This window comes from Streptomyces sp. 4N509B (assembly GCF_052245655.1).
GTDB lineage: Bacteria > Actinomycetota > Actinomycetes > Streptomycetales > Streptomycetaceae > Streptomyces.
Window position 1 is genome coordinate 287,118 of sequence record NZ_JBQQBZ010000001.1, and the last position, 55,094, is coordinate 342,211.

Consider the following 55,094-nt stretch of genomic DNA (forward strand, 5'->3'; position numbering starts at 1 on the left):
TGTTGCAACGACAGGGCTTCTACGACCCGCCACCCGGGGCCTCGCCCTATCCGGGCCTGGAGTGTTCCGGCCGCGTCGCCGCCCTCGGGCAGGGCGTCGCCGACTGGGCGGTGGGCGACGAGGTGTGCGCGCTGCTCGCGGGCGGCGGCTACGCGGAGCGGGTGGTCGTCCCGGCCGGGCAGGTGCTGCCGCTTCCCCTGCCGTCCAACGGCCGCGCGCCGAACGGCCGCGCGCCGAACGGCCCCGCGTCCGCCGACGGGTCGGGCGGCGTGATCGACCTCGTCGAGGCCGCCGCGCTGCCGGAGGTGACGTGCACGGTGTGGGCCAACGTCGTCCTCGCCGCCGGCCTGCGCCCCGGCGAGACGCTGCTGGTGCACGGCGGCGGCAGCGGCATCGGCACGATGGCGGTGCAGCTGGGCCGCGCCATCGGCGCCCGCGTCGCCGTCACGGCGGGCAGCGCGGCGAAGCTGGCGCGCTGCCGCGAGCTGGGCGCCGACATCCTCGTCAACTACCGCGAGCAGGACTTCGCCGAGGAGATCGTGCGCGCCACCGGGGGGCGCGGCGCCGACGTCATCCTCGACATCATGGGCGGCAGCTACCTCGGCCCCAACGTGAAGGCGTTGGCGACCGGTGGGCGGATCGCGGTGATCGGCCTCCAGGGTGGGGCGAAGGGGGAGTTGAACCTGCGGGAGCTGCTGTCGCGCCGCGGCAGCGTCTCGGCCTCCTCGCTGCGGGCGCGGCCGGTCGAGGAGAAGTCGGCCGTGGTCGCGGCGGTGCGCGAGCACGTGTGGCCGCTGCTGGCGGATGGGCGGGTGCGGCCCGTGGTGGACAGGCTGCTGCCGCTGTCGGAGGCGCGCGAGGCCCACCGGGTGATGGAGGCGGGCGAGCACACCGGGAAGATCCTCCTGACGCGCTGAGCCGAACGGCTCGCGCTGGCCGTGTTCTGCCGCGACCACGCCGCGTCCCGGATGCCGTTTTACTCCGCTTATGTGACGCTTGTTACGTACATCGTGGGGCGGACGGGGCTGGCGCGACGGGAGACCGGGGAAACGTGAGGGCGTGGGCGGGCATCTCAGTGACGATGGCGGCGACGATCGCCATGGTGGCGCCCACCACGGCGGGCGGGGAGGACGGGCGACACCGGCCACCACCTCCCGCCGCCCAGGCGGAGGTGGGCCAGCCGGACCCCCCGCCGGAGCGGGCGGGCCAGGAGGAGGGCCAGGGCGAGGAGGGGCGCGACCGCGCCTCCCGCGCCCTCGTGGCACCCGGCCCACCGACACGGGACCGGGACGCCGCCCTGGACCGGACGCCGGACCCCGGCACGGACCCGGGTGCGAGCCAGGGCCGGTCGGGCGCCGCCCCGGGCCCGAACCCGGACCGAGGAACGGACCCGGGCCCGGACTCCGCCGTCGAGCCGGACCTGGCCGCGGACGCGGCCCCCGACCCGGTCCACGACCCCGCGCCCGTCTCCGCCCGGCCCGGCGGACCGGTGGTGCCGGTGCTGCCTCTGGGCGTCGGACTGACCTGCCTGGGCCTCGGCATGGGCATCATCGGCCTGCGGATGCGCGACGAGTCCGCCTGGCGACGGCTCTGAACGGGCCGGACGACCACGTCGGCACAGGCGCGTAGACCTGCCATACGCGGATACGCGGTATACACGAGGCATGTCCATTCGCTTCGGCCTCCTCGCCCTCCTGAACGACGGGCCACGCCACGGCTCGCGCCTGCGCGCCGAGTTCGAGGCCCGCACGGGCGCCACCTGGCCGCTGAACGTCGGGCAGGTCTACACGACGCTCGGCCGCCTGGAGCGGGACGGCCTGATCGAGCCGGCCGGCGGCGGCGACGACCCACGGCAGCGGCTCTACGCCATCACCGAGGCGGGCCGCCGCACGCTGACCGCCTGGTTCGCCGCCCCCGTCGACCGCGGGCAGCCCGCCCGCGACGAGCTCGCGATCAAGCTGGCCATGGCCCTCGGCACGCCCGGCGTCGACACCGGCGCGCTGATCGCCGCGCAGCGCGAGCACACCCGTCGCGCGCTCAGGGAGTACGCCCGCATGCGGGCCCGCGCCGGGGCCGCGCCGCCGGAGTCGGCCGACGACGTGGCGTGGCTGCTCGTACTGGAGCGGCTCATCGCCGCCGCGGAGGCGGAGAGCCGCTGGCTGGAGCGTTGCGAGGAGCTGCTGGGGGACGCGTGAGGGAGGACACGCCCATCCGGTCACGGTGGTCAACAGTCCCGACACGTTGGGCGGTGATGATCGTGGATCCCATCTCCTACCAAAACACTGGGGAATGCGATGACCGCCACCAGCCCGCAGCCCACGCCACCGCCCACACCGCAGTCCACACCGCAGCCCAGTCGGATCCCGCAGGCCGCGCCACGCCCGCACCCTGATCCCGACGCGAAACCGCCGGCGCTGTCCTTCGAGGGCGTGACGCGACCGCCCACGCTCTCCGCCCCGTTCGACCTGACCGTGCGGCCCGGAGAGTTCGTCGCCCTCCTCGGCGCGCCGGGATCGGGCAAGTCCGCGCTGCTCACCCTCGCCGCCGGGCTGGGAGCGCCGGCCACGGGCCGCGTCCGCGTCGACGGCGCCGACCTCGCCACCCTCCCCCGCTCCGAACTGGCCCAGCTCTGGCTGAGCGGCGTCGCGCGCGCCCCGCAGGACGCCGGCTCCGCCCTCGACCCCTCCCTCACGGCCGTGGAGAACATCGCGCTGCCACTGGAGCTCTCCGGCGTCACCACCCGTGCCGCCCGACGACGGGCTGTGACCGTCCTGCTGGAGATGGAGCTGAGCGAGGTCATCGAGGCGCGGCCCGACGCCATGTCGCCCGCGCAGCGGCGCGCGGTGACCGTCGCGCGCGCCCTGGCCGGGGAGCGGCGCGTGCTGCTGGCCGACGAGCCGACCGCCGGCCTCGACGGCGAGCTCGCCGAGACGCTGCTGGCGCTGCTGCGGCTGCGCAGGCCGGCCGGGGCGGCCGTGCTGATGGCGACGAGCGACCCGCGCGACGCGGCCTGGGCGGACCGGGTGGTCGTCCTGTCCCCGCAGCAGGCGGACGAGCCGGGGCGCGACGCGACCCCGCCGGGCACCGTGACCGCCGACGCCCCCGGGCACCCCGCCGCCCCCGGGCACGGCCCGGAGACCGTCCGGATCGCGCCGGGGGACCCCGCACCGCGGTGAGCGGCCAGGCCCGTTGTGAACCGCGGCACGCATCGGATGCATCATGGAAACATGACGCATCCGAGGAACGAACCACCGCAGGACAGCCCACAGGTGCTGGTCGTGGGACCGGACGGGATGGCGCTGGGCACCGCCAGCCCTCGGGGAAACGGCGATGTCGGCGCCGACGGCGAGCACGAGGGCCGCTCGGAGACCCCGCTCACCGAGATGGTGGAGCAGCCCGCGAAGGTGATGCGGATCGGCAGCATGATCAAGCAGCTTCTGGAGGAGGTGAAGGCCGCGCCGCTGGACGAGGCGAGCCGGGCGCGGCTGAAGGAGATCCACGCCAGCTCGGTGAAGGAGCTGGAGGAGGGTCTGGCCCCCGAGCTGGTCGAGGAGCTGGACCGGCTCTCGCTGCCGTTCACGGACGAGACGGTGCCGTCGGACGCGGAGCTGCGGATCGCCCAGGCGCAGCTCGTCGGCTGGCTGGAGGGCCTCTTCCACGGCATCCAGACGGCGCTCTTCGCGCAGCAGATGGCGGCCCGCGCCCAGCTGGAGCAGATGCGCCGCGCCCTGCCCCCCGGCGTGCTCGGCGGCGAGGGCGACGAGGACGACCAGCACGGCCCGCGCTCCTCAGGCCCGTACCTCTGACCGCCTCCGCCACCGCCCCCGGCCCCGGCCCCGCCGGCCCGTCCACCGGCACGGCCCCACCGGCCCAGCCCTCGCTCCCGTTCCGCTGTCTCCGCCCCGACGGTCTTCCGCCGACGGGCCCGCCGGCGGCGCCTCCGGCCGTCCGCCCGCGGCCCGGAGGCCACCACAGAACCGCGGGGCAACGAGCGATGAACACTCGTTGAAGCCTCCCTCCCACGGGCGCTGACACGGCGCCACATTCCTTCTTCACACCTATGTTTGCGCCGTGGAGAGCTTCCCGTGGGAAATCATCCTCGCCGTCCTCGGCGTCGCCGTACCCGTGGTGGCCGCACTGTGGGAGTTCGTCTTCTTCGGCCTGAAGCGGCTCGGCTACCGCGTCCAGATGGACACCACCGCCACCGACGAGGCCCACCCGCCGGGAACCGACGGCTGGGAGCAGCTCTGGCCCGGCCTGCACGACCCGTCGCTCGTGCTGCTGCGCGTCGAGAACAACGGCCTGGGCAACATCGACTCCTCCGACTACCAGGTCCTCGACCACGACAAGGTCGGCCTGCGCGTCCGGTTCCCCGGCCGCCGGGTGCACCGGATGGTCGTGACGGAGCCGAGCGACGAGTCACTCCTCCCCAACTTCGGCCCCGACTCGGGCCTGAGCTACCGCGACGACCTGATCGAACTGCCCCGCGTGCCCCTCAACCGCGGGCAGCACTACAAGGTCCTCGCCGTCCTCCACGGCGACCCCGACACCGCCGAGCCGCCCCAACGGAACGGCGGCCACGCGCTCCGCGTCATCGGCGGCATCAAGGGCGGCGTCAGCCGGGGCCGCGTGCGGCGGACCACGAGCCGCAGCACCGACCTGTCGTGGCGCTCCGCGCTCCTGATCGGCTTCCTGATGCTGCTGGTCGTCGGCCAGTTCGTGGTCTGGCTCACCGAGGACCAGACCAGCCGCCGCGTCGACTGCGCCGCCGAGGGCAGCGCCCTCACCGTCGTCGGCTCCACGGCGTTCAGGCCGGTGCTCGACGACGCCGCGCGGGCGTACGAGCGGACCTGCCCGGGGACCCGGATCGAGCTCGCCCTGGCGGGCAGCCAGGAGGGCCTGGCCCTGCTGGACCGCGAACGCGACCAGCACATGCTCGCCTTCTCGGACGGGCCGAAGCCCGACAGCTACGCCATGCTCGTCTCGCGGCCCGTCGCGTTCTCCCTCTTCACGTTGGTCGTCAACCCGGCCGCCGAGGTCGCCGACCTGCGGCGGGAGGACATCCAGCGGGTCTACGGCGGCGAGGTCGGCGCCTGGCGGGAGGTCGGCGGCGCCGACACGCCCGTCGTGCTCGTCAGCCGCAGGTCGGGCTCGGGCACGCGGGCCGTCTTCGAGCAGCGGGTGCTCGGGGGCCCGCCGCTGACGTACAACTCCGACGACTGCCTCACCCGCATACCCGACCGGCCCGGCCAGGTGCTGGCCTGCGAGGTCTCCGACACCGACGCCGTGATCGACACGGTCGCCGACGTCGAAGGCGCCATCGGCTACGCGGAGGTCAGCGCCGCCCGCGCGGCGGCCGAGCGCGGCGAGGTCAGGCTGCTGGACATCGACGGGCAGGCGGCCACCCTGGAGGCCGCCGACGAGGGGCTCTACCCGTTCTGGGAGACGGAGTACGCCTACACCTACGACCGGCCGGCGGGCACCTCCCTCGCCCTGAGCTTCCTGCGCTACCTCACCCGCGAGGTGGGCCAGGACATCATCCGGGACTACGGCCACCAGCCGTGCGCGGAGCTGCGGGACGCGATGCGCTGCCAGCCCGTGCCGACGGAACCCGCCGAGGCGTCCGAGGCGTCCGAGGCGAGCGGCCGGACCGACCCGAACGACCCGGCCGACCCGGCCGACCCGAGCGACCCGAGCGACCCGGCGGACGAGGACACCGGGCGGGGCGAGGGGGCCACGACGTGACGGTGGCCCGGACCCCCTGGGGGCCGGGCCATCCGTCGCCTCCTGCTGAGCCCTCGCGGCTCGGTAGGTGTCAGTAGGTGTTGGTGTACTCCTGCACCGTGCCGTCGTCCCACGAGACGACCAGGGTCGAGCCGCTGACCTCCAGCGTCGCCGACATCGCGCTCCACTCGACGTCGCCGTACATGCTGCAGCTGTCGAAGGTGAGCGCGCCGTCGGTGGCGGTGCCGTAGCAGATGTCGCCCTCCAGCTCGGTGTTCTCGATGAACATCACGTCGCCGGAGGTGAAGGTCAGCGTGGAGTCCGTGGACGCCGTGCCGTCACCGGTGAACCAGTACCCCTCCAGGCCGTCGACCGTGGCGCTGCCGCCGCCACCGGTGGCGCCGCCGCTGTCAGTACCGCCGCTGTCGTCAGGGGCGCCGTCGCCGCCGCTGTCACCGCCGATGCCGCCGCCGGTGGTCTCCAGCTCCGGCATCTCCATGTCCTCCATGTCCGGCATCGGAGGAGGCTCCTCACCGCCGCCGCCACCGATCGCACCAGGACCGGCGCCCTCGATGCCGAACGGCGCCTCGTCGTCGCTTCCGCAACCGGTCAGGGCCAGTGCCGCGACTGCCGCTACAGCGGGCAGTGCGAGCCGTATCGTCCCCTTACGCATGACTTCCCCTCGTGCAGAATGAACCCCTCGTCGGGCGCAGATTATCTGCTTAGTGGGCTGGGTAGGGAACTTTGTTACGCCACTGTGCCGTTTCACTCTGAACGGGCACGCATGTAATCACCGCGTGGACAGGCCACCGATTCGTTCGCGCCCGTTCAGTCCCAGACGGTCAGCCCCGACGGTCAGCCCCAGACCACCAGACGCCTCGGCCGCTCCAACACCGCCGCCACGTCGGCCAACACGCGGGAGCCGAGTTCGCCGTCGACGAGCCGGTGGTCGAAGGAGAGCGCGAGCGTCGTGACGTGCCGCGGCACCACCTTCCCCTTGTGGACCCAGGGCTGGAGCCTGATCGCGCCGAACGCGAGGATCGCGGACTCGCCCGGGTTGATGATCGGGGTGCCGGTGTCGATGCCGAAGACGCCGATGTTGGTGATGGTGACGGTGCCGCCCGTCATGTCCGCCGGGGTGGTCTTCCCCTCCCGCGCCGTGGTGACGAGCGAGCCCAGCGAGCGGGCCAGTTCGGTCAGGGACTGGGCGTGGGCGTTCTTGATGTTGGGAACGATCAGCCCGCGCGGGGTGGCGGCGGCGATGCCGAGGTTGACGTAGTCCTTGTAGACGATCTCCTGGTTCTCCTCGTCCCAGACGGCGTTGATGTCGGGGTTGCGGCGGATGGACAGGAGCAGCGCCCTGGCGACGAGGAGCAGCGGCGTGACGCGGACGTCCGCCATGTCCGGGTCGCTCTTCAGGCGCTCCACGAGGCGGACGGTGCGGGTGACGTCGACGGTGACGAACTCCGTGACGTGCGGCGCGGTGAAGGCACTGCCGGACACGGCCTGCGCCGTGGACTTCCGCACGCCCCTGATCGGCACCCGTCGCTCGCCGGTCCCGGCTGTCAGGGCGGGGGCCGGTGCGGCGGCGGGCGCCGGTGCGGCCGCCGGAGCCGGTGCCGGCGTCGGGGAGGGCGCGGGCGCGGCGGCGGCATGGACGTCCTCGCGCGTGATGATCCCGCCCTCGCCCGTCGGCGTCACGGCGGTGAGGTCCACGCCCAGGTCCCTCGCCAGCTTCCGCACGGGCGGCTTCGCCAACGGCCGCCCGGCGGCTCCCTCCCGCACCGCGACGGACGCGGTCGCGGGCGCCGGGGCGGGCGCCGGGGCGGCGACCGCGGCGGGCGCCGCTGCCGGCTCGGCCGCCGGGGCGGCGGCCTTGCGGGGCCGGCGCCTCGCGGTGCCGTTGGCCACGCCGTAGCCAACGAGCACCGGCTGGCGCTCCCCCGACCCGGAGTCCTCGGCGGACTCCCCGGACTTCCCCGACTCCCCCGTCTCCCCGGTCGCCCCCGTCTCGCCGGCCGCCGCGGGCGCCTGCCCCCGCCCCGCCGCCGGCGGGGCGCCCGGCTGCGTGTCGACGGTGATGATCGTGGCGCCCACGTCCACCGTCGCGCCCTCGGGCGCGTGCAGCTCCTCGACCGCGCCGTCGAACGGGATGGGCAGCTCGACCGCCGCCTTGGCGGTCTCGACCTCCACCACCATCTGTCCGTCGGTCACCGTGTCGCCCGGACGCACCAGCCACCTGAGGATCTCGGCCTCCGTCAGCCCCTCGCCCACGTCGGGCATGGTGAACTCGCGATAGCGCTCAGCCACTTTGTCTGTCTCCTCAGCCACTCGCCGTCAGCCGTCAGTACGCCATGGCGCGGTCGACGCCGTCCAGAATCCGGTCCAGGCCGGGCAGGTACTCCTCCTCCAGCCGGGCGGGCGGGTACGGGGCGTGGAAGCCGCCGACGCGCACCACCGGAGCCTCGAGGTGGTAGAAGCAGCGCTCCGTGATCCGGGCCGCGAGCTCGGCGCCGGTGCCGAAGAAGACGGGCGCCTCGTGCGCGACGACGAGCCGCCCGGTCTTCCGCACCGACTCCGCGAGGGTGTCGAAGTCGATCGGGGAGATCGATCGCAGGTCGATCACCTCGATCGACCGGCCCTCCTCCTCGGCGGCGGTGGCCACCTGGAGCGCGGTGCGCACCGTCGGCCCGTACGCGACGAGCGTCAGGTCCGTGCCGGGCCGCACGACGCGGGCCGCGTGGAGCGGCCCCGGGATGGCGGCGCGGTTCACCTCGCCCTTGTCCCAGTACCGGGACTTCGGCTCGAAGAAGATGACGGGGTCGTCGCACTCGATGGCCTGACGCAGCATCCAGTACGCGTCGGAGGAGGTGGCGGGCGTGACGATCTTCAGGCCCGCGACGTGGGCGAAGAGCGCCTCGGGGCACTCGCTGTGGTGCTCGACGGCGCCGATGCCGCCCGCGTAGGGGATGCGGATGACGACGGGCAGCCGCACCATGCCGAGGGCGCGGGCGTGCATCTTCGCGAGCTGGGTGACGATCTGGTCGTAGGCGGGGAAGACGAAGCCGTCGAACTGGATCTCGCAGACCGGGCGGTACCCGCGCAGCGCCAGGCCGATGGCGGTGCCGATGATGCCGGACTCGGCGAGCGGGGTGTCGATCACCCGCTCCTCCCCGAAGTCCTTCTGGAGGCCGTCGGTGACGCGGAAGACGCCGCCGAGCTTGCCGACGTCCTCGCCCATGACGAGGACCTTGGGGTCGTTGTCCAACGCCGCGCGCAGCGCGTGGTTGAGCGCCTTCGCGATCGGGAGCTTCTCGGTCGTCCCGTCCTGGGGCCCGTTCTGGGTCCCGTTCTGGCTCTCGGTGCGGGTCGGGGTGGTCATCTCAGCGAGCTCCCTCGGATTCGGCGTCGGCGAACGAGGCGAGGTACGTGGCGTACTGGGCCCGTTCCTCGTCGACCAGGGCGTGGCCGTCGACGTAGACGTGGTCGAACATCGCCATGGCGTCGGGGTCGGGCATCGTGCGGATGGCCTCCCTCACGCGCCGGGCCATCGCGTCGCTCTCCTCGTCCAGGCTGGCGAAGAACGCCTCGTCCACGGCGTTCTCACGCTCCAGGTGCCGACGCAGGCGCAGGATCGGGTCCTTCGCCTCCCACTCCTTGAGCTCCTCGTGCGGGCGGTACCGGGTGGGGTCGTCGGAGGTGGTGTGGGCGCCCATGCGGTAGGTGAACGCCTCGATCAGCATCGGGCCCTGGCCGGTGCGGACCTGTTCGGCGGCGGCGCGCGTCACGGCCAGGCAGGCGAGCACGTCGTTGCCGTCCACGCGGACGCCGGGGAAGCCGTAGCCGTGGGCGCGCTGGTAGAGGGGGACACGGGTCTGGCGCGTGATGGGCTCGGAGATCGCCCACTGGTTGTTCTGGCAGAAGAAGATGACCGGCGCGTTGTACACGGCGGCGAAGGTGAACGCCTCGGCGACGTCGCCCTCGCTGGAGGCGCCGTCGCCGAAGTACGCCAGCACCACGGACTCGGCGCCGTCCTTCGCCACGCCCATCGCGTACCCGGTGGCGTGGAGGGTCTGGGAGCCGATGACGATGGTGTACAGGTGGAAGTTGTGCTCGTTCGGGTCCCAGCCGCCGTGGTTGACGCCGCGGAACATGCCCAACAGGCTCGTGGGGTCCACGCCCCGACACCAGGCGACGCCGTGTTCGCGGTAGGTGGGGAAGACGTAGTCGCGCTCCTGAAGGGCGCGGCCCGAGCCGATCTGGGCGGCCTCCTGACCGAGGAGGGAGGGCCACAGGCCGAGCTCCCCCTGGCGTTGGAGCGCGGTGGCCTCCGCGTCGAACCGCCGGGTGAGGACCATGTCGCGGTAGAGGCCGCGGAGTTCCTCGTGGGTGAGGTCGATGGTGTAGTCCGGGTGGTCGACCCGCTCGCCCTCGGGGGTGAGCAGCTGCACCATCTCCGGGCGCTCGGTGTCCCCGCGCTTCGCCCGGCCGCCGCCCCTGCGGCTCGTGGTGGTCCTGCGGCCGGTGCCGCCGCTGCCGCCGCTGCCGCCGTCTCGGGTGGTGGCGGCGCTACGGGTGGTGCCTCGACGCGGCGCGCGCGCCTTCGCGTCGTTCGTGGTGCTGTCCACGGTCTCGTGCTCCTCCGTCGGTCCGGCCCCGGGATCCGCCGGGCGGCCAGTGCGGTCCCGTACGGGTCGCGTGGCGCACGGGGGTGGGTGCGCGACGGACGACCCGGACGGGCGATGCGTCCCGTTCGTGTCCCGTTCTACGGCCCCATGAGAGCACGGCATCAGCGAAGTCCACAACCCAAGAAAGCGCCCCTGACCTGCGGGTTTACCTGGAAATCAAAGTATCTGACGTCCAAGTATCCGGGCAGGTGCTCAAGGACTGATGGAACAACGCTGGTCCACGCCTCGTGGGGCACCAGGACACTTGCACCGTAACGCGACCAGGCAGGCACGGGAAGGCTGTGTGAGACTGACGGTGTGCGCGGAGAAGGAAAAATCACCGTTTTTCTCCTCGACGACCACGAGGTGGTGCGACGGGGCGTGCACGAGTTGCTGGCCATGGAGCCGGACATCGAGGTCGTCGGCGAGGCGGGCACCGCCGCCGACGCCACCACGCGCATCCCGGCGGTGCGGCCCGACGTGGCCGTGCTCGACGTGCGGCTGCCCGACGGCAGCGGCGTCGAGGTCTGCCGCGAGGTCCGTTCGCGTGACGAGTCGATCCGCTGCCTCATGCTGACCTCGTACGCGGACGACGAGGCCCTCTTCGACGCGATCATGGCGGGCGCCTCCGGGTACGTGCTGAAGGCGATCCGCGGCTCCGAGCTGCTGGCGGCGGTGCGCGACGTCGCGGCGGGGAAGTCCCTGCTCGACCCGGTCGCCACCCAGCGGGTGCTGGAGCGGCTGCGCGGCGGGGGCGGCGGCGCGGCGGGCGAGGGGGACGACCGGCTGGCGAGCCTCACCGACCAGGAGCGCAGGATCCTGGACCTGATCGGCGACGGGCTGACCAACCGCGCCATCGGCGAGGAGCTGCACCTGGCCGAGAAGACGATCAAGAACTACGTCTCCAGCCTGCTGGCGAAGCTCGGCATGGAGCGCCGCTCCCAGGCCGCGGCCTACGTGGCCCGCCGCCAGGCGGAACGCGACCGCGAACGGCCCTGAGCCGCCGAGCACCGGGCGCCACGGACGGCGGCCCTCAGTCGCAGAACGCGTCCCGCACGGCGTCGGCGTTCCGTGTCCACCACACGACCAGGGCCGACGCGGCGGGGAACTGCGGGTCCGCGCGGTGGTCGCCGCGCTCGTAGTGCCAGCGCAGCATCCAGAAGTCGTTCAGCCGCTCCCACCACACGCGGTGGACCGCCGCCGCCATCTCGGCCGCGTCGGTGCAGGTGCCGTGGCGGTAGGCGCGGGCGTAGGCGCGGGCCTTCGACAGGGCGAGGCCGCCGTCCGGCCGGAGGAAGAAGATCGCCGCGGCCCGCACCACCTCCTCGGCGCGGGGCTGGACGCCGAGGCGGTCCCAGTCGATGATCGCGGCCGGCTCGGCGGCGTCGGCGCGGTAGAGGAGGTTCAGGGGGTGGAAGTCGCCGTGGACCCAGCCGCGGGCGGGTGTCTGGGAACGGTCGGGGCGGCGGTCGGCGTGCTCGCGCAGCAGCGAGCAGCGTTCCAGCAGGCGGTGCTCGGCGAGCTCGTCGAAGCTGGTGCGGCGCGGGCCGCTGCCCCGGACGCGGCGCAGCAGCCGGTCGATGACGGCGTGCGTCTGGGCCGGCTCGGCGGGCGCGGCGGGGGCGGCGCGAGCCGCCCTGGCGGCGGGCGCCGCGGCGGCGGCCGGCCCGCTCGCGGCGGCGGGGGGCGGGGAGGCGGCCGTTCGGGTCAGGGCCACGGGCGCCGCCGCGGGCCTCACGGGCTCTAAGGAGGGCCGTCCGGGCGTCTGCCCCGCCCGCCCCGGCTGCCGCTCCACGAGACCCGTCTGGCCCAGGCCGCCGAGCGGGCCCATCACGTGCTCCAGCCCCCGGTGGACCCGCGCGAGCAGGGCGCCCAGGCGGCGGCAGTCGAGCCGGTTCAGCTCGCCGCCACCCCGGTGGCGGCCCTCGATCCACGGGTGGAGGGCGTAGCGCCGGCCCGCGTGCACCGCGATCGTCCGCCCGTCGCGGTCGGCCAGCGGCGGCGCCACGGGGAGCCCGAGGCCGGCCAGCGCGACGGTGGCCCGGTGCTGCTCGGCCAACGGGGGCACGGACTCGGGCGGGGGCACGGCGTCGGGGTCGTCCGCGAGGTGTTGCTTGAGAAAGAAACGACCCCGGGTGGTGGCCACCTGGTAGCCGCGGTTGAGCAGCCCTTGGGTGATCGGCTGGCAGGCGAGCGGTTCACCAGCCCCGTAGCGGCGGAGCAGAGCGGTCAGGGTCCGCTCGGAGGGCGGCATCAGGCGTCACGGGCAGCGTCAGCGTCGGTGGCCGCGTCGGCGGAGCGGGGGGTTTCGGCCATCACTCTGTCGCGTTCTCGTCGGTCGGCGGGGTGGTGGTCGGCTCCTCGGTCGGCTCCTCGGTGGGATCGCCCGTGGGCTCGGGGTCCGTCGGCTCCTCGGTCGGCTCGTCCGAGGGCTCGGGGTCCTCCGTCTCCGTCGCCGTCTCCTCCGGCTCCGTCTCCTCCTCCGTCGGGCTGGAGGTGGGCTCCGTCGGCTCCGTCTGGGTGGGCTCGGTGGGCTCGGTGGGGACGTACTCGTCCTCGTCGGAGTCGTCGTCCTCGGGGACGTCCTCGGTCGGGTCGGGGTCGTCGTCGTTCCGGCCGCCGCTGTCGCCCTCGGAGTCGTGGCCCGGTGTGGCGTTGTCCGTGGAGTCGACGGTGGTGCCGCCGTCGCGCTCGTTGTCGCCGCCGCCGAGGTTCGCGGCGACGAGCACGCCCGTGGCGATCGCCACGACGGCCAGCAGCGCCACGAGGATCATCCGGCCCCGCCCGCCGCCGCGTGCCGCGCCGCGGTGCCCGCCGCCGCCGTCGCCGCCGGCGTCGGGGTCGCCCAGCAGCATCGGGGCGGCGAACTGGCTGGTGGCGGCCACGCCCGCGCCGGCCGCCCTGCCGCCGGGGCGGGCGCCGGACCGGGTGCCGGCGTGGCCGGGCACGCGGTGGGCGGCGGTGGCCACGTCGTCGGGGCTGCCGCCCGTCGTCGGGCCCGTGCTCCACAGGCCGCCGCTGTGGCCGCCGTGCTCCTCCAGCATGCGCAGCGCGTACTGCACGACGCCGCGCATCTCCTCGGCCGTCTGGAAGCGGTCGTCCGGGTCCTTGGCCAGCGAGCGCATCACGAGGCCGTCGAGCTCGGGCGGCGCGTCCGGGTTGTGCTCGGAGGGCACCCGCGGCATGTCCTGGACGTGCTGGTAGACCACGGACAGGGGCGTCTCGCCGACGAAGGGCGGGCGCAGCGCGAGCAGCTCGTAGAGCATGCAGCCCACGGCGTACAGGTCGGAGCGGGTGTCGACGGTCTTGCCGAGGGCCTGCTCGGGGGAGAGGTACTGCGGGGTGCCCATGACCATGCCGGTGGCGGTCATGGTCTGCGCGACGCCGTGCAGGGCGCGGGCGATGCCGAAGTCCATCACCTTGACCGTGCCGGTCTCGGTGATGATGACGTTGGCCGGCTTGATGTCGCGGTGGACGATGCCCTGCTGGTGGCTGTAGGCGAGGGCCTCCAGGACGCCGGAGACGATGATCAGGGCCTGCTCGGGCGGCGGCGCGTCGGCGTTGACCAGCAGCTCACGGATGGTGCGGCCGTGCACCAGCTCCATCACGATGTACGGCACCATCGTGGTGCTGGCGGCGCCGGCGGGCCGCATGTACTCCTCGCCGGAGTCGTAGACCGCGACGACGGCGTGGTGGTTGAGGCCGGCGACGGACTGGGCCTCGCGGGTGAAGCGGGCCTTGGCGACGGCGTCCCCGGCGAGGTCCGCGCGCAGCAGCTTGATCGCGACGGGCCGGCCGAGCCGCAGGTCCTCGGCGGCGAAGACCTCCGCCATGCCGCCGCGGCCGAGGCGGTGGGTCAGGCGGTACCGTCCCTCACCGACCAGGCCGTTGTCGCCCCACTGCTCGGGCGAGTCGTTCGGGTCGTGGGCCCGGGCGCCCGTCGGGTCCTGTCCGTCGGCCGGCTCCTGGGCGGGGGGCGTCGGGCCGTCGGCCACCCGGGGCTCCTGGTCGCTGTCGCCGGAGTCCGGGGCGCCTTGCTCCTGTGCCATCAGTCCTCGCCGTGCTCGCCGTGCCGCTCATCGAGCGCGTCCGTGCGCGTTCGCCGCCCTCGCCATCAAACCGGTTCCGCGGGCGCGATGACAAGTTGGGACCCGAGCCTCCCCTCCCGTTACGGAACGGACAACGTGCTTGACGTGAAAGGGCGCTCAGGCAGACTTGCAACGCAACCGCACGACCGCCTACGGGTCAGAACATGAGCGGCGCGATAATCCTCATCATCACACCAACCCACATCAGCGATCGGACGCGGGCACCGCGCCGCCCTAGGGGGAACGAGAGCCATGAGTGACCACGCCGCACCGCCGCCCGCGGACTACACGGGCCGTTCCGTGGGAGGCGGCCGCTACCAGCTACAGGACCTGCTGGGTCAGGGCGGCATGGCCTCGGTCAACCTGGCCTGGGACACGGTGCTGGAGCGGCGGGTCGCGATCAAGACGATGCACGCCGAGCTCGGCCGCGAGGGCGCCTTCCGCGAGCGCTTCAAGCGGGAGGCGCAGGCCGTGGCGAAGCTCACGCACACCAACATCGTCTCCGTCTTCGACACCGGCGAGGACCTGATCGACGGCACGCCCGTGCCGTACATCGTGATGGAGTACGTCGAGGGGTATCCGCTCCGTGACGCGCTGGAGGCGGACAAGGCGCAGTTCGGCGCGATGCCGCCAGAGAAGGCGTTGACGATCACCGCCGACGTGCTCGCCGCGCTCGACATCAGCCACGAGATGGGCCTGGTCCACCGCGACATCAAGCCCGGCAACGTGATGATCACCCGGCGTGGCGTCGTCAAGGTGATGGACTTCGGCATCGCCCGCGCCATCCAGCAGTCCGGCGTGACCGCCATGACCCAGACCGGCATGGTCGTGGGCACCCCGCAGTACCTGTCCCCCGAGCAGGCGCTGGGCCGGCAGGTCGACGCCCGCGCCGACCTGTACTCGGTCGGCATCATGCTCTTCGAGCTGCTGACCGGGCGGCTGCCGTTCGACGCGGACTCGCCGCTGGCGATCGCCTACGCCCACGTGCAGGAGGAGCCGCCGCGGCCCTCGTCGCTCAACGCCTCGCTCTCGCCCGCCATCGACGCGCTGGTGGCGCGGATGCTGGCGAAGAACCCCAACGACCGCTTCCCGAGCGCCGAGGTGCTGCGGGCGGAGGTGCTGCGGCTCGCGGGCGCGACCAGCGGCGTGGCGCCGCAGATCGTGCCGGGCGCGCACACCGGAGGCAGCGGCGCGGGCGTGGCGCAGGCGGTCTTCCCCGAGTTCGGCACCCCGGGTCAGCCGGGCGCCCCCGGCGCCCCGACGCCCAACCCCTACGCGCAGACCGCGCCCCAGACGGCGCCGCAGGCCCCCGGCTCCTACGGGTACCCGGGCCCGAGCACCCCGCCGCCCACGCAGCCCCACGGCGCGCAGTCCACGCCGCCGCCTTACAACGTCACGCCGCAGGGCGCGGGCGGCGGCGGGCGGAGCGGCAACACGATGGTGATGATCGCCTCCGTGGCGGCCATGGCCGTCGTCGCGGTCGTCGCCGTCGTCGTGATCCTCAGCAGCGGCGGGGGCGGCGGCGAGGAGGAGGATCCGCAGGGGGGCGGGACCGGCCAGGAGCAGGCCGACGCGGGGACCGGCGGCGAGGAGGACCCCACCGAGGAGCCCACCGGCGAGGACGAGCCGCGGTACAACCCCGGCGACCCGGAGCAGACCATCGAGGCGTCCGCCTGCACCAACGCCGTCGAGTCCTACGACGAGGAGGGCTCGTACAACATGCCCGACTTCTACGGGTTCCACATCGACTCGGTGAAGGACTGCATCCGCGCGGCGGGCTGGACCTACGACGAGGAGATCATCTACGAGGACGAGGTCCTGAAGGGCGACGGCATGGTCATCGACCAGACCCCCGCGGAGTTCGACCCGTACGACCCGGAGGAGGACACGATCACGCTGACCGTCTCCACCGGCAACGAGCCCGCGAACGAGGACTGATCCCGTCGGCCGGCCGACGACGGGGGCGCGCGACGAGGGCGAACGGGGTGGGCGGGGCGGCCCGGGGCCGACCGGTCAGGGCGTGATGGCGAAGGAGGCGAGGATGCGGTCGGCGAGGTCCTGCTCGCCCTCCACCCTGAGCCGGTCGGCGACCTTCTTCGCCGTCGGCCGCACCCGCCCGCAGGCCAGCCGCGCGTAGGTCTCCCAGTCCGTCGTGAAGGTGACGAGCGGGCCGAGCGACGGGCTGCCGTCGACCGTGCCGCGCCCCTCGTCGTCCACGCGCACGGTGCGCAGGAACTCCACGGGCCCGCTCACGTCGAAGACCACCGCCGACCTGCGCGGGGCCTTCGCGTCCTTGGCGACCACCTTCGGCAGGCGCGCCAGCATCACGTCGCGGGCGATGTGCGCGGCGGGGCTGTCGAGGTTCCCCGGCTGGCCGACGGCCCGGCGTATGTCCTGCTCGTGGGTCCAGACGTCGAAGACCCGCAGCCGCAGGAAGTCGAGGACGGACAGCTTGCCGAAGATGGGGTGGGAGACGATGTCCTCCGGCTTGCGGCGCTCGTTGCGCAGCTGGCGGGAGCGCCGGATGATCGTGTACTCCAGCTCGCTCGTCATCTCCGGGCTGGTGTGGTGCCGGCGGACGTCGACCTGCACCTCCATGTACCGCTTGGCCTCGTTCGTGACGTGGAAGAGGTCGCGCGGCAGGGTGTGGATGGGGCGGGGGTCGCCCAGGGCCTCACACTCCACACCGATCACGTGCGAGACGACGTCGCGGACCGACCACCCCGGGCACTCGGTGGGGCGGTTCCACTCACCGTCCACCAGCGAGGAGACGAGCTCGGATATCGCCTCGACGGCCTGCGTCCAGGCGTCGATGGCTGGCTGAAGGCTCGGGTGCACGGTCACGGGACCCCTCGTGGCGTAGTGGTGCTGGCGTCTGCTCGGGTGGGTGTTCACAACTTACGCTGCGCGGAGGCAGCCGGTGAATGGTTTCCCGACTATCTCTCGCTTCTCACGCAGGCAAATCCTATGGGCGGACGCCAGCCCGTTCGAGTCACGGCCACGGCTTCGAGACCGCTTCGAAACGGCCTCCAACTCCCCTGCCGACGGCACCCGTCGGCCTCACCCGACGCGCGTCGGGCCGCCGTCGGACGTCCGACGGACCCCCGTCAGTCCAGGAACGCCGCCAGCGCGTTGGCCAACAGGTGGGGGTCGTCCGCGCCGCACAGCTCGCGCGCCGAGTGCATCGACAGGATCGCGACGCCGACGTCCACGGTGGCGATGCCGTGGCGGGCGGCGGTGATCGGGCCGATGGTGGTGCCGCAGGGCACGGTGTTGTTGGACACGAACGGCTGCCACGGCACGCCCGCGCGCTCGCAGGCGGCCAGGAAGGCGGAGCTGCCGGGGCCCGAGGTGGCGTAGCGCTGGTTGACGTTGGTCTTCAGCAGCGGCCCGCCGCCGGCCATCGGGTGGTGGCCGGGGTCGTGGCGCTCGGGGTAGTTCGGGTGGACGGCGTGCCCGGTGTCGGAGGAGAGGCAGATCGACCCCGCGTACGCGCGGGCCCGGTCCTCGTACGTGCCGCCCCTGGCGTAGACGGAACGCTTCAGCACCGTGCCGAGCAGCGGGCCCTGCGCACCGGTGTCGGACTGGCTGCCGTTCTCCTCGTGGTCGAACGCGGCCAGCACCGGGATGCAGGCGGGCTCCCTGTCGGGAGCGCCGCCCGAGCCCGACCCCGCGCCGGCGCCCGCCACGGCCGCCAGCGCCGCGACGCCCGCGTGGACCGACAGCAGGTTGTCCAGGCGGGGGCCGGCCACCAGCTCGCCGTCGCGCCCGAGGTACGCGGGCGGCTCGACGCTGTGACACATCAGGTCCCAGCCGGTGACGTCGGCGGGCGAGGCGACGCCGGCCTCCTCGGCGAGGAACTCGATCAGCTCCCCCTCGCGCGGCCGGCCGATGCCCCACACCGGCGTCATGTGCTGCTGCCGGTCCAGCGTGAGGCCGTCGTTGACGCCACGGTCGAGGTGGATCGCCAGCTGGGGCACGCGCAGCAACGGCCGGTCCACGGTGACCAGGACGCTGCGGCCGTCCTTCAGCGACAGCCGGCCGGACAGGCCGAGGTCCCGGTCGAGCCAGGTGTTCAGCAGCGTGCCGCCGTAGATCTCGACGGCGATCTGCTTCCAGCCCACGCGGCCGGTGTCCGGCACCGGCTTGACGCGGAGGTTCGGGGAGTCGGTGTGGGCCCCGATGATGCGGAACGGCGTGGCGGGGGTCGCCCCCCGCGGCACGTACCAGGCGACGAGCGCGCCGCCGCGCACGACGAACCGCCCCCCGGCGAGCCCGTCCCACGCCGCGGCCTCCTCGACCTGCCGGAACCCCGCCTTCTCCAGCCGCGCGGCGGCGTTCGCGACGGCGTGGTACGGCGAGGGGGACGCGGCGAGGAAGGACATCAGGTCGTCAGCGTGGGAACGGTCGAAGGGCGGCTCGAAGGGACGCTCTGCGGTGTCGCTCATGCCCCAAGCCTACGTAGGGCGCCCCGGTCAGCACCCGGATGTCCCACGAATGGCTCGGCCCAGCCACGGTCACCCCCAGCGAAGCCTTGGCCAGGTGTGGCAGACCTGCAACACTGCGGGGGTACCGTCCTTCCGTGATCAGCAAGGGACGCCATCAGAAGCAACCCGTGGCGGCGGCGCTGGAGCGAGCCGAGAAGGCCGGCTTCACGGTCACGCCGGACAAGAACGGTCACCGTTGGGGCTGGGTCGTCTGCTGCGCGTGTGGGCAGCGCCTCACCGTCAACGGGACGCCACGCAACGCCGATGCTGAGGCCAAGCGCATCGACAGGTTCACGAACCGTCACGCGCGACAGCACTGAGTGAGAGGTAGAAGGGATCATCATGCCTGAGTGGAGCTTCACCCTCGTGCTCAACCGGAACATGACGATCGAGCAGGCTGACCGCATCGACACCGCGGACGAACCGCTCTTCGCTGACGGCTCGGTCAGTTACACCCTGGGCGGACGCGGACCGAGCACCCTCCAGTGCGACGTTGAGGCCCCGTCACTCCTGGAGGCGGTCGCACGGGTGGCCGTCGCCATCCGTCGCGTCCCGGGCCTGCGCGCCGTCGCCGCCGAGCACGACGACCTGGTCACGCTGGGCGAGGCCGCCCAACGCCTCCGTGGGATCCGCACCCGGCAGTCACTCGTGCAACTCTCCAAGGGGCAGCGCGGCCCTGGCGGTTTCCCGGCTCCGGAGGGCGACACGACGGGGACCGCGTTCTACTCGTGGGCGAAGATCGCGGACTTCCTGCGCGGCCTCGGTGACGACGTCCCCGAGACGGACCGGGACATCGCCCTCGCCGACCGCGTCCTGCGCACCTCCTACGAACTGGACGTGGCCCAGGTCCCGCAGTCGCTACGGCGCGACTTCGGCCTGTGCGCGGCCTGACCGACGCGGGGTCGTGGGTCCGCGGCGGTCCGGACGGGCCACCGGCGGCCAGGCGGGGCAGCGGATGACGGGCTCCCTCGTCGGGATCCGCTCCGGCGACGGGGAGTGGTCTCCCACGCCTCGCGGGCCACGGCTCGTGCGGTGCGCCCACCCGTCTCCGGCTTCTCCGGTGAGCGGGAGCCGAGCACGACGGTCCAGCCGCGCGCCGCGAGCTGGCGGACGAGTTCGCGGCCGACGCCGCGGTTGGCGCCGGTCACCACCGCGGTCCGCGGTTCTGCGGGAGGCATGGCGTCATCGTAGGGCGGCCCGGCGAGCGGCCTCGGGACCGCGCGAGGCCCACGACGCGCGCCCGCCCCGGTCGCCGGGGCGGACGACCGGGGCGGGGGGCCTGGTGGGGCGACGGCCCGACGGCGCGGGGCCGGCGGGGCCGGGGCCGGGTGCGTCAGAACGCGGACTCGTCGAGCTCCATCAGCGACAGGTCCGTGGTGTCCGCGACCTGGCGGGCCACCGCGACGCCGGGCAGCACCGTGGCCGCGAAGTGGCGGGCCGCGGCGATCTTGCCGGCGTAGAACGCCTGGTCCTTCCCGCCGGCCGTGGCGAGCTTCCCGGCCGCCACCGCCGCGCCGCGCAGCAGCAGGTACCCGACGATCACGTCACCGGAGGCGAGCAGGAACGAGGTGGTGTTCAGGCCGACCTTGTACAGGGACTTCACGTCCCGCTCGGTGGCCGCGAGGTGGGTCAGCAGGGTGCCGGCCATGCCCTCCAGCTCGCCCACGGCCCTGCCGAGCGCGTCGCGGGCGCCGGCCAGCTCCTCACCGCCGGGGGCCTCGGCCAGGAACTTCTTGATCTCCTCGGCCAGTCCCGAGAGGGCGACGCCCTGGTTGCGGACGATCTTGCGGAAGAAGAAGTCCTGGCCCTGGATCGCGGTGGTGCCCTCGTAGAGGGTGTCGATCTTGGCGTCGCGGATGTACTGCTCCAGCGGGTACTCCTGGAGGTACCCGGAGCCGCCGAGGGTCTGGAGGGACTCGGCGAGCTGCTGGTAGGACCGCTCGGAGCCGTAGCCCTTGACGACCGGCAGCAGCAGGTCGTTGAGCGCCTCCTCCGCGCTGGCGTCCTCGCCCGCGGCCTGCTTGACCAGGATGGCGTCCTGGACGCTGGCGGCGTAGAGCACGAGGGAGCGCATGCCCTCGGCGTACGCCTTCTGCGTCATCAGCGAGCGCCGCACGTCGGGGTGGTGGGTGATGGTGACGCGCGGGGCGGTCTTGTCGGCGAACTGCGTGAGGTCGGGGCCCTGCACCCGCTCCCTCGCGTACGACAGGGCGTTGAGGTACCCGGTGGAGAGGGTGGCGATGGCCTTGGTGCCGACCATCATCCGGGCCATCTCGATGATCTTGAACATCTGGCGGATGCCGTCGTGCTTCTCGCCCAGCAGCCAGCCCTTGGCGGGGCGGCCGTCGCCGGCGGAGCCGAAGGTCATCTCGCAGGTGTTGGAGATCTTCAGGCCCATCTTGTGCTCGACGTTGGTGGCGTAGACGCCGTTGCGCTCGCCGAGCTCGCCGGTCTCCCAGTCGAAGTCGAACTTCGGGACGACGAAGAGGGACAGGCCCTTGGTGCCGGGGCCGTGGCCCTCGGGGCGGGCGAGGACGAAGTGGATGATGTTCTCGGTCAGGTCGTGCTCACCGGAGGTGATGAAGCGCTTGACGCCCTCGATGTGCCAGTGGCCGCCGTCCTGCGGGATCGCCTTCGTCCGGCCCGCGCCGACGTCGGAGCCGGCGTCGGCCTCGGTGAGGACCATCGTGGAGCCCCACTCGCGGTCGATCATCAGCTGGGCGATCTTCCGCTGCTCGGGCGTGGCCTCGTCCCACAGCACCTGGGCGAAGGAGGGGCCCGAGGCGTACATCCAGATCGCCGGGTTGGCGCCCAGGACGGCCTCGGCCGCGCCCCAGATCAGCGAGCGGGGGGAGGTGGTGCCGCCCAGCTCCTCGTTGAGCCCGAGGCGCCACCACTCGGCGTCCATGTACGCGCGGAAGCTGCGGCGGAAGGCGTCGGGTACGGGGGCGGTGTGGGTGGCGGGGTCGAACACCGGGGGGTTGCGGTCGCTCTCGGCATAGGAGGTCGACAGCTCGCTCTCGGCGAGACGGTGGATCTCGGCGAGCACGCCGCGCGCGGTCTCGACGTCCGTCTCGGCGAACGGGCCCGTGCCGTAGACGGCCTCGCGGCCCAGGACCTCGAACAGGTTGAACTCGATGTCGCGGAGGTTCGACTTGTAGTGCCCCATGGCGACGACTCCGTACTCCGTAGGTGGCGTGTGCGTGTGCGTGGCGTGCTTACCGGTAGGTAACGTCCATGATGCTACCCGGCGGTAATTTCAGGCAAGCGCGATCCGGTCAATGTGACGAAACTTGGGTAACGAAACCCTCCCCCGCGAGGGAGGGTTGGATATTCGTACCAGTCGGGAGACCCTTCGAGCACGTTTGACCCGCCAGCGGCCGAAGGTGACTACGCTTCCCCTCATGTACGGCTACGACCAGTCCGCCTACACCGGCCACGCCGGGCCCACCACCCAGCAGCCCTACGGCGTTCCGCAGCAGCCTCCACCCCCCGGCTACGGCCCGCACCCGGGCCAGCAGGGCTACCCCGAGCCACCGCCCCAGGTCCAGCCGCAGGCCTCGTCGCACCACGCCGCGCAGCCGCAGCCCACGGGCCCCTCCTCGCCTCCCGCGCCGCCGTCGCTCACCGACGCGCTGCGCGCGTACACCTCGGGCGCCACCTCGACCGAGGAGTTCCACGACGTCTTCCTCTCCTCCAAGATCTACTGCCCCCGCGGCGAGAACCCCGGCTTCCTCGCCCTCCACAACACCCAGCAGCCGGTCATCCCCCTGTTCACCTCGCTGAAGGAGCTGCGCAGGTACGCGGGCAAGGACTCGCGGTACTTCACGGTCACCGGTGGTGAGGTGCTGGACCTGCTGCCCTCGGGGTACGGCTTCGCACTCGACATGGAGGGCGAGCACCGCATCGTCCTCGACGCGCGCGCGGTGGAGGAGATGGTGGACTACACGATGCGACGCATGTACGGTTAGCCACGAGAACGTTTATTGTTCAACCAAATACCAGCCGCGCCGCACCGGAGGTGGCCGTCGTGCCCGCCGTCACCGTGGAGAACCCACTCGTCCTTCCCCGAGTCACCGCTCCCGCGGGCGCGCGGACGCGCCGCGTCCTGAGAGTGGCCACCGCGCCCGAGGGCTTCGAGGGCGAGGGCTTCCCCGTCCGCCGCGCCTTCGCCGGCATCGACCACCGCCACCTCGACCCCTTCATCCTCATGGACCAGATGGGCGAGGTCGACTACGAGGCCGGCGAGCCCAAGGGGACCCCCTGGCACCCGCACCGCGGCTTCGAGACCGTCACGTACATCATCGACGGAACGTTCATCCACCGGGACTCCCACGGCGGCGGCGGCACGATCACCAACGGCGACACGCAGTGGATGACGGCCGGCTCCGGCCTGCTGCACATCGAGACGCCGCCCGAGTCGCTCGTGATGTCCGGCGGCCTCTTCCACGGCCTCCAGCTGTGGGTGAACCTCCCCGCCAGCGACAAGATGACCGCCCCCCGGTACCAGGACATCCGCGGCGGCAACGTCCGGCTGCTGACCTCCGAGGACGGCGGCGCGCTGCTGCGCGTCATCGCGGGCGAGCTCGACGGCCACGAGGGCCCCGGCGTCACGTACACGCCGATCACCATGATCCACGCCTCGATCAGCCCCGACGCCGAGGTCACGCTGCCCTGGCGGGCCGACTTCAACGCCCTCGCCTACGGCCTCGCGGGGGAGGGCTTCGCGGGCGCGGAGCAGCGTCCCTTCGGCATGGGGCAGGCGGTCCTCTTCGGCGACGGCGAGTCGGTGACGATCCGGGCCGCCGCCACCCAGGACTCCCGCAGCACGCACTTCGAGGTGGTCCTCCTCGGCGGCCTGCCGATCCGCGAGCCGATCGCGCAGTACGGGCCGTTCGTCATGAACAGCCACGCCGAGCTGGCCCAGGCGTTCGACGACTTCAAGGCCGGCCGCCTCGGGACGATACCCGCCGACGCGAGCTGAGTCCTGACCGTGGGGCCGGCAGGCTCCAGCGACGCCGGGGTCAGGGGCGAAGGACCTGGCCCCGCGCGTCGCCCTCCACGGCCGTCACGTACGCCCGCGCCACCACGGCGGCCGGGGTGCCGTCGGCCCCGTCGGCGCCCATGCCCTCCAGGGTCTCCCTGACCCAGCCGGGGCTCACGAGGTTGACGCGCAGGCCCCTGGGCAGTTCGCTCGCCGCGTTGCGGACGAAGCCCTCCAGGCCGGCGTTGACGAGGGCTCCGAGCGAGCCCCCGGCCAGCGGGGCGGCGAAGGTCCCTCCGGTCAACGTGACGGAGCCGCCGTCCCGCAGGTGGCGCGCGGCGCGGCGCGCCAGCGCCACCTGACCGAGCAGCTTGCCCCGCAGGCCGGCGGCGAACGCGTCGTCCGACACCGACTCCAGGTCCACCAGCGGGCCGCTGGCGGCGCAGCACACCACCGCGTCGAGGTCCCGCACCTCGGCGAAGAGCCCGTCGAGGGAGAGCGGGTCCTCCAGGTCCACCCTCGTCGGCCCGCGACGTGACGCCCCGACCACCTCGTGAGTGCCCCTGAGCGCCTCGACGACCGCGCTGCCCACCGTTCCCGTCGCTCCCACGACCAGTACCTTCATGCGGCGATCATGTCACCGGGCCGGCCGGCTCCTGGTGGCGGCGGTGGCGGTGGCCGGTGTGGAGATGGCCCATCAGGCGCTGGAAGCCGTCCCAGCCCTCCGCGCCCGGCAGCGCGTAGTACAGCCCGGGACCGACGCGGGCCGGCGCGGGGTGGGGGTGCGGCGGGCGGCTCGCGTGGTCGCGGTCCACCTCGTCGACGCCCTCCCCGCCGAGGACGAACGCGAGTGGCGAGGGCGGCTCCTCCAGGTGGGCCGGGACCGTCAGGTCCGCGCGGGCCCGACGGCGTTGGACCAGGAGGGAGACCAGGCCGTGGTGGGCGGCGAGGTCGGCCGCCAGGGCGCGCAGCTCCGCCTCGGGCGGAGGGCGGAGCGGAACGGCGAGGGTCACGTCCTCCTCGACGCCGCCCGTGGTGCGCGCCACGCGCAGCGTCGCGAGGGCGTCGGGGCCGGCGGTGGTCTCGCCGACGGCGAGGAACCAGCTCGGGCGCGGGGCGCGGCGGCGGGCGAGGTCCGTCAGCTCCTCCCGGGACCAGCCGAGGGTCGCCGGCTCGGCCGTGCCCCAGGCGCGCGGGCCGTCCGTGCCCGTGAGGCGGCGCCAGGCCGCCTCCAGCGCGCCGCCGAGCAGCAGCCCGTCCTCGGCGGGGGCGCGCGTGACGAAGCCGAGGAGCAGCTGGTGGCCCGGGCCGTCGCCGGCCGCCGCCTCGGTGGCGGCGCGGCGCGTCGCCTCGACGTAGGCGGGCGAGACGACGCCGGCGTCGGGGGCGGGGGCGGCGTCCGGGGCCGGGCCGGGGGCGGCGGGGGCCGGACGCGGCGGCGCGGGCGCCGCCGCCGCCGCGAAGGCGCCGTCCTGCCACCGCAGCACCGCGCCCGACAGGCCGTCGAAGTACCCACCGGCGCCGTCGCGGACCACCCAGCGGTTCGGCAGGCCCGTGAGGGCCGCCCGCAGCGGCAGCGTCAACCGCGACGCGCGGGGCGTGACCAGCTGGAACGCCCGGCCGCTCTCCCCCGCCGCCCGCAGCGCGTCCGACAGCCACGCCGTCAGCGCCACCACCGGCCGGTCCTGGATGACCGCCGCCGCCCGCGCCGTCAGCACGTCGACCGCCGGCTGCGCCGCCGCCGGCACCGCCGTGGCCGTCACGCCCGCCACGGCGGCTCCGCCCCGGTCCCGCGCCGCCGCCCCGGGCGGCCAGACCGTGCCGCCGAGCAGCGTGACCAGGCGCGTCGCGATCGTGCCCGCCAGCTCCGCGCCGCGTTCGACGGCGGTCGCGGCCCGCACCTCCGTCCACCACACCGGGCCCGGCACGGTCACCCCGAGCAGCCGCCGCGCCTCGCCGGGCGCGTGGACCAGCTGGGGCGCCTCGACGGAGACCAGGGGGCGGCCCGCCGCGTCGTGGAGCTGGACCACCGCGCCACGGCCGCCGTCCGGCACCTCCACCCGGGCCGCGGGGCCGCCCGCCGCGAGGCCCGCGACCAGGGCCCACGCGTCGGGCATCCGCTCGGTCAACGCGATCACGTCCGTGGTCACGCGGCCCCACCCCCGTCCCCCGCGCCGCCGTCGCGGCCGGTGCGGCCCTCGCGATCGCCGCCGTCGCCGTCGTCGCCGTCGTCGTGTGTCACGTCGAGGGCCGTCTGGACCAGGCGCGCCGGCTCACCGCGCCGCACGAACGTGCCGCGCCCCGCCGGCCGCGCCGCCGCGTGGACCCCGGGCAGCAGCTGGCCCTCCGCGCGGTCCCCCGTCATCACCAGCGCCGTCGTGCCGCTCTCCCGCAGCGTCGCCAGGAACGGCTCGTACAGGGCCCGCGCCGCGCCCGCCACGCGCCGCGCCACCACCACGTGCAGCCCGATGTCCTCGGCCGACGGCAGGTACGGCACGAAGGGCTGCAACGGCTGCTGCCCGGCCGTGGTGAGGATGTCGTAGTCGTCGACGAGGACGACGATCCGCGGGCGCGGCACCGGAGCCCGGCCCGCCGCCAGCGCCTCCGGCGACACCGCGTCGTCCGGCATCCGCTTCTCCAGCTGGCCCGCCACGCCCGTGGCGAGCGCCGCCGCCAGGCGGGCGTTGTGCGCGTACCCGCCCCGGTACGGCTCGGGGACGACGCTGTGCAGGCCACGGCGCGGGTCCATGACGGCGAAGACGAGGTCGTCCTCCCCGTACCGCTCGATCAGGCCGCGGGCGACGAGCCGCAGCAGGTTCGTCTTCCCGCACTCGCTGTCGCCGAGGACCAGCAGGTGCTGGTCGCGGCCGAAGAGGTCGAGCAGCACGGGCCGCAGCGCCGTCTGGTCCAGCCCGATCGGCACCCGCTCCGGCTCCGCGGCCGAGCCGGGCAGCCGCCGGGCGGGCAGCCGCGTCGGCAGCACCCGCACGGGCGGCGCCGTCGGCCCCGACCAGGCCGACCGCACCACGCGCACCGCCTGCTCGACCGCGACCGCCAGGTCCGTCGCCTCGGCGCGGCCGTCGACGCGGGGCAGCGCCGTGTGCGCGAACAGCTTCGCCTGCGTCAACGCCCGGCCCGGCTCCTCCGCCCCGATCGTCTGCGACAGCTTCCGGTCGACGCCGCTGTCGGCCGGGTCGCCCAGCCGCAGCTCGACGCGGGTGCCGAACGCGGACTGGTTCGCGATGCGCACGTCGTTCCAGCGCAGCATCGCGGCCACCACGTGGACGCCGTACCCGCCGCCGCGCCGCAGCAGCTCGCTGACGCCGTCGTCGAGCTCCTCGAACTCCTCGCGCAGCGCGCCGAAGCCGTCGACGACCAGCACCACGTCGGCCGGGCCGAGGTCCGCCAGCCGCCCGGCCGCGCGCAGCCGCCGCAGGTGCTCGGGGGAGTCGACGCCGTGCTCGCGGAACGCCTCCTCGCGGGCGGCCAGCATCATGCGGACCTCCTCCACGGTGCGCGCGGCCCGCTCCCGGTCCCCGCGCCCCGCGACCCCGCCGACGTGCGGCAGGCCGGCCAGGGCGGCGAGGCCGCCGCCGGCCAGGTCCAGGCCGTAGACCGCGACCTCGTGCGGGGTGTGGCTGAGGGCCAGCGAGAGCACGAGGGTGCGCAGCAGCGTCGTCTTGCCGCTCTGCGGGCCCCCGACGACGGCGGCGTGGCCGCCGGCCCGCGTCAGGTCGAGCAGCCACTGGCCCTGCCACTGGCGGGCCGGGTCGTCCAGCAGCCCGAGCGGCACGCGCATCGGCCCGTCGGCCGCCAGCCGGGAGAACCGCACCCCGGCGCCGGCCGCCTTGCCGACGCCGGTCGTGAGGGGGCCCGCGACCGCGTCCAGCGGCAGCGCCTCGGGCAGCGGTGGCAGCCACAGGCGCAGCACCGGCTCGGCGGCGCCGGCCAGCTGCTCGACGACGGTCGACAGCAGCGTGGGCCCGACGGTCCGCCGCGCCGGGGCCGGAGCCTGAGCCTGAGCCGGGCCCGGTGTCGCGGCGCCGTCGACGGCCTCGTCGGTGGCGGCGTCGGTGGCGGCGTCGCCCAGCGTGTTGTACGCGGGGTACGGCAGCACCGGCGGCCGTTCGTCCGCCGCCGCGCGCGGCGGCGCCACCCCGAGGTACGGGCCGGAGACGTAGGACGCCTTGAAGCGCTCGTAGAGGCTGGTGTCGACCTTCAGGTACCCGAAGCCGGGGATCGGCGGCAGGTGGAACGCGTCGGCGGTGTCCAGCACCGTGCGCGACTCGTCGGCGGAGAAGGTGCGCAGGCCCAGCCGGTAGGAGAGGTACGTGTCCAGCCCCTTCAACCTGCCGCCCTCGATGCGCTGGCTGGACAGCAGCAGGTGCACCCCGATCGACCGCCCGATGCGCCCGATCGACAGGAACAGCTCGATGAACTCGGGCTTCGCGGTCAGCAGCTCCCCGAACTCGTCGATGACGACGAACAGGTGCGGCAGCGCGGCCAGCTCGGGCCGCCGCGCCCGCGCCTCCGCGTACGTCGCGATGTCGGGGACGTTCCCCGCGTCCCGCAGCACCCGTTGGCGGCGCCGGATCTCGCCCGCGAGGCTCGCGTGGACGCGCTCGACGAGGCCCGCGCGGTTCTCCAGGTTCGTGATGACGCCCGCGACGTGCGGCAGCGGCTCGAACGGCGCGAAGGTGGCGCCGCCCTTGTAGTCCACGAGCACCAGCGCCAGGTCCTCGGGCGGGTGCGTGGCGACGAGGGCGAGCACCAGGGTCCGCAGCAGCTCGCTCTTGCCCGAGCCGGTCGCGCCGACGCACAGACCGTGCGGCCCCATGCCGAGCTCCGCCGGCTCCTTCAGGTCCAGCAGCACCGGCTCGTGGTCGTCGCCGAGGCCGATCGGCACCCGCAGGAACGACTGGTCGCCGCGGCGTGGTGCCCAGAGCCTCGGCAGCGCCTCGGCCAGCGCGCCGGGGTCCTCGACGCCGAGCTGCTCGGCGAGGTCCACCGGGCCCGACAGGGGCGTGCCGGCCGCGGCCACCTCGGGCGTCAGCCGCAGCGGCGCCAGCATCCGCGCCAGTCCCTCCGCGCCGGCGGCCGTGACCTCGGCCAGACGGCCCCGCACCACCACGGGGCCGTCCGGGTCCCGCAGATCCTCCACGGTGACGGTCAGGCCCCTCCCGCCACGGCCCTCGCCGGCACCGTCGCGCGTGCCGTCCCCGGGGCCGTCGGGTGTGCCCTCCCCGAGGCCGCCGCATGCGCCGTCCCCGGGGCCGTCACCGTGGTCGTCCTCCTCCGCCTCGACGGTGACGCGGATCGCGACCCTGTCCGGCTCGTGGACCCGCTCGGCGAGCAGGTGCAGCACGGTGACGCCCATGTCGGCCAGCGGCACCGTCTCGTCGGGCCGGGGCAGCACCGTGGCCACCGCGCCGTGCCCGTCGCTGATCACCAGCAGCCGGCGCACCAGCCGTAACGCCTCCCGGCTCGCCAGCCCGCGCCGCAGCTCGGCCGCGTACCCGGCGCGTTCGCGCAGCTCCCCCGCGAGGCCACGGCCGAGCTGCCGCGTCGAGGGCGCGACGCGGCGCGCGTTGACCGGCCCGTCCCACGCCTGCGGGTCGAGGACGTGCGGCAGCCACTTCAGCCACTCCCAGTCGGCCGCCAGCCGCTCCTCGTCGGCGGCGAGCGCGAGGGCGAGGTCGTCCGGCGCGTGGGCGACCGCCGCCTGGACGGCGAGCGTCCGCGCGACCCGCAGCACCGCGGACCGCTCGCCGACGATGCTGACGTCCCCCGCCCGGTCCAGCGGCACGGTCAGCGGCATCTCGGGGGCGGTGGTGAAGCGCTCCACGAGCCCGGCGGCCTCGTTGAGCATGAACGGGTCGGGCGGCGTCAGCACCGTGGAGCCGCTGGCGCGCGTCAGGCTCAGGCGGCGCACCGGGACCTCGCCGGTGGCGAGCCGCACCCGCAGGAAGTCCTCGTCCTCGCGGCGCCGCTCCCAGCGGCGGGCGGGGTCGCGGACGACGTCGTAGAGCGCCTCGGGCAACGGGTCGAGGCGGCGGGCGGCGGCGCGGCGCGCGCGGTCCTCGGCGGCGAGCTCCTCGCGCAGCTCCTCCAGGTACTCCAGATACCGCTCGCGCTGCGCCCGCCGGGTGCGTTGGGCGCGGCCACGCTGCGAGAGGAAGAACACGGCGCCGCCCACCACGGCGATCACCAGGACGATCGCCCCGAGCGCCGCGAACTGGCTGCTGCGGACGACGGTCATCATCACGACCGAGCCCATCACGCCCATCATGGGGAGGAGGGAGGTGGCGGCCGAGCCGGCCCTGCCCTCCGGGAGGTTCGGCGGCGGCTCGACGTGCCGCTCCGCCGGGGCGGGCAGCGGGCGCGTGGCCCGCGCCGGCCGGTGCACCTGACGCGTACTCATCGGGGCCTCCTCATCGGGGCCTCCCCCTGCCCGCCGCCCGGCCGCATGCCGACAGCGCCCTCACCGTGGCCTCAACTCCCCTCGTCCCGCTCTCGCCACGTCCTCGCCGCACCCCTGCCGCGCGGCCCTCACCGTGCCCTCACGGCGCGGTCCATGGCCTCCGCCGCCAGCCGCGCCGCCGCCTGCCGCAGCCCCTGACCGAGCAACGACGTGCGGACCTCGCCGCCGGCCGCGAGCGACCGGTCGTAGGGCATCGGCACCACGCGCGCACCCCCGACCTCCAGCCGCTCCACCGCCCACCCCTCGTCGAGCACCATGTCGGGCGAGGCGTGGACCAGCGCGACGACGGTGGCGGCGAGCATGCCGGCGTCCAGGCCGCTGGCCCAGTCCAGCACCCAGCGGGTGGTGTCGACGCCCTCCACGGTGGCCGGGGCGACGAGGACGCGCGCCTGCGCGGTGGCCAGCGCCAGCCGCGCCACCTCGGCGGGCAGCGTCTCGCAGTCGATGACGGTCGTGCCGAAGAAGCGGCGCAGCGACGTCGTCACCGTCCAGTACGACTGCATGTCCAACGGGCCGTCCACCGCGCCGCGGCTGCCGGGCAGCAGCCAGCCGCCGGGGAACGGCACCAGGTAGCCGGTCACGTCGGTGATCCGCATCGACGGGTCGACGATGCGCGCCAGGTCGGCGCAGGACCAGCGGACCTCGCGGGCGCCGAGGCGGTGCGGCAGGGTGCCGAGGATCGCGTCCGCCTCGACGGCGAGGACGGGGTCGGAACGGTAGTGGCCGTAGGTGAGGCCGAGCAGCGCCGCGACCGTGGACTTGCCGGCGCCGCCCCGGATGCTGGTGACGGCGATCTGCCGTCCCGTGGTGACGGGCTGCTGGATGAGGCGGGCGGTCTCGGCGTGCAGCTCGGTGTCGCGGGCGGCGGAGGAGAGCAGGCGGCGGGTGGCGTTGAGGGCGCGCCGGGTGGCCGGATCGCCCTGCCTGACGCGGCCGAGTGCCCGCTCCCGGTCGGGCGCGACGGGGTGGGCGGTCAGGGGCGCGGGGGGCGCGGCGGGGGCCGGGCGAGGCGCGGGTGTCACCGGCGCGGGCGCGGGGCCCGGCGGCACCGTCGGCACCGTCGGCACCGACGGTGGAGCGGACGGCGGCGCCGGCGGCGCCGGCTGCGCCGGTGGCGGCGGGTGCGGCACGGCGGCGGAGGAGACCATCTCGCGCAGCACCTCCCCCTGCCAGTCCCCGGCCCGCTCCCGACGCCCCTGGTCGGCCCGTCCCGCCTGCCCTTCCCGTCCGTCGCCGTTGGTCCCGTTGGCCCTGTCGGCCCTGTCGGCCCTGTTGGCAGCGTTGGCCTCGTTGGCCCCGTTGGCCCCGTGCTCCTGACGGCCGGTCATCAGAACGTGTCCAGCAGGCGCCCGTAGACGCCGAACGCGCCGATCGCGACCGGGACCAGGACCACCACCGCGACCGCCTCCGCGAGGTTCACGATCCGGCGCAGCCGCACCCGCACGTGGTCCGCCGGGCGCACCACGTTCAACACCAGCGGCACCGCGGCCACCGCGCAGGCCACCACCAGCGGCCCGGCCGGCTCGCCCGTCTCCTCGGCCCAGACCACCACCAGCCGCACCACCAGCACCGCGCCCGCCGCGAGCAGCGCGGCCACCTCGACGGCCAGCGGGCAGGCCCGCGCCCGCGACAGCAGGACGACCGCGAGCAGCACCGTCACCCACACCGTCCACCCCGTGGGTCCGCCGTCGCCGCCCGGTCTGCCGGGCTCGCCCAACGCGAGCCACCCGCCCATCGCCGCCGACGCGGCCACCGTGACCGTCGCCAGCGCGAGGCCCCGGTGCGCGGCGGCCAGCGCCACGTCCACCCGGTGCCGGCTGACGGAGGCGCCGCCCGCACGCTCGTCGTCGAGCCGCGTCAGCCCGGCCGTCATCAGCGCGTACCGGGGCAGCAGGCCGAGCGCCAGCACCGACGCCGTGCCGAGCACCACGCCGCCGAGCGCCGCGTCCTGCCGGTCCGTCAGCGCCAACGCCGCCACCCAGCCGCCGAGCAGGACCAGGCCGATGCCCGCGCCGACGTACGCGCTGCGCCCGAGCGCCGTGAACACGCCGAGCAGCACCAGCAGGCCCACCCCCACGCCGCCGACCGCCGCCAGCCGCACCGCACCGTCCGCTCCGCCGCCCGTCGCCCCGCCCGCGCCGCCGTCCGTCAACGCCCAGGCGCCGAACGCGCCCAGCGCCCCCGCCAACAGCAGCAGGACCGCACCCGCCTCCCCGCGCGTCTGGCCCCCGCCCAGGCGCGTCGCGGCGACGCCGGCCACGGCGGCGGCCAACGCGACCGCCACCAGCCAGGGGCCGACCGCGTCCGTGCCGTACCAGTCCCGGGCGAGGACGGCCGCGACCAGGCCGAGCGTCAACGTGGCGGCCCCCGTGGCCCAGGCGCGGACGCGCTCGTCCCGCCACCGCCAGGCCCGTTGCTCCACGTCCTCGGCGGCGGCGTCCGCGACGTCGTGCACGACGGGCGCGGCCGGTGTCTCCTCCTGCCGCACCAGCCGCAGCACCGCGCCGTCCTCGACGCCCACGGCCGCCAGCGTCGCGTCCTGGGGCAGCACCGCGCCGTCGGCGGTGACCAGGCGGCGCGCGAGGGGCCCGCCGGCGGGCCGGGGCCGGTCGTCGAGCAGCCGTAACACGTCGGGCAGCAGCGCGCCCACCGGTTCGTCGGCCGGCACCACGAGGTCGACGCGGCGGTGTTCCCCGACGAGCGTCACGCGGCTCAGCCGCCGTCCGCCCCGCGCGGGCGCCTCGACCGCCCGCGTCACGGGGCGCCTCCGCCCCACGCCGCGTCACCGTCCGACCCGACCGCCGTGCGCCGCTCCCCGGCCATGCCGAACAGCCCACCCTCCTGGTCCATCTGATGGGAGAGGAACGACCAGCCCACACACCCCGCGCACACGACGGCGGCGAGCGCGATCCCCCCGAAGACCTTCCCCAGCCCCTCGTCGAGGGCACGCCGCACGCGGTCGGAGCCGAACAGCAGCGCGTCGCGCAGCCGTCTGCGCCGCACCGCGACCGATTCGAGCAGCTGGTCGTCGTAGTCCCGCGTCACGCGTACCCTCCCCGTCCTTCGCCGCCGTCCTTCGCCCGCGTCTCGTTCCCGCCACCCGGCACCCAGTATGCGCGTTCGTTCGACTACGGTGGGAACCGAACGGCTACGGTGAGCGTTCATTCCGATGGGCCATCACGCCGTACACAGCGCACCTTTCGTATCGAACCGTCTCGTGATCACAAGCCAGACAGCCCGTCGCAGCCACGTGGGGAGGCCGACGTGAAGTTCGACATGGGGACCCAGACACTGCAGTCGCTCTCGCGCCAGTCGCAGGGTTCGAGCACGGACCTGGGCACGCTGATCCAGCAGTTGGTCAGCGCGGCCGAGCCCCTGGAGGGCCGGTTCAATGGCCAGGGCAAGGCGGCCTTCGACGCGTTCAAGGCGCGGTCGGACGAGATAGCGCACGCGCTCAACAGCGCGCTCAGCGCGATCCTCGGCGGCCAGACCGGCATGGAGCAGGCGTTCGGCGCGGGCGACCAGGAGTCCACGGACAACGCCACGCAGGCCATGGGTTCGGCCAACTTCGACGCCGCGCGCTTCACGGCCCGCTGACGCCGACGCGGCCCGTCCAGGACAGCAGGCAGCAGGCAGCAGGCAAAGACGAAGCACGTCACGTACCAGGAGGGGGACCGTCCATGAGCACCCTGGACCGTCGCAGCTACGACACCGGCGCCTCCGCCGAGGCGCAGACGAACATCACCGGCGTGATGAACCTGCTGGAGGGCGTCATCACCGCCAGGGACCAGCAGGTCAAGGCCGCCATGGCCGACTTCCAGGCCGACGGCGTGTCCGACCAGTACCAGGCCGTCGAGCAGCGCTGGAACAGCTCCGCCCAGGAGGTCCGCGAGATCATCACCCTCCTGCGCACCACGCTGGAGAACAACGACGCCACCGCCCAGACCACCCTCAGCCGCGCGCGGGCGGCCGTGGACGGCATCGGCTGACAGGACGATCCCAGCACCGGCTGGAGAGGGGGAGACCGAGCATGCCCGACTGGGACATCAACCCGACCGGGGTCGAGGAGGTCATCGGCCGCACCGTCGACCGCGCCGACGACGTCGAGGGCTGGGGCAGCGGATACGGCACACACCTCCAGAACGCGGCCACGTACGCCGGCACCCTCGCCATGGCGGGCCAGGAGGTGCCAGCCATGGGGATCGTGGGCGCGGCGCTCGGCGAGTTCGCCGAGGCCACGCGGAGGGACATCGAGTACGTGGTGGTGCGCGCCTCGAACTCCCTGGCCGCCGCCCGCGAGGCCACGATCCACTACGTCAACGGCGACCTCGACATGGCCGCGGACTCCCAGCGCGAGGCGCAGCGCCCACCGGAGCTGCCGTCCCTCCAGGCGCCGGGGCCGCGCCAGGGCGCGCACCAGGAGCCCGTCTAGACCCACGGGGGGTGATCGCTGATGTCGATCGAGGACGAGTTCCACCGGGCGACGTTCGACGCCCCTCCGGCCTGTCGCCCCGAGGGGCCGGAGCGGGTGGACCCCGCCGGCATACCGACGTTCACCGGCGACCTGGCGCTGCTGGAGACGGCACACGGCGCACTGACGGACGACGCGGGCGCGTTCCGCGACATCGGCGCCGAGGTCCACTCCCGTTTCCAGGGGTTATCCGCGTACTACCAGGCGCCCGAGGCGGAGCAGCTGTTCGCCACCACCCAGCCCGTCCGTGACCGGGCGGACGACTTCGCGAGCGACCTCGAGTCCGTCGCCTCCGCGCTGTCCGCGTACGCCGACGAGATCCGCCCGCTCGTCGAGCGCCTGAACACCCTGCGCGCCGAGGCGCACGCCTTCGTCGACGAGATCGCGGACGACGACGACTGGCGGTACGACGGCGGCAAGACCGACCGCAACAACGAACTCCTCTCCCAGATCTCCACGACGGTCGCGGAGTTCTGGGCCGCCGAGCGCCGCTGCGCCAACGCGATCACCTCCCTCGTCGGCGGCACGCGGTGGACGGTCGACGACGGCTCGGGCGGCGAGCACATGTACGGCATGTCCGTGGAGGACATGTCCCAGGCGGCGGAGACGCCCTGGGGGCAGGCCGTCGAGGAGAAGCGCCACTGGTACGAGGTGCACCACCACCTGAAGTCGTTCGTGTGGGACGGCATCATCGTCGACGGCATCTGGGGCACCCTCACGGGCCTGGGCACCCTGCTCAACCCGTGGAGCGACAACTTCGGCGCCGCGTGGCAGGGCCTGGGCCAGCTCGCCACCGGCCTGGCGATCCTCGCCATGCCGATCGCCGGCCCGCTGGCCTACGGCGCGTCCCGGCTCCTGCCCGAGGACAACGCGGTCCGCGGCTGGATCGACGACAGCATGCGGACGACGGTCGACGTCGGGAAGTCCCTCGTCGCCTGGGACGAGTGGAGCGAGAACCCGGCCCGCGCGGCCGGCCTGGTGACGTTCAACGTCGTCACCACCGTCGCCACCCTCGGCACGGGCACGGCCGTGCGCGGCACGGGCGCGGCGGCCACCGCCACCACCCGCGCGCTGAACGCGGCGGCCCGCGTCGGCACCGTCCTCGACCCGATGACGTACGTCGGCCGCGGCGTCTCGGCCACCTTCCAGGCCCTGAACATCGGCGACATCACGGCCAACCTCGCGGGGCTCAACGCGCTGGACGCCACCCACCTGCCCGACGGCGGCTTCCGCCTGCCCGACGGCACGGTCATCCCGGAGAACTTCGCCCTCGACGACCTCCCCCCGGGCGCCGCCACCCTCCGCCTCGACGACGGCACCATCGCCTTCCCCCGCGACCCCGACCTCCCGGGCCACACGGGCGCCCTCCTCGACCCGGAGACGGGCAACCTCCTCCTCCCGGACGGCACCCTCATCGACGAACACGGCACCGTCCTCCAAACCCCCGACCAGGCCCCGACAAGCCCTGCCGACGAGGCCGCCAGCCGGCCCGCCGTACGCGACCCAGAACTCGCCACGATCGGAGCACACGGCCCCCCGGACCACCTCACGGCCCACGCGGGCGACGGCCTCCCGGGCGGGATCGCCCCGAACGGGCCCACCGCCCAGCTCGGCGACAACGGCGTCCCGCCAAGGGGCGGAGGAGGTGGGGGGAGCCTAGACCCTCGCACAGGTCCTGCGCCGAGCGGTGGTGAGCCTTCCGGCCCGATCGCTGAACGGCCGGCGGCTGGCACGGGCACCGACGGCCCAATCCGTGGCGGGTCAACAGGCGACGGCGTGCTTCGTGGTGGAGGATCGGGATCAACCACAGGCGACACGCCTGGTGGGGCCAGTTGGGACCTACTCGAACCGCGACAGTCATCGAGTCCCGGGCCGATGGCTCGGGGTAGCGAGGTTGAGCAGGCGATTCGCAGCATGGACACCGTTCGCAGCCGTGTTGATCCAGGCGATCTCGAACGTGCTCTCAGCCGGCTGTCAAATGATCCCGCTGGCCAGCAGATTGCCGAGATTCTGGCATCGGGCAGGCTCAACGAAGTAAGCGGCATCGACCAGGTCATTTCGAGTATGGGCGCCCATTCTGAGAGGATGTATCCCGGTGCGGCCGAACAGATTCGCTTGGCAGACCGACTGATCAGCAACGGAGTTGATGTCACTCATTTCGAGTTCAAGGGAGTAAGCAGTGACGGAACAAGCTACGACCTCGATGTGCGAGCGCATAGCGCGGACGGCTCCGTATATGGATATCAGCTCAAGGAAGTAAGCAACCCAAACAAGTTGTTCCAGAAGATTCAGGCAAGTCTGCGACAACTGACGGCGTCACCTGCGGATCATCGCATCTTCGTCATCGATACCAACGGTAGCCTCGCTGACTTGGTCGCCCGTAACATGCCAGAGAGACTCCTAGACCACTATGGTCAGCATCGCGTGATGTTCGCCATCCGGGTCGACGATGGCATCCTCTATGTGCCACCTGACGGCCAGTTCTACCCTTTGGGAGCATCGTGATCACCACCACCCCGATCGCCCGATGGACGTGGCACAGGGAGGGACCGTCGAGCGACCCGGTGTCCGACTGCCTTGGCGCTGTCCTCGCTGCCCGTCAGGCCCTTCTTGAACGTGCTCTCATCACGAGTGCACCGAGCCTGTTCGTGTCCGTGTGGAAGCAAGGGACCGCACAGACCCGTCTCTTCAAGGACCGCCTACCGGTACCGTCGGGCGATCACGCAAGTGCGAGTCAACGACTGGCAGGGGTGATTGAGAACCACGCCTCGCAGGGTTCGGTCGGCCTCGTCGACGCGAACATCGAGTGCGCCGGAGACTGGCTGGGGCCCGAAGGGGCAGTTCACGAACCACGTATGTTCGTACTGGGTTGCATCGTGATGATCGATGCCCTGGTCCTACAACTAGAGACGGTCTCCGATGCATGGATGTCGCATGATCTGCGAGGAAACAGGCAACCAGAGATCTTCGAGTTGAATCAGCCACGCCTGGCCATGGCTCTGAGAACCCTCTCGACCGTCATGGACACCGAGACCGTGCCGGGCGACCCCACTGACTTCGGCATTCCCAACGACACCGGAGTCGCCCCACATGCCCGCAGCGACGGCACGGTGCCGGACACGTGGAGGATCTTCGAACTCCCACTCCGCGAACGCCGCCCTTGAATCTGCTCATACTCGGGAGAAAGGGCTTTGGAACTGGCTGGCTGCCTGGCCGTTTTGGCAGATGCGATTCAGTCGACCCGCTGTATGAACTCGCTCCACGCCGTGACGGATATGAGGAGCACCGGCCCGTCCGGGCGCTTGCTGTCGCGGACGGGGACGGCTTCGGCAAGGCCGTGCGCGACCTCGACGCATTCGTTCTGGGCTCCGCTGTAGCTCGATGTGTACCACCGCAGGGGTGGGCCAGCCATCGTCGTGGGTCGCGGGTGTTCGGTCATCGGCGAAACTCCTGTCGTGCCTCGGACAGCAGGGTCTGGGAGGTCCTGGCGCTGGCGGCCTGGGAGCGTAGGTAGTCGAACGCCAACCTATAGGCGGTCACGTCCTCCTCGTCATCGAGATACAGGCCACGTCTGCGCATCTCGACGAAGACCACGCCCATCTGACCGTCGTCGCGACCCAGGATGAGGAAGTGACCGTTGCCTGCAGCCGTGGCGCCCGCGTCGAACGGCATCACCTGGATGTCGACGTTGGGGCGCTGGGCGAGTTCCAGTAGCCGGTCCATCTGCTCAGCCATCACCTCGGCGCCGCCCACGACTCGTCGTAGGACCGCCTCGTCCAGGACGGCCCAAAGGTGGAAGGTTGGTTGTCGGTCGAGGATCTGCTGCCGACGCAGGCGTTGGTCGACCCACACGTCGAGTTCCTCACCATGGGAGCGAAGCTCCGTCGCCTGCTGGGTCGCACGGGCATAGGCCGGCGTCTGGAGCAGCCCGGGGACCAGGGAGTTCGCGTACACGTGCTCGTGGTCCGCCCAGTCCTCGAAGCTCACGAGAGGGTCCATCCACGCCGGCACGGCCACGTGGCCGACCCACCACCCTTCCTCGCCCGGCGCCTTGGCGAGACGGACGACCGCGTCACGTTCGTCGGGTGCGGCGTCGCAGGCCTGGGCCAGGTCCCTGACCATCTTCCAGTTGATCCCTGCTCGGTCGCGCCATGTTTCGTAGCGGCTCACCGTCTGCTTGCTGACCTCGGCTCTGCTGGCCAGCTCCGCCTGGGTGAGCCCCGCGCGCTCGCGGAGCCGAACGAGGGCTCGCGCCAACTGCAGACGCCTGGCCGGCCCGGACTTGGCCGTCATCGTCCCCTCCATCCGCTGGTGCTGAGCAACCACGCGAGAGTAAGCGGGTGTTGCCATCTCGGGTCGCACTCCTCGGCGATTTCACTCGATCGTTGGAACCCCTGCCATTAGTAACCTAATGATGTTGGTCCCAATGCCATGCTTCCGGCACCGCTACCAAGGGAGTCCGCATGGCTACACACGACGAACGCCTCCCCTCACCGCCCGACTGGACCGGCGCCGTCGCGTGGGCCGTCGCGGCCGGGGCCCGTGCGGAGGACGTGGTCGGCGCCTGGCGCCTTGACCGGGCCGCCGTCGTGCCCGTGGGTGGGTTGTGGGACGTCGTCCGGGTGGCGCGGGCGGCCGGCTTCGACGCGTTGGATCGGCTGTGGCGACGGGGTGAGGCCGTCGGGCCGGTGCTCGACGCGCGGCCGCGTGACGCCGTCGAGTACATCGTTCCGCGCGGTGACGCGGATGGCTGGCCGGCGTTGCCGTGCACCGTCGCCGTCGGCGCGGGCGTCATCCGGTGTCCGTCGCCGCGGCTCACGCGGGCCCACGGGCGGCGCGCCCTCTGCGGACGGCGGTGGCTCGTCCCGCCGCCGGTGACGGTGAGCGGGCCGGCGACGACGGACTCCGACGTGCTCTGCGAGTGCGTCGCGGCGGCGCTGGTCAGGAGGGCGTTGTCGCGATGAGTCGGTTCGGCGGAGGGCCGGGCGGAAGCCTGAGCTGTGCGCGGCGTCTCGCACGGGAGCCGCGATCGGTCGGCGCGGCGCGGGAGTTCGTCGCGCGGACGCTCACGGTGTGGGGGTTCGGGGACGGGCCGGACGGGCTGGACGTGTGCGTGTCGGAGGTGGTGACGAACGCGGTCGTTCACGGAGGCGAGGAGGACGGGGAGGACGGGGAGGTGATCATGGTGCGGGTCGTCGTCGCGGGGGCGGGGGTGCGGGTGGAGGTGTGGGACGCGGACACGGGCCTCCCGGTGGGGCGGGAGGCGGGGCCGTGTGAGGAGTCGGGGCGCGGGCTGGCGCTGGTGGGCGCGCTCGCCGAGGAGTGGGGCGTCGTGCGGGAGGCCGTGGGCAAGACCGTGTGGCTCGCGTGGGGCACTACGACGCGTCGCGTTCCGTGAGGAGCAAGGCGGGGACGGGGGCGGGGGTCTCGCGGGAACGCCTCGAGGCATGGGGGTGGGGGCCACCACGTCGCCGTTGCGCCGTTCGTCGGGGATTGACCGGTCTCCCCGGTTCGTCGACGCTCACGGCATGGGCTATCGCGGTGTTCTCTTCGACTTCGGTGGCGTGCTCACCACTCCCATGCGCGGCATCGGTGCCGCGTTCGAGCGCGCCGAAGGGCTGGTCGCGGGCGCGTACGGCGCGGCGCTCACGCAGCACCCCGAGGGGGTGCGGATCTACGCGGAGTTGGAGCTGGGGAGGGCCACGCAGGAGGAGTGGAACCGGGTCGTCGGCGGCATCCTCGGCATCGATCCGACGGATCTGATGCGGCGGGCCCTGGCCCATCTGCGGCCGGAGCGCCGGATCGTCGAGTTCGCGGCGGCGGCGCGCGCCGCCGGCCTGAGGGTGGGGGTGCTGTCGAACTCCTTCGGGTTGGACCCGTTCGACGTCTACAGGGAGTTCGGCGTCTACGAGTCCTTCGACGCCGTTCTGCTGTCGGAGGTGGAGGGGGTACGCAAGCCCGATCCCGAGATCTACCGCCGGGCGCTGGCGGCGCTCGGCGTCCGGGGTGAGGAGTGCGTCTTCGTCGACGACCACGCGGGCAACCTGCCTCCCGCCCAGGCTCTCGGCATGGCCACCGTTCACGCCACCGACGTGGGGGCGACGGTCCGGCGGCTCGCCGCCCTGCTGGGCGTGGTCCCGTGAGCCGACGGTGGCGCCATCCCAGCTGAGGGGGATCTCAGCTCGGCACTACGGGCTCGCTCTCGCCCTCCTCCAGCCTGACGACGCCCTCGCCGAAGCGTTCCTCGACGGCCGCCCGCAGCTCGGGGGTGAGCTCGGGGGTCATGGCGCGGACGACGTTCTCCGGCTCGTCCACGACGGGGTTGTCGATGTCCGGGAACTCGTCCGTCAGCGCGTCGCGCACCTCGTTCAGTTCCTCGTAGGTGTGTTCGGCCCCGACCAGGCACAGGCCGCCGCCCCACAGTTCGCGCAGCTCCGCCTCGTGGGCGGCGGGGTCGCCGGTGTAGGCGGCGACGACGATCGCGTTCGTGGGGTCGGTCGACGGGTGGTTCTCCCCCGCCAGCTCCTCCTGGTCGATGTACTCGGACCACGCGCCGGCGTAGGTGTCGAGCTCCTTGGCTCGCCTCATCACGGCGGCGAAGTCCGACTCGTCGGTCTTCGCCGGGTCGGCGATCCAGCCGTCCTCGGGCCGCGCGCAGGGCCGCGCCTCCGCCTGCCCGTTCTCCGCCTGCCCGTCCTGGCCCCGCTCGCGGTCCTCCGCCGCCGGGGGAGCCTGCCCTCCCGCGTCGTCACGCGTGCCCTCCGCGTCCGAGCCACCGCACGCGGCGGCTCCCAGCAGACAGGCCCCGACTCCGATCGACGCGAAGGTGGCTCGGACGCGCGTCGGCCGGCTCGTCGCCTTCGTGTGTCGCTTCATGCGCCTGTGACGGTCCGGAGCCGGCCATGGTTCCGGCGGGGGACGAACAGACCGCCGTCGCCGTGGCGTTCGTCCGGGTCTTCCGGTACTTCCCCACCAAGGAGGACATCGTCCTCTTCGACGAGGGCAACGCCGTCAAGGAGGCGGCCCCGCGGGCCCGCCGCCGCTCCCGGGGGGAGGTCAGGCGTCCGCCTCCGTGAGGACGAAGACCGGTATCTCGCGGGCGGTGCGCTTCTCGTACGTCGCGTACAGCGGGAAGGCCGCGACCGCGCGGGCCCACCACGTGGCGCGTTCCTCGCCCGTGACCAGGCGGGTGACGTAGTCCTTGCGGACCGGGCCGTCCTGCAACGTGACCCGGGGGTGGGCCGTCAGGTTGTGGTACCAGTCGGGGTGGGCCGGGTCGCCGCCCTTGGAGGCGACGACGGCGTACTCGCCCTCGTGCTCGACGCGCATCAGGGGCGTCTTGCGGAGCTTCCCGCTCCGGGCGCCGAGGGAGGTGAGCAGCACCACGGACATGCCGTTCATCGACGTGCCCTTGGTGCCGCCCGAGCTCTCGATCAGCTCGGCCTGCTTGTTCGACATGTCCCAGGTGCCGGGTTCGTGTTCTCCACGCAGAGGCATGGTCGGTGAACGGCCGGCGGCGGGCCGTTGTTCCGGCCCGTTCCCCGCCGCCCGCCGGAACACCCGAAGGAGGGAGACTGCGCGGCGGACACAACCCGATGGCGGTCACCCGGAGTCAGGTGAGTGAAGGGGGTGCGTCAGACCATGCACACGGGGACCAGCGGCACGAGCGCGCCGACGTTCGAGGAGTACGCCGGCGTCATCTGGCCGTCGCTGTACCGCAGCGCGTATCTGCTCGCCGGCAACCACGCGGACGCCGAGGACATCGCTCAGCAGACGTTGTTCAAGGCGTATCGCTCCTGGTCGCGGGTGGTCCGGTCGGACTCGCCGGACGCGTACGTGCGGCGCGTGCTCACCAACGTGTTCCTGTCGGCCCGCCGCCCGAGGAAGCGGCGGCTGGAGCTGTTGACCGACGCCCCGCCCGAGCGTGAGGCCGCGCAGGCGCCGCACGGGCCCGAGGAACGGTTGATGCTCTGGTCGCACGTGACGTCACTGCCGCCGCGCCAGCGCGCGGTGATCGTGCTGCGCTACTACGAGGGCCTGAGCGAGCAGGAGATCGCCGACGTCCTCGGCTGCTCGTGCGGCAACGTGAAGTCCACCGCGCACCACGCCCTCAAGGCGTTGCGGGCCGCCTTCGGCTCGGAGCGCACCGACGGGAGGGAGAGCTGACATGAACGTCGACGTCGAGGAGGTCCTCAGGCGTGAGCTTCACGAGGTGGCCTCCGGGCTGCGGGTCCCGGCGCGGCCGCCCACGCCGCGCGAGCCGGTTCGCGGCCGGTGGGTCCGCGGCCAGCGCGTCCTGCGGCTCGCGCTGGTCGCCGTCGTGACGCTCGTCGTCGTGGGCGCGGTCGCCGTGGTGTCGTCGTTCGGGGACGGCGGAAGTCCGACGCCGCCGGCGACGCCGCCCACGGAGCCGCCCACGGAGAGGCCCTCGGTCCGTTCCCTCACCGCCGACACGCCGACGGTGCCCCACGTGTTCGACGGCCGTCTGTACGTCGGGAGGGAGGGGTTGCCCGGGTCCTGGTGGACCGTGAGCCAGGCAGCCGGCGCCTGGGTCGCGCAGCGCGACGACGACACCTGGTGGTGGGGCACCGGCAGCGGCACCGAGAGACACCCCCTGTCCGGCACGGTGGTACTGCAGCCTCAGCTCTCTCCCGACGGCACACTGCTGGCGGTCGCCACCGCCACGGGCGACGGCGGGCAGGTGGTGCTCGTCGACACGCGGTCCGGTGAGACGGTCAACACCTTGCCGTTCGACGCGGCCGGGCCGAGCGACCCGGGAGCGCTCGGCGTCGTCGCGGTCACCGAGGACGCCGAGGTCTTCCTCCAGAGCGACAGCCAGCGTCTGATGTGGCTCGCGGCCGAGGGCGACGAGACGGTCGACCTCGACGCCACCGCGCCCGACCAGTGGGTGCGGGGCAGCACCGCCGCCGGTCTGCTCGTGTTCGACGGCACCCGGGACGGCGAGCCCGACGCGTCGTACCTGGCGGAGGTCTCCGACGCGGGTGAGCTGCGTCGGCTGGGGACGCTGCCGGGCGAGGACGTCAAGGTCAACCCGTCCGGCACGTGGCTCGGGCACGGGGGCTCCTGGGGCGGTGAGTCCCAGACGATCTCCGAGATCACGGCGCAGACGGTCGACGGCAGCCGGGAGCTCACCCTGCGGTCGCCCGACGACCGGCAGCTCCTCCTCCTGACGTGGGAGGACGATGACCTGCTCCTCGCCGAGCTGCACACCGACGGGATCCCGACGGGGCTGGCGCGGTGCAGCATACGGGCGGAGGAGTGCCTGGTGGTCGACGCCCCGTGACGGGTGCCGTGGGACCTGCGGAGTCCGCGCCGGTCCCGCGGCATCAGGCGACGACGGGGCGGGCGGAGGTGCCACCGGGGACGGCCGGTGCCGCGGCCGAACGTCTCAGGCGCGCGGGCCGGCGCCGTGCAGCAGGGTGTCGATGATGCGGGCGGCGAGGGCGTCCGGGTCGGCGTCGTCGTCCGTGGCGCCGTGCAGGGACTCCCCGAGCAGCGCGTAGTAGACGCGGCGCACCCAGTCGAGGTCGGCCGCCTCGTCGATGAGCCTGTCGGCCTGGGCCCGCCTCAGCACGGCGACGCAGCGGCGGGCGATGTCCTCGTGCAGGGCGGCGGCCTCGCTGTCCGGGTCTGCCGGCAGCCCCAGGGCGAACGCCCAGGCGCCCTTGACCTGGAGCACGTTGGCGGTGATCCGGTGCATGGCCACCAGCGGCGGCGCGGTGTCCGGCCTGCCGTCGTCCACCGCCTGGGCGAGCTGGCGGGCCGCGGAGGTGGCCAGCGCGTCGACCAGCGCCTGTCGGTTGGCGAACCGCCGGTGGATCGTCGTGCGGGCGACCCCCGCGGCCGCGGCGATCTGCTCCATGGAGGCGCCGGGCTCCTCGGCGAGCACCCGCTCGGCCGCCTCCAGGATCGCGCGCACGCTGCGCTCCGCGTCGGCCCGCAACGATCGTGCCGCCGTCTCACCCATCACGCCTCCTGACCAGTCCACTCACCAGTGCACCTGTCACGTGTCCACCTGTCCAGACAAACAGTACATCCCTGAGGCAGTGCTGGGCATTGTTGCGACAACGATGTTGCAGCTTTGAGGATTACTGGTACCTTCTCATCTCAGTTACCGCCGACTGAAGGAGGAACCCATGCGCAGCACCGCCCTGGTCACCGGAGCGTCGTCCGGCCTCGGCGCGGAGTTCGCCGAGCAGCTGGCCGCCCGTGGACACGACGTGGTCCTGGTGGCGCGCTCCGTCGATCGGCTGGCGGCTCTCGCCGAGCGCCTGACCGCCGCGCACGGCGTCCGCGCCCACGTCCTGGCGCAGGACCTCGCCGAGCCGGACGCGGCCCGCGACATCGCCGAGCAGCTGGCCGCCCGCGGCCTGACCGTCGACCTGCTGGTCAACAACGCGGGCTTCGGCACCTGCGGCCGCTTCGAGGAGATACCTGGGGCCCGCGACCACGACCAGCTGATGGTCAACGTCGTCGCGCTCGTCGACCTCACCCACGAGCTGCTGCCCGGCATGCTGGAGCGTGGCCACGGCTCGGTCGTCAACGTCGCCTCCAACGCGGCCTTCCAGCCCTCCCCGTACTTCGCCGTCTACGGCGCCGCCAAGGCCTTCGTGCTGAACTTCGGTCTCGCGCTGCGCCAGGAGTACCGTCGGCGCGGCATCCGCGTGCTCACCCTGTGCCCCGGCCCGGTCGAGACCGCCTTCTTCGACGTCATCGGCACCCGCCGCGCGGCCGTCACCGGCCGCATGACCACCCCGGAGCCCGTCGTCCGCGCCGCGCTGCGCGCGCTGGAACGCGACCGCGGCTACGTCGCCCCCGGCCTCGGCAACGCCCTGGCCGCCCACCTCACGCCTCGCCGCCCCCGGACCCTGGTCGCCGCCCTCGCGGAACGCGTCACCCGCAAGGTCCTGGCCACACCGGCCGCCGCCACGACGACACCGGAGCACGCCCCGTGAGATCCCTCACCGCCCCCGTCGGCGCGGCCTCGGCGATGCTGCTCGTCGGCACCTCGACCGCCGTCTCCGCCACCATCGCCGACTACCCGGTCTTCACCGGACAGGCCCTTCGCTACGGTCTCGCCGCGGCGATCCTGCTCGCCGTCGTACGCCACCGGCGTCTGCCCCGCGCCGGCCTGACCGCACGTGACGTTCTGCTTCTGGTCGCGCTGGCCGCCACCGGACTGGCCGGGTTCAACCTCTTCCTCGTCGAGGCCACCCGGCACGCCGGCCCCGCCATGATCGGCACCGTCGTCGGAGCCGTCCCCCTCGTGCTCGCGCTGGTCGGGCCGTTGATGGAACGTCGGCGCCCCGCCCCCCGCACCGTCGGCGCCGCGCTCGTGGTGGCGCTCGGCGCGGCCGTCGCCGCCGGCCTCGGCTCGGGCAGCCTGACGGGCCTCCTCCTGTCCCTGGGCGCACTCGTCGGCGAGGTGGCCTTCTCCCTGCTCGCCGTCCCCCTTCTGCCCAAGCTCGGCCCCCTGCGGGTCGCCGCCTATCCCGCCGTCCTGTCCGTGCCCATGCTGCTGGCCACGGGCCTCGCCCTGGACGGTACGGCCTCCCTGCGGCTGCCCACCCCGAGCCAGGCCGCCGCCTTCGGCTACCTCGGCGCGATCGTCACCGCCGCCGCCTTCTTCCTCTGGTACGACGCGCTGCGCCGCCTCGGAGCCGACCGCGCGGGCCTCTTCGCCGGCCTCGTACCGGTGGGCGCGCTCCTCACCTCCGTCGCACTCGGCCTCGGCCAGGCGGGCCCCGCCGACGTCGCGGGCGCCCTGATCGTCGCCGCGGGCGTCGTCGCCGGCCTGCGCCGGACCGGCGGCGACGGCTCCCCACCACCACGCCGCCCCGGAGGGACTCCGGGAGCAGCGCCGGGAACAGCGCCGGGAACAGTTCCAGGAGCAGCCCCGCGAGCGGCTGTCCACGAGGCGACCTGATCGGTGCTCAGCGGCACCCGCCCCACGCCTCCGCGCCGCGTTGAGCGGCGCGGACGCCGGCCAGGGACGGCCTACGGGCCGTCGGCGATCCTCTCCGCGACGCGGCCGAGCGCCGCGAGTTCCTCGGGGTCCAGCCGGTCGACGAAGTGCCGTCGTACGGAGGCGACATGGGTGGGGGCGGCTTCCCTGAGCGTGTCCCACCCCGTCTCGGTGAGCACCAGGAAACAGCCCCTTCCGTCGGCGGGGTCCGGTGCGCGCCGGATGAGTCCGCGCGCCTCCATGCGGGTGGCGTGGCGGGACAGACGGCTGCGCGACCACCCCATCTTGGCGGCCTGCTCGCGCAGCGTGCTCGTTCCCTCGGCGCGCTCGGACAGCGTGCTGAGCACCTCGTAGTCCGGCTCGGACAGGCCGTGTGCGGCCAGGTCCTGCACGGTGCGGGTCTGCACCGCGATCACCATGCGACGGTACGCCCGCCAGGCGCGCTCCTCGTCGGCCGTGAGCCAGCGGACCGGAGGATCGACCTCGTTCGTTGACATGGAACCAATCTACCGGCTAATTTCATTTCCATGACAACGAAATGCCGTCTCCGCATCCTCGTCCTGGTCTGCAGCACCCGCCCCGGCGCGCTCGGCCCCGCCGTCGGCGCGTGGCTGGCGAGGACGCTCTCGCCGAGCGCCGACACGCTCGACGCGGACCTCGTGCCCCTGGCCCTCGGTGATCTGCACCTGCCCTTCCTGGACGAGGAGGAGGAACCGGCGAGCGGCGTCCACCACCACGAGCACACCCGCCGGTGGAGCCGGATCGTCGACGAGGCGGACGGCTTCGTCTTCGTGACGCCGGAGTACAACTACGGCATGCCGGCGACCCTGAAGAACGCGCTCGACTACCTCGGCCGCGAATGGGCGTGGAAGCCGGTCGGCTTCGTCAGTTACGGCCACACCTCGGCCGGCACCCGCGCGGTCCAGCACGCCAAGCAGGTGGTAACCACCCTGCGCCTGGTGCCGCTCGGCTCGACCGTCGCACTACGCATCGCGGACGCGACGCGGGAGGGCCGTTTCGCCCCCGCGCCGCGCCACGCCGAGGCGGCCGAGGGACTGCTCGACGAGCTGGTGCGGGTCTCACGGGCCCTGGCCCCACTGCGCGAGCGCGGACACGCGGGCGCCGAGGCGGGCCCGCTCCCCGGCTCCTACACGCGACGTCTCGGCCCGGACGACGCCCCGGAGGTGACGGTGCTCCAGCGCTGCTGCTGGATGGAGGAGGCGTTGGCCAACGACACCCTCGCGATCCCGGCGCTCCACGAGTCGCTGGAGGAGGTGCGCTCCTGGCTGGCCGACTGGCACACGACCGGGCTGTGGCGGGACGGGCGGCTGCTCGGGATGGTCCGCACGCGTCGCGTCGGCGCCGACCTGCACGTCGGGCGGCTCGCCGTCGCCCCCGACCTGCGAGGACTCGGCGTCGGGCGGTGGCTGCTGCGCCGGGCCGAGGCCGACGGGGAGGGGTGCCGACGCGTCGTCCTGTCCACCGGCGCCGCCAGCCACCGCAACCTCACGCTCTACCGGAAGCAGGGCTACGTCGCGCTTCCCGACGCGCCCGAGGACGGCGTGGTGGACCTGGCCAAGGCCGTCCCCTGCCCGGCGGGTGGGTGACGCCGGCCGCCGGGCCGGGGCGACGGCGCGTCGGCGGGCGGACGGCGGGTCAGGCCGTGCTCGCGGGGGCGCTGACCGTCGCGGTGATGACGGTCACGGACTGGGTGAGGCGGCTGCGGTCGAGGGCGTCGCGCAGCGCCTCGGACGCGCCGTCGACCGCGATCTCCGTGGTCGGCGGGAGGTGTTGCTGCGTGAACGCGAGACAGCGCAGGCCGGCCGGGACCATCGCGCCGAGGTCATGCACGTCGACGACGAGGCGCCGCGCGCCCACGCGGGCGGCCTCCGCGACGGCCCGGTCGACGAGGGTGCGCAACGTCGGCACCTCGGCGTCGGTGAGGTCGCCGGACAGGCGCAGGACGGTGGTGGTGCCGGCCGTGCCGACGGAGGCGTCGAAGGACGTGCGGTTCGGGGGCATGGGTGAGGTCCTTTCGAGGGCGGGGCGGTCAGGCGCGGCGATCAGGAACGGCGATCAGGCGCGGGCGATCAGGCGCGGGCGATCAGGCGCGGGCGATCAGGAGGGTGGTGGAGTGGGGCGGAAGGGTGAGCGCGTCCGGGGTGGGACACGGCGGTTCGGTCCCGGGCGCGTGGGCGTCCCGACCGGGCGGCGCCGCGGTGTCGGCGGCGACGTGCCAGCGGGTGCCGGGCAGCGGCGGGTCGGGGACGCGGACCGTGCGGGGTTCGCCGCCGGTGTTGGCGGCCAGGTAGACCGCGTCCCGCGCCTCCTCGTCGTGGAGGAGCGCGGCGAGGAGCGTTGAACCCGGCGACCAGTCGGGCGCGTTCGGGCGCTCGCCGTGCCAGCTCAGGGCGGCGCCGTCCGGATGGTCGAGCCGGCGCAGCACGGGGTGGGCGCGGCGGAGGGCCAGGCAACACCGCACGAAGCGCAACAGCGCGGCGCCGTCGGGGGTGTCCGGGAGGGTCCAGTCGAACCAGCTGGTCGCGTTGTCCTGGCTGTAGGCGTTGTTGTTGCCGTGCTGGGTGCGACCACACTCGTCGCCCGCGAGCAGCATGGGCACGCCACGGCTCGCCAGGAGGAGGAGCAGGGCGTTGCGGGCCTGGCGCTCGCGCAGGGCGAGCACGGCCTGGTCGTCGGTCGGGCCCTCGTGGCCGCAGTTCCAGCTGTCCTCGCCGGGAATGCCGTCGCCGCCGCCCTCCCCGTTGGCCTCGTTGTGGCGGTGGTCGTAGGAGGTGAGGTCGGCGAGGGTGAAGCCGTCGTGGCAGGTGACGTAGTTGATGGACGGGGCGGCGCCGCGCCCGGGGTAGAGGTCGGGCGAGCCGGCCAGGCGGGGCGCGAAGGCGGCGGTGCTGCCGGGGCGGCCCAGCAGGAAGCGGCGGATGTCGTCGCGGTAGCGCATGTTCCACTCGCTCCAGCGCCCGTGGTGGGGGAAGGCGCCCACCTGTTCCGTGCCGGTGGCGTCGCTGGCCTCGGCGATGAGGTGGAGGTCGGCGAGGACCGGGTCGGTGGCGATGGCGCGGACGAGCGGCGGGTCGGCGAGGACCTCGCCGTCGGTGCCGCGCGTCAGTATGGAGGCCATGTCGAAGCGGAAGCCGTCGACGCGGTACTCGGCGGCCCAGTAGCGCAGGCAGTCGAGGATGAAGGCGCGCGCCACGGGGTGGTTGGCGTTGACGGTGTTGCCGGTCGCCGTGAGGTTGCGGTGGTGGCCGTCGGCGTCGAGGAGGTAGTACCCGGCCTCGTCCAGGGCGCGGAAGGACAGGACCGGGCCGCGGTGGTCGCCCTCGGCGGTGTGGTTGAAGACGACGTCGAGGATCACCTCGATGCCGGCGGCGTGGCAGGCCCGCACCAGCTCCTTCAGCTCGCGCGAAGGGCCTCCCGGCCGCTGGTCGGCGGCGTAGGCGGCCTTCGGCGCGAAGAAGCCGACCGTGTTGTAGCCCCAGTAGTTCGGCAGCGGCTCGCCGGTCTCGGGCGAGGCGTAGGTGTTGTCGGTCTCGTCGAACTCGAAGACCGGGAGGAGTTCGACGGCGGTGACGCCGAGGGAGCTGAGGTGGGGGATCTTCTCCCGCAGGCCGGCGAACGTGCCGGGGTGGGCGACGCCGGAGGACGGGTCGCGGGTGAAGCCGCGGACGTGGAGCTCGTAGAGGACGAGCTCGTCGGTCGGGTGGCGGGGCCGGCGGTCGTCGCCCCAGTCGAACGGGGCGGCGGAGGGGTCGGGGAGGACGACGGAGCGGTAGGCCGGGCGCGTGCCCCACGGGCCGGCGCCGGCGAGCTCGCGGGCGTACGGGTCGAGGACGACGACGCCGCCCGTGGACCGGCCGCCCCCACCGGCCTGTTCGACGCGGTAGCCGTAGTGGAACTCCGCCGGGTGCGGGCCCTGGAGGGTCATGGTGTGGACGGTGCGGCCGTGGGGGGCGGTCACGCGGCCCTCGGGCGGGAACGGCAGCTCGGTCAGGACCGTGCCGTCGTCGGGGCGCAGGAGGACGAGGCGGACGCGGCGGCCGGGCGCGGTCGCGACCGCGAAGTTCACGGCGACGGCCGCGCCGGCGGGGTCCGCGCCGACCGCACCGGCCTCGCCAGCGGGGTCGGCGGGGTCCGCGTCGGGTGCCGCCGGCGCCGGGCCGGCAGCCCCCGCGGAGGGGCTGCCGGCCGGCGCGGCCAGGACGGTGGCGCCCAGCGGCTGCGGACTGCCGGGGCTGACGCGCCACGTCCCCACGCGGTGGGGCGTTGCGTACGTGACGGACATCGTCAGCCGTTCCCCCTGCCGCCGCGCTGCTCGGCGGGCCGCACGCGCGCCCTCACCATCAGCGGGTGGGCGGTCTCCGGCAGGCGGACCGTCATCTCGACCGGGTCGATCGCTCCGGCGTCGCCGTCCGCGTCGTAGGGGACCCCGTCGATCGTGACGCTGTCGAGCAGCACCGCGCCGCGCGGCAGGACGTCCGGCGCGACGCGCAGCAGCCGGTCGGGGTAGGCGGCGTCGGGCCGCGGCCTGAAGTACAGGTCCAGCGGCTCGCGGTGGACCAGCAGCCGCGTGTACACCTCGGCGAGGTAGCACAGCTCGGCCTTGTGGTACATGGCCATGGCGTGGCTGCCCTTCAGCCGCTCGTCGCCCACCAGGTACGGGATGCCGGAGGCGAGGACGGTGAAGAAGACGCCGCCCTCGTCGTGGTCCAGGAAGAAGGCGTTGTAGAACGCGGCGGACTCGCGGGCGTGGCGCAGGAAGTCGCGGTCGCCGGTGTAGCCGGCCAGGACGAGGTAGGCGAGGATCGCCTGCTCCTGCTGCCACCACGCCTTGCGGTCGTGCCAGACGAACGGGTGGTGGCCGCGTTCGGCGACGCGTTCCACCAGGTCGTACCAGCCGCCGCGGCGCAGGTCCATGCCGACGCCCGGCATGGTGGTGCCGATGGCCTCGGCCAGCGCCCGGTACTCGCGCTTGGGCAGGGTCGCCTGCATGCGCATGAGGTTCCAGGCGATCTTGAGGTTGTGGCCGACGACGGCGCGGTTCTGCTGCCAGCCCCACGTGTGGTCCGGGGTCCAGTCGGCGTGGAAGCGTTCCCGGACGAACGGGCTGCCGTCCGGGGCGCGGTCCGGCATGTGGGTGACGATCATGTCGAAGGTGTGCTCCAGCATCCTGCGGTACCGCTCCTCGCCGGTGGCGAGGTAGAGGTTGAACAGGTACGCCGGGGCGTGGTCGCCGACGGAGTTCCAGTTCTTGCGGGAGCGGTTGGGGCCCAGGTGGTCGTCGTGCGGGCTGAACGTCACCGGGTCGATGTGGGAGTAGTAGCCGCCCTGGCGCGGGTCGTGGAAGAACTTCTCGAAGAGGCGGACCGTGCCCTCGACGTCGCCCAGGATCTCGGGCGAGCCGGCGACGCGGAAGGTCTGGACGAGGCCGACGAGGGCGTAGATCTGCTCGTAGGCCGGGATCGCGCGGTAGTCGTCGCCGAACTCCGAGGCGAACAGCTTGCGTTCGCGCCCGCCCGTCACGTCGGTGCCGTGGTACCAGTACACGACGTCCTCGTCGGGGTCGACGAAGCGCATGTGGTCGTGGAGGTACCGCGAGCCGCGCTCGGCGACGGCCAGGGCGCGTTCGTCGCCGGTGAGCATGAACGCGCTGGCCATGCCGTAGACCATGCGGGAGATGGTGTCGGTCTCCTGCACCTGCCGGACGGCGCCCCCGTCGCCGCCGTGCGGCTCGGTGCCGCGCAGCTCGGTGCGGTAGCGGCCGAAGTCGACCTCACCGCCGCCGAACTGGGCGCGGTCGTAGAACGCGGCCAGCTGCCGCAGCTGCTCGGTCCACCAGCCGGGGCGCTCGAACGGCCAGGCGCTGCCGCCGTCGGGGGTCGCGGGCACCCAGGGGACGCCCGAGGTGCCCGGCTCGCTGACGAGGAGGAGCTGCGCGGCCTGGAGGTGGGGGCCGTCGGGCTCGGGATAGATCGGGCCGTAGCAGAAGAGGAACGTGCCGGGGGTGAGCTCGTCGTGGAGGGAGCCGGTGGCGTCGGCGTAGGGCTGGCCGAGGTTGCGCAGCCGCTGGCCCGAGGTGGCGGCGGTCAGGTGCACGGTGACGAGGCCGCCGTCGAGGGTGCGGAGGGTGACGGCGTTTCCCTGGCGCTCGACGACGTAGCCGGCGGTGGTGTCGGAGTACGGGTGCGACAGGGAGGAGCCGGCGGGCGGGGAGGTGGGCTGGGTGGTCACGCGGGGCCTCCGGCGGCGGCCGTGTCGGCACCGGATCCAGCACCAGCACCGGTCCCCGCTCCGGCGGGGGCGGTGGTCGGGTCGAGCAGCTCGATGACGGAGCGGGCCAGCAGGTGGCACTCGTTGACGGTGCGGGTGGTCACGAGGTCGTTGTCGATGACCACGTCCTGGTTGGTGTAGGTGGCGCCCATGTTGCGGACGTCGCCGACGAGGTTGTTGTGGCAGGTGACCTCACGCCCGCGGATCAGCTCGGGGGCGGCGGAGACCAGCGCCAGGCCGTGGCAGGAGAACGCCTTGACGAGGTTGGGCAGCCGGAACGCGCGACGCATCAGCTCGACGGCGGGCGCCGGCCGTTCCACGTCCTCGCTGTAGCGCAGCCGGTCGGAGACCTGGCCGGAGGGCACGACGAGGGCGGAGAAGCGGGAGAGCTGGGTGTAGTCGAGGGCTTCGAGGTCCTCGCCCACGGTGACGGTGACCGGGGCGCGGTACTCGGTGCCGGTGAAGCTCATGGAACGCTGCCCCCACAGGCGGGTCAGCAGCACGACCTCGGCGCCCTCCTCGGTGAAACGGCGCTGGTAGTAGGAGACCTCGTGCTCGACGAAGTCGTTCTCCATCAGGATGCCGATGCGCCGGCCGGGGATGCGGCCCGGCGACGGGACGGAGCTGGTGCTCATCGCGGTCAGTCCTTTCTGCGGGGGCGAGGGAGGGTGTGGGGGGGAGGGCGTGCGGGTGCGGGTGCGGTGACGCCGTGGTGCGGTGGCGCGTGGCGCGTGGCGGGGGGAGGGCCGGGGCCGGCCCGGCCCGGGGCGGAGGGGGGAGGTGGCCGGGCCGGCCCCGGGTGTCAGGCGGCGTGGGCCAGCGCCGCCTGGGGGGAGGTGGTCTCGGGGGAGAGCGGCTCGACGCTGACGGTGCGGACGAGCAGGTGCCCGTTCTGGAGCACCACCAGCCAGGTCTGCTCGCTCCCGGGCCCGCCTCGTGCCGAGCCCTGAGCGGAGGCCCGCGCGGAGTCCCGCACGGCGGTCACCGTCGCCCGGACCTCGGCGTGGACGGGCGACAGCAGCCGCACCTCGACGTCGGTGAGGGCCAGGTCCGCGCCGGTCAGGGGCCGGTGGCGGCCGGACGCGTACCAGCGGCGGAAGTCGGCCAGGCCGCGGACGACGCGGCCCGGCAGGTCCAGGCGCAGGCCGTTGGCCAGGTGGGGCGTCAACCGCCCGACGGGGACGCGGTCGGTGACCTCACGGTGCAGACGCCGCACCAGCGCCTCGGCGGCGTCGGCCGTCAGCCGGCCGGAGGAGGGGCTGCCCGAGGAAGGGCTGCCGGAGGAGGGGGTCGTGGCCATGGTCGGGGGTCCTTTCTCGTCGTCTCGTGACCGTGACGCGCGGTCCTGATGGCACGTCAGATCGCGAGATCGATCAGGTACGGGCCGTCGTGGGCCCACAGGGCGTCGATGGCGGGGGCGACCTCGTCGATCCGGGTCACCCGCCGGCCGGGAACGCCCAGCGCCGAGGCCAGCTCGACGAAGCCGATCTCCGGGCGCGTGAGGTCGAACGCGTCGGGGAAGGCGTGCGGCGTGATGCCCTGCTCCCGCCAGTACTCCTGGATGTTGAGGTCCAGCAGCCGGTAGCGGCCGTTGTTGCAGATGACGAACTTCGCGCCGACGTTCTCCCGCGCGGCCGTCCACAGGGCCTGGAAGGTGTACATGCTGCCCCCGTCGCCGGTGAAGCCGATCACCGGCAGCTCGGGGCGGGCCATCCGGACGCCGATGGCGCCGGGGATGCCCACGCCCAGGGAGCCGCCGCGGGTCTGGAAGAACCGGCCGGGGACGCGGGGCGGCAGGTGGCGGGCGAGCGGCCCGCCGGCCGTCAGCGCCTCGTCGAAGACGACCAGGTCCGCCGGTGAGCGTTCGGCCAGGGCGCGCGCGAAGTGGTCCATCAGGGACTCCTCGGCGCTCGGGGCG

Annotated in this window: 54 protein-coding genes (2 of these 54 cut by a window edge); 26 read left to right on the forward strand and 28 right to left on the reverse strand. The window is 73.7% G+C overall.

What is annotated here, in order from left to right; genetic code table 11:
* The 6 genes from ACTWP5_RS01245 to ACTWP5_RS01270 form a co-directional block, all read left to right on the forward strand.
* A protein-coding gene (locus ACTWP5_RS01245) for an NAD(P)H-quinone oxidoreductase (RefSeq protein WP_443218744.1) crosses the window boundary here: on the forward strand, positions 1-917 show its 3' portion. 130 nt of this gene lie to the left of the window's left edge; the window shows 917 of its 1,047 coding nt (coding positions 131-1,047); the start codon falls outside the window, past its left edge; it ends in the stop codon at positions 915-917.
* Between the two features lie 164 nt (positions 918-1,081).
* The gene (locus ACTWP5_RS01250) at positions 1,082-1,594 is read left to right on the forward strand and encodes a hypothetical protein (protein WP_443218745.1); all 513 of its coding nucleotides are present in this window, start codon (positions 1,082-1,084) and stop codon (positions 1,592-1,594) included.
* A gap of 70 nt (positions 1,595-1,664) precedes the next feature.
* Positions 1,665-2,195, forward strand: coding sequence for a PadR family transcriptional regulator (locus ACTWP5_RS01255; RefSeq protein WP_443218746.1), 531 nt, complete (start codon positions 1,665-1,667; stop codon positions 2,193-2,195).
* Between the two features lie 99 nt (positions 2,196-2,294).
* Positions 2,295-3,176, forward strand: a complete 882-nt coding sequence (locus tag ACTWP5_RS01260) for an ABC transporter ATP-binding protein (protein ID WP_443218747.1) — start codon at positions 2,295-2,297, stop codon at positions 3,174-3,176.
* 51 nt (positions 3,177-3,227) lie between these two features.
* Entirely contained in the window at positions 3,228-3,806 is a 579-nt protein-coding gene (locus tag ACTWP5_RS01265) for a bacterial proteasome activator family protein (protein WP_443218748.1), read from the forward strand.
* 265 nt (positions 3,807-4,071) lie between these two features.
* Positions 4,072-5,745: a substrate-binding domain-containing protein gene (locus ACTWP5_RS01270; protein ID WP_443218749.1), complete on the forward strand. Its 1,674-nt coding sequence runs from the start codon at positions 4,072-4,074 to the stop codon at positions 5,743-5,745.
* Positions 5,746-5,815: 70 nt separating this feature from the next.
* On the opposite strand, the gene ACTWP5_RS01275 is transcribed toward ACTWP5_RS01270, so the two are convergent.
* The 4 genes from ACTWP5_RS01275 to pdhA all read right to left on the reverse strand — a co-directional run bounded on the left by ACTWP5_RS01275 (position 5,816) and on the right by pdhA (position 10,352).
* Positions 5,816-6,241, reverse strand: coding sequence for a hypothetical protein (locus ACTWP5_RS01275; protein WP_443218750.1), 426 nt, complete (start codon positions 6,239-6,241; stop codon positions 5,816-5,818).
* A gap of 338 nt (positions 6,242-6,579) precedes the next feature.
* Positions 6,580-8,007 carry a dihydrolipoamide acetyltransferase family protein gene (locus ACTWP5_RS01280; RefSeq protein ID WP_443218924.1) on the reverse strand — a complete coding sequence of 476 codons (1,428 nt, stop codon included), beginning with the start codon at positions 8,005-8,007 and terminating at the stop codon, positions 6,580-6,582.
* A gap of 61 nt (positions 8,008-8,068) precedes the next feature.
* Complete coding sequence (locus tag ACTWP5_RS01285; RefSeq protein ID WP_443218751.1) at positions 8,069-9,106, reverse strand: alpha-ketoacid dehydrogenase subunit beta; 1,038 nt, start codon at positions 9,104-9,106, stop codon at positions 8,069-8,071.
* A gap of 1 nt (position 9,107) precedes the next feature.
* On the reverse strand, positions 9,108-10,352 hold the full coding sequence (gene pdhA / locus ACTWP5_RS01290; protein WP_443218752.1) for a pyruvate dehydrogenase (acetyl-transferring) E1 component subunit alpha: 1,245 nt from the start codon (positions 10,350-10,352) through the stop codon (positions 9,108-9,110).
* Between the two features lie 357 nt (positions 10,353-10,709).
* On the opposite strand from pdhA, the gene ACTWP5_RS01295 reads away from it, so the two are divergent.
* Positions 10,710-11,390, forward strand: coding sequence for a response regulator (locus ACTWP5_RS01295; RefSeq protein ID WP_443218753.1), 681 nt, complete (start codon positions 10,710-10,712; stop codon positions 11,388-11,390).
* Between the two features lie 34 nt (positions 11,391-11,424).
* Here ACTWP5_RS01295 and ACTWP5_RS01300 read toward each other — a convergent pair whose 3' ends face one another.
* Positions 11,425-12,645, reverse strand: coding sequence for a phosphotransferase (locus tag ACTWP5_RS01300; RefSeq protein ID WP_443218754.1), 1,221 nt, complete (start codon positions 12,643-12,645; stop codon positions 11,425-11,427).
* Positions 12,646-12,706: 61 nt separating this feature from the next.
* Complete coding sequence (locus ACTWP5_RS01305) at positions 12,707-14,440, reverse strand: protein kinase domain-containing protein (protein ID WP_443218755.1); 1,734 nt, start codon at positions 14,438-14,440, stop codon at positions 12,707-12,709.
* A gap of 291 nt (positions 14,441-14,731) precedes the next feature.
* Between ACTWP5_RS01305 and ACTWP5_RS01310 the strand changes: the two genes are divergently transcribed.
* Positions 14,732-16,417 carry a protein kinase domain-containing protein gene (locus ACTWP5_RS01310; protein WP_443218756.1) on the forward strand — a complete coding sequence of 562 codons (1,686 nt, stop codon included), beginning with the start codon at positions 14,732-14,734 and terminating at the stop codon, positions 16,415-16,417.
* Positions 16,418-16,492: 75 nt separating this feature from the next.
* Here ACTWP5_RS01310 and ACTWP5_RS01315 read toward each other — a convergent pair whose 3' ends face one another.
* Positions 16,493-17,323 carry a maleylpyruvate isomerase family mycothiol-dependent enzyme gene (locus ACTWP5_RS01315; protein WP_443218757.1) on the reverse strand — a complete coding sequence of 277 codons (831 nt, stop codon included), beginning with the start codon at positions 17,321-17,323 and terminating at the stop codon, positions 16,493-16,495.
* Between the two features lie 263 nt (positions 17,324-17,586).
* Positions 17,587-18,927 carry a M18 family aminopeptidase gene (locus ACTWP5_RS01320; RefSeq protein ID WP_443218758.1) on the reverse strand — a complete coding sequence of 447 codons (1,341 nt, stop codon included), beginning with the start codon at positions 18,925-18,927 and terminating at the stop codon, positions 17,587-17,589.
* A 134-nt stretch (positions 18,928-19,061) separates the two neighbouring features.
* On the opposite strand from ACTWP5_RS01320, the gene ACTWP5_RS01325 reads away from it, so the two are divergent.
* Together ACTWP5_RS01325 and ACTWP5_RS01330 are read left to right on the forward strand one after the other, a co-directional pair.
* Positions 19,062-19,286, forward strand: coding sequence for a hypothetical protein (locus ACTWP5_RS01325; protein WP_443218759.1), 225 nt, complete (start codon positions 19,062-19,064; stop codon positions 19,284-19,286).
* A gap of 22 nt (positions 19,287-19,308) precedes the next feature.
* The gene (locus ACTWP5_RS01330) at positions 19,309-19,857 is read left to right on the forward strand and encodes a hypothetical protein (protein ID WP_443218760.1); all 549 of its coding nucleotides are present in this window, start codon (positions 19,309-19,311) and stop codon (positions 19,855-19,857) included.
* Here ACTWP5_RS01330 and ACTWP5_RS01335 read toward each other — a convergent pair.
* Together ACTWP5_RS01335 and ACTWP5_RS01340 are read right to left on the reverse strand one after the other, a co-directional pair.
* Entirely contained in the window at positions 19,791-20,144 is a 354-nt protein-coding gene (locus ACTWP5_RS01335) for an SDR family NAD(P)-dependent oxidoreductase (protein WP_443218761.1), read from the reverse strand. The two genes, ACTWP5_RS01330 and ACTWP5_RS01335, sit on opposite strands and share 67 nt — an antisense overlap.
* A gap of 155 nt (positions 20,145-20,299) precedes the next feature.
* Positions 20,300-22,135: an acyl-CoA dehydrogenase gene (locus ACTWP5_RS01340; protein WP_443218762.1), complete on the reverse strand. Its 1,836-nt coding sequence runs from the start codon at positions 22,133-22,135 to the stop codon at positions 20,300-20,302.
* A gap of 235 nt (positions 22,136-22,370) precedes the next feature.
* On the opposite strand from ACTWP5_RS01340, the gene ACTWP5_RS01345 reads away from it, so the two are divergent.
* Both ACTWP5_RS01345 and ACTWP5_RS01350 read left to right on the forward strand, forming a co-directional pair.
* Complete coding sequence (locus ACTWP5_RS01345) at positions 22,371-22,937, forward strand: SseB family protein (RefSeq protein ID WP_443218763.1); 567 nt, start codon at positions 22,371-22,373, stop codon at positions 22,935-22,937.
* 59 nt (positions 22,938-22,996) lie between these two features.
* Positions 22,997-23,950, forward strand: coding sequence for a pirin family protein (locus ACTWP5_RS01350; RefSeq protein ID WP_443218764.1), 954 nt, complete (start codon positions 22,997-22,999; stop codon positions 23,948-23,950).
* Positions 23,951-23,990: 40 nt separating this feature from the next.
* Here the strand turns inward: ACTWP5_RS01350 and ACTWP5_RS01355 are convergent, their stop codons facing one another.
* The 6 genes from ACTWP5_RS01355 to ACTWP5_RS01380 form a co-directional block, all read right to left on the reverse strand.
* Entirely contained in the window at positions 23,991-24,575 is a 585-nt protein-coding gene (locus tag ACTWP5_RS01355) for a short chain dehydrogenase (protein WP_443218765.1), read from the reverse strand.
* A gap of 7 nt (positions 24,576-24,582) precedes the next feature.
* Positions 24,583-26,100 (reverse strand): DUF6177 family protein, encoded by a 1,518-nt coding sequence (locus tag ACTWP5_RS01360; RefSeq protein WP_443218766.1) that lies wholly within the window; start codon positions 26,098-26,100, stop codon positions 24,583-24,585.
* Positions 26,097-30,371, reverse strand: coding sequence for a type VII secretion protein EccCb (gene eccCb, locus ACTWP5_RS01365; protein ID WP_443218767.1), 4,275 nt, complete (start codon positions 30,369-30,371; stop codon positions 26,097-26,099). Before eccCb ends, ACTWP5_RS01360 begins: the two co-directional genes overlap by 4 nt.
* Positions 30,372-30,499: 128 nt before the next feature.
* Positions 30,500-31,759, reverse strand: a complete 1,260-nt coding sequence (locus ACTWP5_RS01370; RefSeq protein ID WP_443218768.1) for a hypothetical protein — start codon at positions 31,757-31,759, stop codon at positions 30,500-30,502.
* Positions 31,759-33,189: a type VII secretion integral membrane protein EccD gene (eccD, locus tag ACTWP5_RS01375; protein ID WP_443218769.1), complete on the reverse strand. Its 1,431-nt coding sequence runs from the start codon at positions 33,187-33,189 to the stop codon at positions 31,759-31,761. The genes ACTWP5_RS01370 and eccD overlap by 1 nt, the downstream gene beginning before the upstream one ends.
* The gene (locus ACTWP5_RS01380; protein WP_443218770.1) at positions 33,186-33,476 is read right to left on the reverse strand and encodes a hypothetical protein; all 291 of its coding nucleotides are present in this window, start codon (positions 33,474-33,476) and stop codon (positions 33,186-33,188) included. Before ACTWP5_RS01380 ends, eccD begins: the two co-directional genes overlap by 4 nt.
* Positions 33,477-33,695: 219 nt before the next feature.
* On the opposite strand from ACTWP5_RS01380, the gene ACTWP5_RS01385 reads away from it, so the two are divergent.
* The 5 genes from ACTWP5_RS01385 (at position 33,696) to ACTWP5_RS01405 (ending at position 38,066) form a co-directional block, all read left to right on the forward strand.
* Positions 33,696-34,028, forward strand: coding sequence for a hypothetical protein (locus ACTWP5_RS01385; protein ID WP_443218771.1), 333 nt, complete (start codon positions 33,696-33,698; stop codon positions 34,026-34,028).
* A gap of 83 nt (positions 34,029-34,111) precedes the next feature.
* A complete protein-coding gene (locus tag ACTWP5_RS01390) occupies positions 34,112-34,420 on the forward strand; it encodes a pore-forming ESAT-6 family protein (RefSeq protein ID WP_443218772.1) in 309 nt (102 codons plus the stop codon).
* Positions 34,421-34,461: 41 nt separating this feature from the next.
* The gene (locus tag ACTWP5_RS01395; RefSeq protein ID WP_443218773.1) at positions 34,462-34,863 is read left to right on the forward strand and encodes a DUF6507 family protein; all 402 of its coding nucleotides are present in this window, start codon (positions 34,462-34,464) and stop codon (positions 34,861-34,863) included.
* A gap of 21 nt (positions 34,864-34,884) precedes the next feature.
* The gene (locus ACTWP5_RS01400) at positions 34,885-37,407 is read left to right on the forward strand and encodes a hypothetical protein (RefSeq protein ID WP_443218774.1); all 2,523 of its coding nucleotides are present in this window, start codon (positions 34,885-34,887) and stop codon (positions 37,405-37,407) included.
* Positions 37,404-38,066 carry a hypothetical protein gene (locus ACTWP5_RS01405; RefSeq protein ID WP_443218775.1) on the forward strand — a complete coding sequence of 221 codons (663 nt, stop codon included), beginning with the start codon at positions 37,404-37,406 and terminating at the stop codon, positions 38,064-38,066. Before ACTWP5_RS01400 ends, ACTWP5_RS01405 begins: the two co-directional genes overlap by 4 nt.
* A 68-nt stretch (positions 38,067-38,134) precedes the next feature.
* Here the strand turns inward: ACTWP5_RS01405 and ACTWP5_RS01410 are convergent, their stop codons facing one another.
* Together ACTWP5_RS01410 and ACTWP5_RS01415 are read right to left on the reverse strand one after the other, a co-directional pair.
* Positions 38,135-38,341, reverse strand: coding sequence for a DUF397 domain-containing protein (locus ACTWP5_RS01410; protein WP_443218776.1), 207 nt, complete (start codon positions 38,339-38,341; stop codon positions 38,135-38,137).
* Positions 38,338-39,195, reverse strand: a complete 858-nt coding sequence (locus ACTWP5_RS01415) for a helix-turn-helix domain-containing protein (RefSeq protein ID WP_443218777.1) — start codon at positions 39,193-39,195, stop codon at positions 38,338-38,340. Before ACTWP5_RS01415 ends, ACTWP5_RS01410 begins: the two co-directional genes overlap by 4 nt.
* A 170-nt stretch (positions 39,196-39,365) precedes the next feature.
* On the opposite strand from ACTWP5_RS01415, the gene ACTWP5_RS01420 reads away from it, so the two are divergent.
* From ACTWP5_RS01420 to ACTWP5_RS01430, 3 genes are all read left to right on the forward strand, one after another.
* Positions 39,366-39,866 carry a hypothetical protein gene (locus ACTWP5_RS01420; RefSeq protein WP_443218778.1) on the forward strand — a complete coding sequence of 167 codons (501 nt, stop codon included), beginning with the start codon at positions 39,366-39,368 and terminating at the stop codon, positions 39,864-39,866.
* The gene (locus ACTWP5_RS01425) at positions 39,863-40,300 is read left to right on the forward strand and encodes an ATP-binding protein (RefSeq protein WP_443218779.1); all 438 of its coding nucleotides are present in this window, start codon (positions 39,863-39,865) and stop codon (positions 40,298-40,300) included. The genes ACTWP5_RS01420 and ACTWP5_RS01425 overlap by 4 nt, the downstream gene beginning before the upstream one ends.
* Before the next feature lie 130 nt (positions 40,301-40,430).
* The gene (locus ACTWP5_RS01430; protein WP_443218780.1) at positions 40,431-41,045 is read left to right on the forward strand and encodes an HAD family hydrolase; all 615 of its coding nucleotides are present in this window, start codon (positions 40,431-40,433) and stop codon (positions 41,043-41,045) included.
* Between the two features lie 34 nt (positions 41,046-41,079).
* On the opposite strand, the gene ACTWP5_RS01435 is transcribed toward ACTWP5_RS01430, so the two are convergent.
* Positions 41,080-41,778, reverse strand: coding sequence for a hypothetical protein (locus ACTWP5_RS01435; protein WP_443218781.1), 699 nt, complete (start codon positions 41,776-41,778; stop codon positions 41,080-41,082).
* 26 nt (positions 41,779-41,804) lie between these two features.
* On the opposite strand from ACTWP5_RS01435, the gene ACTWP5_RS01440 reads away from it, so the two are divergent.
* The gene (locus ACTWP5_RS01440) at positions 41,805-41,978 is read left to right on the forward strand and encodes a hypothetical protein (protein ID WP_443218782.1); all 174 of its coding nucleotides are present in this window, start codon (positions 41,805-41,807) and stop codon (positions 41,976-41,978) included.
* Here the strand turns inward: ACTWP5_RS01440 and ACTWP5_RS01445 are convergent.
* Positions 41,959-42,399, reverse strand: a complete 441-nt coding sequence (locus ACTWP5_RS01445; RefSeq protein WP_443218783.1) for a nitroreductase family deazaflavin-dependent oxidoreductase — start codon at positions 42,397-42,399, stop codon at positions 41,959-41,961. The two genes, ACTWP5_RS01440 and ACTWP5_RS01445, sit on opposite strands and share 20 nt — an antisense overlap.
* A 144-nt stretch (positions 42,400-42,543) precedes the next feature.
* On the opposite strand from ACTWP5_RS01445, the gene ACTWP5_RS01450 reads away from it, so the two are divergent.
* Positions 42,544-43,068, forward strand: a complete 525-nt coding sequence (locus ACTWP5_RS01450; RefSeq protein ID WP_443218784.1) for a SigE family RNA polymerase sigma factor — start codon at positions 42,544-42,546, stop codon at positions 43,066-43,068.
* A gap of 1 nt (position 43,069) precedes the next feature.
* Complete coding sequence (locus ACTWP5_RS01455; protein ID WP_443218785.1) at positions 43,070-44,206, forward strand: hypothetical protein; 1,137 nt, start codon at positions 43,070-43,072, stop codon at positions 44,204-44,206.
* 105 nt (positions 44,207-44,311) lie between these two features.
* Here the strand turns inward: ACTWP5_RS01455 and ACTWP5_RS01460 are convergent, their stop codons facing one another.
* Positions 44,312-44,890: a TetR/AcrR family transcriptional regulator gene (locus ACTWP5_RS01460; RefSeq protein WP_443218786.1), complete on the reverse strand. Its 579-nt coding sequence runs from the start codon at positions 44,888-44,890 to the stop codon at positions 44,312-44,314.
* 169 nt (positions 44,891-45,059) lie between these two features.
* Between ACTWP5_RS01460 and ACTWP5_RS01465 the strand changes: the two genes are divergently transcribed.
* A complete protein-coding gene (locus ACTWP5_RS01465) occupies positions 45,060-45,878 on the forward strand; it encodes an SDR family NAD(P)-dependent oxidoreductase (protein ID WP_443218787.1) in 819 nt (272 codons plus the stop codon).
* Positions 45,875-46,849, forward strand: a complete 975-nt coding sequence (locus ACTWP5_RS01470) for a DMT family transporter (RefSeq protein ID WP_443218788.1) — start codon at positions 45,875-45,877, stop codon at positions 46,847-46,849. Before ACTWP5_RS01465 ends, ACTWP5_RS01470 begins: the two co-directional genes overlap by 4 nt.
* Before the next feature lie 71 nt (positions 46,850-46,920).
* On the opposite strand, the gene ACTWP5_RS01475 is transcribed toward ACTWP5_RS01470, so the two are convergent.
* A complete protein-coding gene (locus tag ACTWP5_RS01475; protein ID WP_443218789.1) occupies positions 46,921-47,385 on the reverse strand; it encodes a MarR family winged helix-turn-helix transcriptional regulator in 465 nt (154 codons plus the stop codon).
* 30 nt (positions 47,386-47,415) lie between these two features.
* Between ACTWP5_RS01475 and ACTWP5_RS01480 the strand changes: the two genes are divergently transcribed.
* On the forward strand, positions 47,416-48,495 hold the full coding sequence (locus ACTWP5_RS01480; RefSeq protein WP_443218790.1) for a GNAT family N-acetyltransferase: 1,080 nt from the start codon (positions 47,416-47,418) through the stop codon (positions 48,493-48,495).
* A gap of 49 nt (positions 48,496-48,544) precedes the next feature.
* Here ACTWP5_RS01480 and ACTWP5_RS01485 read toward each other — a convergent pair whose 3' ends face one another.
* The 6 genes from ACTWP5_RS01485 to ACTWP5_RS01510 form a co-directional block, all read right to left on the reverse strand.
* Positions 48,545-48,910 (reverse strand): STAS domain-containing protein, encoded by a 366-nt coding sequence (locus tag ACTWP5_RS01485; protein WP_443218791.1) that lies wholly within the window; start codon positions 48,908-48,910, stop codon positions 48,545-48,547.
* Between the two features lie 82 nt (positions 48,911-48,992).
* Positions 48,993-51,191: a glycogen debranching protein gene (locus ACTWP5_RS01490; RefSeq protein WP_443218792.1), complete on the reverse strand. Its 2,199-nt coding sequence runs from the start codon at positions 51,189-51,191 to the stop codon at positions 48,993-48,995.
* Between the two features lie 2 nt (positions 51,192-51,193).
* Entirely contained in the window at positions 51,194-53,137 is a 1,944-nt protein-coding gene (locus ACTWP5_RS01495) for an AGE family epimerase/isomerase (protein ID WP_443218793.1), read from the reverse strand.
* Entirely contained in the window at positions 53,134-53,811 is a 678-nt protein-coding gene (locus ACTWP5_RS01500) for a DJ-1/PfpI family protein (protein WP_443218794.1), read from the reverse strand. The genes ACTWP5_RS01495 and ACTWP5_RS01500 overlap by 4 nt, the downstream gene beginning before the upstream one ends.
* 167 nt (positions 53,812-53,978) lie before the next feature.
* Entirely contained in the window at positions 53,979-54,476 is a 498-nt protein-coding gene (locus ACTWP5_RS01505; protein WP_443218795.1) for a hypothetical protein, read from the reverse strand.
* A gap of 56 nt (positions 54,477-54,532) precedes the next feature.
* Positions 54,533-55,094, reverse strand: the end of a protein-coding gene (locus ACTWP5_RS01510; RefSeq protein ID WP_443218796.1) for a thiamine pyrophosphate-binding protein. Its footprint extends 1,046 nt past the window's final position; only the last 562 of its 1,608 coding nucleotides appear in the window; its start codon lies beyond the right edge, outside the window; its stop codon occupies positions 54,533-54,535.

Coding starts and splice junctions, on each gene's coding strand:
- ACTWP5_RS01415 (WP_443218777.1), bottom strand. CDS start 39,195: ATGACGGCCAAGTCCGGGCCGGCCAGGCGTCTGCAGTTGGCGCGAGCC.
- ACTWP5_RS01485 (WP_443218791.1), bottom strand. CDS start 48,910: ATGCCCCCGAACCGCACGTCCTTCGACGCCTCCGTCGGCACGGCCGGC.
- ACTWP5_RS01260 (WP_443218747.1), top strand. CDS start 2,295: ATGACCGCCACCAGCCCGCAGCCCACGCCACCGCCCACACCGCAGTCC.
- ACTWP5_RS01455 (WP_443218785.1), top strand. CDS start 43,070: ATGAACGTCGACGTCGAGGAGGTCCTCAGGCGTGAGCTTCACGAGGTG.
- ACTWP5_RS01330 (WP_443218760.1), top strand. CDS start 19,309: ATGCCTGAGTGGAGCTTCACCCTCGTGCTCAACCGGAACATGACGATC.
- ACTWP5_RS01285 (WP_443218751.1), bottom strand. CDS start 9,106: ATGACCACCCCGACCCGCACCGAGAGCCAGAACGGGACCCAGAACGGG.
- ACTWP5_RS01300 (WP_443218754.1), bottom strand. CDS start 12,645: ATGCCGCCCTCCGAGCGGACCCTGACCGCTCTGCTCCGCCGCTACGGG.
- ACTWP5_RS01475 (WP_443218789.1), bottom strand. CDS start 47,385: ATGTCAACGAACGAGGTCGATCCTCCGGTCCGCTGGCTCACGGCCGAC.
- ACTWP5_RS01400 (WP_443218774.1), top strand. CDS start 34,885: ATGTCGATCGAGGACGAGTTCCACCGGGCGACGTTCGACGCCCCTCCG.
- ACTWP5_RS01500 (WP_443218794.1), bottom strand. CDS start 53,811: ATGAGCACCAGCTCCGTCCCGTCGCCGGGCCGCATCCCCGGCCGGCGC.
- ACTWP5_RS01420 (WP_443218778.1), top strand. CDS start 39,366: ATGGCTACACACGACGAACGCCTCCCCTCACCGCCCGACTGGACCGGC.
- ACTWP5_RS01435 (WP_443218781.1), bottom strand. CDS start 41,778: ATGAAGCGACACACGAAGGCGACGAGCCGGCCGACGCGCGTCCGAGCC.
- ACTWP5_RS01505 (WP_443218795.1), bottom strand. CDS start 54,476: ATGGCCACGACCCCCTCCTCCGGCAGCCCTTCCTCGGGCAGCCCCTCC.
- ACTWP5_RS01355 (WP_443218765.1), bottom strand. CDS start 24,575: ATGAAGGTACTGGTCGTGGGAGCGACGGGAACGGTGGGCAGCGCGGTC.
- ACTWP5_RS01275 (WP_443218750.1), bottom strand. CDS start 6,241: ATGCCGGACATGGAGGACATGGAGATGCCGGAGCTGGAGACCACCGGC.
- ACTWP5_RS01460 (WP_443218786.1), bottom strand. CDS start 44,890: ATGGGTGAGACGGCGGCACGATCGTTGCGGGCCGACGCGGAGCGCAGC.
- ACTWP5_RS01250 (WP_443218745.1), top strand. CDS start 1,082: ATGGCGGCGACGATCGCCATGGTGGCGCCCACCACGGCGGGCGGGGAG.
- ACTWP5_RS01390 (WP_443218772.1), top strand. CDS start 34,112: ATGAGCACCCTGGACCGTCGCAGCTACGACACCGGCGCCTCCGCCGAG.
- ACTWP5_RS01370 (WP_443218768.1), bottom strand. CDS start 31,759: ATGACCGGCCGTCAGGAGCACGGGGCCAACGGGGCCAACGAGGCCAAC.
- ACTWP5_RS01465 (WP_443218787.1), top strand. CDS start 45,060: ATGCGCAGCACCGCCCTGGTCACCGGAGCGTCGTCCGGCCTCGGCGCG.
- ACTWP5_RS01450 (WP_443218784.1), top strand. CDS start 42,544: ATGCACACGGGGACCAGCGGCACGAGCGCGCCGACGTTCGAGGAGTAC.
- ACTWP5_RS01425 (WP_443218779.1), top strand. CDS start 39,863: ATGAGTCGGTTCGGCGGAGGGCCGGGCGGAAGCCTGAGCTGTGCGCGG.
- ACTWP5_RS01340 (WP_443218762.1), bottom strand. CDS start 22,135: ATGGGGCACTACAAGTCGAACCTCCGCGACATCGAGTTCAACCTGTTC.
- ACTWP5_RS01265 (WP_443218748.1), top strand. CDS start 3,228: ATGACGCATCCGAGGAACGAACCACCGCAGGACAGCCCACAGGTGCTG.
- ACTWP5_RS01305 (WP_443218755.1), bottom strand. CDS start 14,440: ATGGCACAGGAGCAAGGCGCCCCGGACTCCGGCGACAGCGACCAGGAG.
- ACTWP5_RS01445 (WP_443218783.1), bottom strand. CDS start 42,399: ATGCCTCTGCGTGGAGAACACGAACCCGGCACCTGGGACATGTCGAAC.
- ACTWP5_RS01255 (WP_443218746.1), top strand. CDS start 1,665: ATGTCCATTCGCTTCGGCCTCCTCGCCCTCCTGAACGACGGGCCACGC.
- eccCb (WP_443218767.1), bottom strand. CDS start 30,371: ATGAGTACGCGTCAGGTGCACCGGCCGGCGCGGGCCACGCGCCCGCTG.
- ACTWP5_RS01310 (WP_443218756.1), top strand. CDS start 14,732: ATGAGTGACCACGCCGCACCGCCGCCCGCGGACTACACGGGCCGTTCC.
- ACTWP5_RS01480 (WP_443218790.1), top strand. CDS start 47,416: ATGACAACGAAATGCCGTCTCCGCATCCTCGTCCTGGTCTGCAGCACC.
- ACTWP5_RS01430 (WP_443218780.1), top strand. CDS start 40,431: ATGGGCTATCGCGGTGTTCTCTTCGACTTCGGTGGCGTGCTCACCACT.
- ACTWP5_RS01490 (WP_443218792.1), bottom strand. CDS start 51,191: ATGTCCGTCACGTACGCAACGCCCCACCGCGTGGGGACGTGGCGCGTC.
- ACTWP5_RS01280 (WP_443218924.1), bottom strand. CDS start 8,007: ATGCCCGACGTGGGCGAGGGGCTGACGGAGGCCGAGATCCTCAGGTGG.
- ACTWP5_RS01440 (WP_443218782.1), top strand. CDS start 41,805: ATGGTTCCGGCGGGGGACGAACAGACCGCCGTCGCCGTGGCGTTCGTC.
- ACTWP5_RS01335 (WP_443218761.1), bottom strand. CDS start 20,144: ATGCCTCCCGCAGAACCGCGGACCGCGGTGGTGACCGGCGCCAACCGC.
- ACTWP5_RS01320 (WP_443218758.1), bottom strand. CDS start 18,927: ATGAGCGACACCGCAGAGCGTCCCTTCGAGCCGCCCTTCGACCGTTCC.
- ACTWP5_RS01395 (WP_443218773.1), top strand. CDS start 34,462: ATGCCCGACTGGGACATCAACCCGACCGGGGTCGAGGAGGTCATCGGC.
- ACTWP5_RS01410 (WP_443218776.1), bottom strand. CDS start 38,341: ATGACCGAACACCCGCGACCCACGACGATGGCTGGCCCACCCCTGCGG.
- ACTWP5_RS01345 (WP_443218763.1), top strand. CDS start 22,371: ATGTACGGCTACGACCAGTCCGCCTACACCGGCCACGCCGGGCCCACC.